The sequence below is a fragment of the Alteromonas sp. CI.11.F.A3 genome (assembly GCF_032925565.1).
In the GTDB taxonomy this organism is placed as follows: domain Bacteria; phylum Pseudomonadota; class Gammaproteobacteria; order Enterobacterales; family Alteromonadaceae; genus Alteromonas.
In genome coordinates, this window is record NZ_CP136708.1 from 3,919,587 (window position 1) to 3,977,257 (window position 57,671).

The 57,671-nt window shown below is 43.9% G+C and carries 57 protein-coding genes and 1 other RNA gene (2 of these 58 cut by a window edge); 27 read left to right on the forward strand and 31 right to left on the reverse strand.

The annotated features are described in order from the left end of the window. The 3 genes from R1T43_RS16845 to R1T43_RS16855 form a co-directional block, all read left to right on the forward strand. Positions 1 to 436, forward strand: the 3' portion of a protein-coding gene (locus tag R1T43_RS16845) for an ABC transporter substrate-binding protein (protein WP_317350444.1). 740 nt of this gene lie to the left of the window's left edge; 436 of the gene's 1,176 nt are visible here — the last part of the coding sequence; its start codon lies off the left edge, out of view; it ends in the stop codon at positions 434 to 436. Continuing rightward, on the forward strand, positions 436 to 3,306 hold the full coding sequence (locus R1T43_RS16850) for an ATP-binding protein (protein ID WP_317350445.1): 2,871 nt from the start codon (positions 436 to 438) through the stop codon (positions 3,304 to 3,306). Before R1T43_RS16845 ends, R1T43_RS16850 begins: the two co-directional genes overlap by 1 nt. Positions 3,307 to 3,462: 156 nt before the next feature. Next, on the forward strand, positions 3,463 to 5,352 hold the full coding sequence (locus R1T43_RS16855; protein ID WP_317350446.1) for a putative bifunctional diguanylate cyclase/phosphodiesterase: 1,890 nt from the start codon (positions 3,463 to 3,465) through the stop codon (positions 5,350 to 5,352). 40 nt (positions 5,353 to 5,392) lie between these two features. On the opposite strand, the gene rnpB is transcribed toward R1T43_RS16855, so the two are convergent. The 4 genes from rnpB to R1T43_RS16875 all read right to left on the reverse strand — a co-directional run bounded on the left by rnpB (position 5,393) and on the right by R1T43_RS16875 (position 10,466). Then, an RNA gene (gene rnpB / locus R1T43_RS16860) (RNase P RNA component class A) lies at positions 5,393 to 5,742 on the reverse strand. A gap of 53 nt (positions 5,743 to 5,795) precedes the next feature. Further along, positions 5,796 to 7,256: a potassium/proton antiporter gene (locus R1T43_RS16865; RefSeq protein WP_317350447.1), complete on the reverse strand. Its 1,461-nt coding sequence runs from the start codon at positions 7,254 to 7,256 to the stop codon at positions 5,796 to 5,798. A gap of 92 nt (positions 7,257 to 7,348) precedes the next feature. Then, positions 7,349 to 9,988 carry a protein translocase subunit SecD gene (gene secD, locus R1T43_RS16870; RefSeq protein WP_317350448.1) on the reverse strand — a complete coding sequence of 880 codons (2,640 nt, stop codon included), beginning with the start codon at positions 9,986 to 9,988 and terminating at the stop codon, positions 7,349 to 7,351. Between the two features lie 70 nt (positions 9,989 to 10,058). After that, positions 10,059 to 10,466 (reverse strand): hypothetical protein, encoded by a 408-nt coding sequence (locus R1T43_RS16875; protein ID WP_317350449.1) that lies wholly within the window; start codon positions 10,464 to 10,466, stop codon positions 10,059 to 10,061. 375 nt (positions 10,467 to 10,841) lie between these two features. On the opposite strand from R1T43_RS16875, the gene R1T43_RS16880 reads away from it, so the two are divergent. The 6 genes from R1T43_RS16880 (at position 10,842) to R1T43_RS16905 (ending at position 15,557) form a co-directional block, all read left to right on the forward strand. After that, positions 10,842 to 11,672, forward strand: coding sequence for a hypothetical protein (locus R1T43_RS16880; RefSeq protein WP_317350450.1), 831 nt, complete (start codon positions 10,842 to 10,844; stop codon positions 11,670 to 11,672). A 128-nt stretch (positions 11,673 to 11,800) separates the two neighbouring features. Next, a complete protein-coding gene (locus tag R1T43_RS16885) occupies positions 11,801 to 12,529 on the forward strand; it encodes a phage tail protein (RefSeq protein ID WP_317350451.1) in 729 nt (242 codons plus the stop codon). A gap of 18 nt (positions 12,530 to 12,547) precedes the next feature. Continuing rightward, positions 12,548 to 13,258 (forward strand): phage tail protein, encoded by a 711-nt coding sequence (locus tag R1T43_RS16890; protein ID WP_317350452.1) that lies wholly within the window; start codon positions 12,548 to 12,550, stop codon positions 13,256 to 13,258. A gap of 19 nt (positions 13,259 to 13,277) precedes the next feature. Continuing rightward, positions 13,278 to 13,985 carry a phage tail protein gene (locus R1T43_RS16895; protein WP_317350453.1) on the forward strand — a complete coding sequence of 236 codons (708 nt, stop codon included), beginning with the start codon at positions 13,278 to 13,280 and terminating at the stop codon, positions 13,983 to 13,985. Beyond that, positions 13,943 to 14,938: a hypothetical protein gene (locus R1T43_RS16900; RefSeq protein WP_317350454.1), complete on the forward strand. Its 996-nt coding sequence runs from the start codon at positions 13,943 to 13,945 to the stop codon at positions 14,936 to 14,938. Before R1T43_RS16895 ends, R1T43_RS16900 begins: the two co-directional genes overlap by 43 nt. Positions 14,939 to 15,032: 94 nt before the next feature. Further along, positions 15,033 to 15,557 carry a DUF421 domain-containing protein gene (locus R1T43_RS16905; RefSeq protein WP_211069837.1) on the forward strand — a complete coding sequence of 175 codons (525 nt, stop codon included), beginning with the start codon at positions 15,033 to 15,035 and terminating at the stop codon, positions 15,555 to 15,557. A gap of 27 nt (positions 15,558 to 15,584) precedes the next feature. On the opposite strand, the gene R1T43_RS16910 is transcribed toward R1T43_RS16905, so the two are convergent. Beyond that, the gene (locus R1T43_RS16910; protein WP_317350455.1) at positions 15,585 to 16,727 is read right to left on the reverse strand and encodes a helix-turn-helix domain-containing protein; all 1,143 of its coding nucleotides are present in this window, start codon (positions 16,725 to 16,727) and stop codon (positions 15,585 to 15,587) included. Positions 16,728 to 16,983: 256 nt separating this feature from the next. Between R1T43_RS16910 and R1T43_RS16915 the strand changes: the two genes are divergently transcribed. Next, positions 16,984 to 17,883, forward strand: coding sequence for a DUF2306 domain-containing protein (locus tag R1T43_RS16915; RefSeq protein ID WP_317350456.1), 900 nt, complete (start codon positions 16,984 to 16,986; stop codon positions 17,881 to 17,883). A gap of 111 nt (positions 17,884 to 17,994) precedes the next feature. Here the strand turns inward: R1T43_RS16915 and R1T43_RS16920 are convergent, their stop codons facing one another. Together R1T43_RS16920 and zapE are read right to left on the reverse strand one after the other, a co-directional pair. Further along, on the reverse strand, positions 17,995 to 18,717 hold the full coding sequence (locus tag R1T43_RS16920; RefSeq protein ID WP_211069840.1) for a YebC/PmpR family DNA-binding transcriptional regulator: 723 nt from the start codon (positions 18,715 to 18,717) through the stop codon (positions 17,995 to 17,997). A 120-nt stretch (positions 18,718 to 18,837) separates the two neighbouring features. After that, positions 18,838 to 19,935 carry a cell division protein ZapE gene (gene zapE, locus R1T43_RS16925; protein WP_211069841.1) on the reverse strand — a complete coding sequence of 366 codons (1,098 nt, stop codon included), beginning with the start codon at positions 19,933 to 19,935 and terminating at the stop codon, positions 18,838 to 18,840. A 263-nt stretch (positions 19,936 to 20,198) separates the two neighbouring features. On the opposite strand from zapE, the gene R1T43_RS16930 reads away from it, so the two are divergent. The 3 genes from R1T43_RS16930 to R1T43_RS16940 all read left to right on the forward strand — a co-directional run bounded on the left by R1T43_RS16930 (position 20,199) and on the right by R1T43_RS16940 (position 23,408). After that, positions 20,199 to 20,636, forward strand: a complete 438-nt coding sequence (locus tag R1T43_RS16930; RefSeq protein WP_211069842.1) for a ZapG family protein — start codon at positions 20,199 to 20,201, stop codon at positions 20,634 to 20,636. A gap of 86 nt (positions 20,637 to 20,722) precedes the next feature. After that, positions 20,723 to 22,084, forward strand: a complete 1,362-nt coding sequence (locus R1T43_RS16935) for a DegQ family serine endoprotease (RefSeq protein ID WP_410549028.1) — start codon at positions 20,723 to 20,725, stop codon at positions 22,082 to 22,084. Between the two features lie 253 nt (positions 22,085 to 22,337). Further along, on the forward strand, positions 22,338 to 23,408 hold the full coding sequence (locus R1T43_RS16940) for a trypsin-like peptidase domain-containing protein (RefSeq protein WP_041452585.1): 1,071 nt from the start codon (positions 22,338 to 22,340) through the stop codon (positions 23,406 to 23,408). 162 nt (positions 23,409 to 23,570) lie between these two features. On the opposite strand, the gene murA is transcribed toward R1T43_RS16940, so the two are convergent. From murA to R1T43_RS16975, 7 genes are all read right to left on the reverse strand, one after another. Further along, the gene (murA, locus tag R1T43_RS16945) at positions 23,571 to 24,833 is read right to left on the reverse strand and encodes a UDP-N-acetylglucosamine 1-carboxyvinyltransferase (protein ID WP_317350457.1); all 1,263 of its coding nucleotides are present in this window, start codon (positions 24,831 to 24,833) and stop codon (positions 23,571 to 23,573) included. 14 nt (positions 24,834 to 24,847) lie between these two features. Beyond that, entirely contained in the window at positions 24,848 to 25,105 is a 258-nt protein-coding gene (locus R1T43_RS16950; protein WP_057793741.1) for a BolA family protein, read from the reverse strand. A gap of 44 nt (positions 25,106 to 25,149) precedes the next feature. Beyond that, positions 25,150 to 25,458 (reverse strand): lipid asymmetry maintenance protein MlaB, encoded by a 309-nt coding sequence (locus R1T43_RS16955; RefSeq protein ID WP_317350458.1) that lies wholly within the window; start codon positions 25,456 to 25,458, stop codon positions 25,150 to 25,152. Then, positions 25,455 to 26,108 carry a phospholipid-binding protein MlaC gene (locus R1T43_RS16960; protein WP_376738717.1) on the reverse strand — a complete coding sequence of 218 codons (654 nt, stop codon included), beginning with the start codon at positions 26,106 to 26,108 and terminating at the stop codon, positions 25,455 to 25,457. The genes R1T43_RS16955 and R1T43_RS16960 overlap by 4 nt, the downstream gene beginning before the upstream one ends. Before the next feature lie 110 nt (positions 26,109 to 26,218). Beyond that, complete coding sequence (mlaD, locus tag R1T43_RS16965; protein WP_013785351.1) at positions 26,219 to 26,692, reverse strand: outer membrane lipid asymmetry maintenance protein MlaD; 474 nt, start codon at positions 26,690 to 26,692, stop codon at positions 26,219 to 26,221. Positions 26,693 to 26,701: 9 nt separating this feature from the next. Continuing rightward, positions 26,702 to 27,478, reverse strand: coding sequence for a lipid asymmetry maintenance ABC transporter permease subunit MlaE (gene mlaE / locus R1T43_RS16970; RefSeq protein ID WP_211069845.1), 777 nt, complete (start codon positions 27,476 to 27,478; stop codon positions 26,702 to 26,704). Further along, positions 27,475 to 28,275 (reverse strand): ATP-binding cassette domain-containing protein, encoded by an 801-nt coding sequence (locus R1T43_RS16975; RefSeq protein ID WP_317355900.1) that lies wholly within the window; start codon positions 28,273 to 28,275, stop codon positions 27,475 to 27,477. The genes mlaE and R1T43_RS16975 overlap by 4 nt, the downstream gene beginning before the upstream one ends. A 434-nt stretch (positions 28,276 to 28,709) precedes the next feature. On the opposite strand from R1T43_RS16975, the gene R1T43_RS16980 reads away from it, so the two are divergent. The 12 genes from R1T43_RS16980 to mgtE all read left to right on the forward strand — a co-directional run bounded on the left by R1T43_RS16980 (position 28,710) and on the right by mgtE (position 38,042). Next, positions 28,710 to 29,666, forward strand: coding sequence for a calcium/sodium antiporter (locus tag R1T43_RS16980; protein WP_317355901.1), 957 nt, complete (start codon positions 28,710 to 28,712; stop codon positions 29,664 to 29,666). Then, positions 29,666 to 30,640: a KpsF/GutQ family sugar-phosphate isomerase gene (locus R1T43_RS16985; RefSeq protein WP_317350459.1), complete on the forward strand. Its 975-nt coding sequence runs from the start codon at positions 29,666 to 29,668 to the stop codon at positions 30,638 to 30,640. Before R1T43_RS16980 ends, R1T43_RS16985 begins: the two co-directional genes overlap by 1 nt. Continuing rightward, the gene (gene kdsC / locus R1T43_RS16990; protein ID WP_317350460.1) at positions 30,640 to 31,206 is read left to right on the forward strand and encodes a 3-deoxy-manno-octulosonate-8-phosphatase KdsC; all 567 of its coding nucleotides are present in this window, start codon (positions 30,640 to 30,642) and stop codon (positions 31,204 to 31,206) included. The genes R1T43_RS16985 and kdsC overlap by 1 nt, the downstream gene beginning before the upstream one ends. After that, on the forward strand, positions 31,203 to 31,781 hold the full coding sequence (gene lptC, locus R1T43_RS16995; protein WP_211069848.1) for an LPS export ABC transporter periplasmic protein LptC: 579 nt from the start codon (positions 31,203 to 31,205) through the stop codon (positions 31,779 to 31,781). The genes kdsC and lptC overlap by 4 nt, the downstream gene beginning before the upstream one ends. Beyond that, positions 31,750 to 32,313, forward strand: a complete 564-nt coding sequence (gene lptA / locus R1T43_RS17000; protein WP_211069849.1) for a lipopolysaccharide transport periplasmic protein LptA — start codon at positions 31,750 to 31,752, stop codon at positions 32,311 to 32,313. Before lptC ends, lptA begins: the two co-directional genes overlap by 32 nt. 2 nt (positions 32,314 to 32,315) lie before the next feature. Beyond that, entirely contained in the window at positions 32,316 to 33,041 is a 726-nt protein-coding gene (lptB, locus tag R1T43_RS17005) for an LPS export ABC transporter ATP-binding protein (RefSeq protein ID WP_063456547.1), read from the forward strand. A 75-nt stretch (positions 33,042 to 33,116) separates the two neighbouring features. Continuing rightward, the gene (locus tag R1T43_RS17010) at positions 33,117 to 34,601 is read left to right on the forward strand and encodes an RNA polymerase factor sigma-54 (protein ID WP_013785360.1); all 1,485 of its coding nucleotides are present in this window, start codon (positions 33,117 to 33,119) and stop codon (positions 34,599 to 34,601) included. 29 nt (positions 34,602 to 34,630) lie between these two features. Beyond that, positions 34,631 to 34,918, forward strand: coding sequence for a ribosome hibernation promoting factor (hpf, locus tag R1T43_RS17015; protein WP_013785361.1), 288 nt, complete (start codon positions 34,631 to 34,633; stop codon positions 34,916 to 34,918). Positions 34,919 to 34,926: 8 nt separating this feature from the next. After that, positions 34,927 to 35,370 carry a PTS IIA-like nitrogen regulatory protein PtsN gene (gene ptsN / locus R1T43_RS17020; RefSeq protein ID WP_317350461.1) on the forward strand — a complete coding sequence of 148 codons (444 nt, stop codon included), beginning with the start codon at positions 34,927 to 34,929 and terminating at the stop codon, positions 35,368 to 35,370. Between the two features lie 37 nt (positions 35,371 to 35,407). Continuing rightward, positions 35,408 to 36,253 (forward strand): RNase adapter RapZ, encoded by an 846-nt coding sequence (gene rapZ / locus R1T43_RS17025; RefSeq protein WP_041453031.1) that lies wholly within the window; start codon positions 35,408 to 35,410, stop codon positions 36,251 to 36,253. Then, positions 36,253 to 36,525: an HPr family phosphocarrier protein gene (locus R1T43_RS17030; RefSeq protein ID WP_013785364.1), complete on the forward strand. Its 273-nt coding sequence runs from the start codon at positions 36,253 to 36,255 to the stop codon at positions 36,523 to 36,525. Before rapZ ends, R1T43_RS17030 begins: the two co-directional genes overlap by 1 nt. A gap of 158 nt (positions 36,526 to 36,683) precedes the next feature. Further along, positions 36,684 to 38,042 (forward strand): magnesium transporter, encoded by a 1,359-nt coding sequence (gene mgtE / locus R1T43_RS17035; protein WP_211069851.1) that lies wholly within the window; start codon positions 36,684 to 36,686, stop codon positions 38,040 to 38,042. Between the two features lie 37 nt (positions 38,043 to 38,079). Here the strand turns inward: mgtE and R1T43_RS17040 are convergent, their stop codons facing one another. The 15 genes from R1T43_RS17040 to rplM form a co-directional block, all read right to left on the reverse strand. Continuing rightward, a complete protein-coding gene (locus R1T43_RS17040; RefSeq protein ID WP_317350462.1) occupies positions 38,080 to 40,098 on the reverse strand; it encodes a hypothetical protein in 2,019 nt (672 codons plus the stop codon). 181 nt (positions 40,099 to 40,279) lie between these two features. Next, the gene (locus R1T43_RS17045; protein WP_317350463.1) at positions 40,280 to 41,179 is read right to left on the reverse strand and encodes an AraC family transcriptional regulator; all 900 of its coding nucleotides are present in this window, start codon (positions 41,177 to 41,179) and stop codon (positions 40,280 to 40,282) included. A 158-nt stretch (positions 41,180 to 41,337) separates the two neighbouring features. Further along, positions 41,338 to 41,691, reverse strand: a complete 354-nt coding sequence (locus tag R1T43_RS17050) for a tRNA-binding protein (protein ID WP_317350464.1) — start codon at positions 41,689 to 41,691, stop codon at positions 41,338 to 41,340. A 136-nt stretch (positions 41,692 to 41,827) separates the two neighbouring features. Next, positions 41,828 to 42,283, reverse strand: coding sequence for a ClpXP protease specificity-enhancing factor (locus tag R1T43_RS17055; RefSeq protein ID WP_317350465.1), 456 nt, complete (start codon positions 42,281 to 42,283; stop codon positions 41,828 to 41,830). Then, a complete protein-coding gene (gene sspA, locus R1T43_RS17060; protein ID WP_013785368.1) occupies positions 42,280 to 42,912 on the reverse strand; it encodes a stringent starvation protein SspA in 633 nt (210 codons plus the stop codon). The genes R1T43_RS17055 and sspA overlap by 4 nt, the downstream gene beginning before the upstream one ends. A gap of 110 nt (positions 42,913 to 43,022) precedes the next feature. After that, positions 43,023 to 43,757 carry a cytochrome c1 gene (locus tag R1T43_RS17065; protein ID WP_057793768.1) on the reverse strand — a complete coding sequence of 245 codons (735 nt, stop codon included), beginning with the start codon at positions 43,755 to 43,757 and terminating at the stop codon, positions 43,023 to 43,025. Next, complete coding sequence (locus tag R1T43_RS17070; protein ID WP_013785370.1) at positions 43,757 to 45,019, reverse strand: cytochrome b; 1,263 nt, start codon at positions 45,017 to 45,019, stop codon at positions 43,757 to 43,759. Before R1T43_RS17070 ends, R1T43_RS17065 begins: the two co-directional genes overlap by 1 nt. Before the next feature lies 1 nt (position 45,020). Further along, on the reverse strand, positions 45,021 to 45,653 hold the full coding sequence (gene petA, locus R1T43_RS17075; protein ID WP_013785371.1) for a ubiquinol-cytochrome c reductase iron-sulfur subunit: 633 nt from the start codon (positions 45,651 to 45,653) through the stop codon (positions 45,021 to 45,023). Positions 45,654 to 46,003: 350 nt separating this feature from the next. Then, the gene (locus R1T43_RS17080) at positions 46,004 to 47,524 is read right to left on the reverse strand and encodes an amidohydrolase (RefSeq protein ID WP_317350466.1); all 1,521 of its coding nucleotides are present in this window, start codon (positions 47,522 to 47,524) and stop codon (positions 46,004 to 46,006) included. Continuing rightward, positions 47,524 to 48,720: a M14-type cytosolic carboxypeptidase gene (locus tag R1T43_RS17085; protein ID WP_317350468.1), complete on the reverse strand. Its 1,197-nt coding sequence runs from the start codon at positions 48,718 to 48,720 to the stop codon at positions 47,524 to 47,526. Before R1T43_RS17085 ends, R1T43_RS17080 begins: the two co-directional genes overlap by 1 nt. A 75-nt stretch (positions 48,721 to 48,795) precedes the next feature. Beyond that, positions 48,796 to 51,921, reverse strand: coding sequence for a TonB-dependent receptor (locus R1T43_RS17090; RefSeq protein ID WP_317350470.1), 3,126 nt, complete (start codon positions 51,919 to 51,921; stop codon positions 48,796 to 48,798). A gap of 67 nt (positions 51,922 to 51,988) precedes the next feature. Beyond that, a complete protein-coding gene (locus R1T43_RS17095) occupies positions 51,989 to 52,978 on the reverse strand; it encodes a FecR family protein (protein ID WP_317350472.1) in 990 nt (329 codons plus the stop codon). Beyond that, on the reverse strand, positions 52,978 to 53,541 hold the full coding sequence (locus tag R1T43_RS17100; protein ID WP_317350474.1) for an RNA polymerase sigma factor: 564 nt from the start codon (positions 53,539 to 53,541) through the stop codon (positions 52,978 to 52,980). Before R1T43_RS17100 ends, R1T43_RS17095 begins: the two co-directional genes overlap by 1 nt. Positions 53,542 to 53,676: 135 nt before the next feature. Then, entirely contained in the window at positions 53,677 to 54,069 is a 393-nt protein-coding gene (gene rpsI / locus R1T43_RS17105; RefSeq protein ID WP_013785377.1) for a 30S ribosomal protein S9, read from the reverse strand. A gap of 12 nt (positions 54,070 to 54,081) precedes the next feature. Next, positions 54,082 to 54,510, reverse strand: a complete 429-nt coding sequence (rplM, locus tag R1T43_RS17110; RefSeq protein WP_013785378.1) for a 50S ribosomal protein L13 — start codon at positions 54,508 to 54,510, stop codon at positions 54,082 to 54,084. Positions 54,511 to 54,796: 286 nt separating this feature from the next. On the opposite strand from rplM, the gene R1T43_RS17115 reads away from it, so the two are divergent. After that, entirely contained in the window at positions 54,797 to 55,687 is an 891-nt protein-coding gene (locus R1T43_RS17115) for a hypothetical protein (protein ID WP_317350477.1), read from the forward strand. Positions 55,688 to 55,781: 94 nt separating this feature from the next. Continuing rightward, positions 55,782 to 56,426 (forward strand): hypothetical protein, encoded by a 645-nt coding sequence (locus R1T43_RS17120; RefSeq protein WP_317350478.1) that lies wholly within the window; start codon positions 55,782 to 55,784, stop codon positions 56,424 to 56,426. Positions 56,427 to 56,458: 32 nt separating this feature from the next. On the opposite strand, the gene mazG is transcribed toward R1T43_RS17120, so the two are convergent. Beyond that, positions 56,459 to 57,382, reverse strand: a complete 924-nt coding sequence (gene mazG, locus R1T43_RS17125) for a nucleoside triphosphate pyrophosphohydrolase (protein WP_317350480.1) — start codon at positions 57,380 to 57,382, stop codon at positions 56,459 to 56,461. Further along, a protein-coding gene (gene relA / locus R1T43_RS17130; RefSeq protein ID WP_211069857.1) for a GTP diphosphokinase crosses the window boundary here: on the reverse strand, positions 57,360 to 57,671 show its 3' portion. The gene runs 1,872 nt beyond the window's last position; 312 of the gene's 2,184 nt are visible here — the last part of the coding sequence; the start codon falls outside the window, past its right edge; the stop codon is at positions 57,360 to 57,362. Before relA ends, mazG begins: the two co-directional genes overlap by 23 nt.

Consider the following 57,671-nt stretch of genomic DNA (forward strand, 5'->3'; position numbering starts at 1 on the left):
TTTACCTGTTATTTCCCATTGGGGCATTGCTTCAGGCAACTTTATAGAGCGTTTACATGTAGAGCCCGACTTACTGAATTTATCGGTCTTGCAAACCTTTCACTTTGATTATCAAAAGCACATAAAAGCCCAGCAGTTGTTAGAGGCTTATCACAGCAAATATGGCTTAGTCGATCCTGAAGCTATTCACGCGGTTACAGGCATTGCGCACGCGTATGACCTTGTCAATATGCTAGCATTAGCGGTAACAAAAGCAGGTACCACTGATGTAGATGCGCTACGAAACACTTTAGAAGACTTAGGTACTTTCGACGGTGTATTGAAAACTTATGACCCTGCATTTACCCCCACACAGCATGACGCATTAATGGCTAAGGACTATTTTATGGCTTCATTTGATAAAAAAGGTAACTTGGTCGTTCTGGAAAATCAGTAATGCAATTCCAGCCACCACCGCTTAGAAAGCGCTTATTAACCAGTATGTTACCCCGCTTGTTCGGGTTAATATTAATTGTAGCGTTAATGCTTTTTGCGTTTACCTTCTTTTTTGCCAAGCAGCAAATTGAGAGCGTTCAAAAACAGTCTATTGAAGGCTTAAAACATGATCTTTCTTTCATCGTTAACGATACCACTCGGCAGTTATCTGACCTTGCATCTAACGATATTATTATCAATTCACTGGTGGATTTAGAACAGCGGGATAATTACCTCCCTATGTTCTTTAGATCGTTAAAGTTAACCCAAACCCGCAATGTAGAATTTGCGTTATACGACTTTTCCGGCGAAATGGTTATTCAGAAAAATTGGAGTCATTCTATTTCTGAAAAACTAGATACTGCATGGCAGCAAAAGACCCTTGGCGCGTCGCTATCATTTTCTTCAATCACCCAAAATGGGGTGCTTTTTTCAGTTCCTGTTTTGCTAGGCGGTGCAGCAGAAGGTGCGTTAGTCATGTATGTGGAAAGCCTTCAAGCCTTACTAGCTCCCTACCCTAGACTAACCAACCAAATCGTTACTGAAGAAAATGGATTAGTACTTTTCAGCAGTGATCCTGAATTTATCATTCCCGGCACCCCGTTTAGTGATGTGGATACCATGGGCTATGTATTGCAGGACTCTCGCTATCAGAACTTAACTCTGTATAGCATTAAACCTATCGGCAACGCCCTTAAAGGTTTGTATTGGTTAGCACTACTCATGTTGGCCATTATTGTCGGTATTATCTTAGTTAACTTTCACATGATTCGTACCACGGCGCTGCTTGCTGAGAACACCCTGTCAGCCCTTTATAAAGACATTGTAAATCGTATTAAAGATACCGATATTCAAGAGCCAGTGGTTGTAGAAGAGGCCCGAGAATTAGCCAATATTCGCAGTGCATTTGATACGTTAATATCAGACCTTGCAGAGATGTCGTTATCAAATGAACAATTTTCTAATGTTATTGATTCGATGGGAGATATGCTCTTAGTGGTAGATGAAAACCATCGCGTGATGTTAAGCAACAAACGGTTCGATGCTTTTTGTGAAGATCAGTACGGAGAGCGTGAGGGTACGGTTAAGTACATACTCAACAAGCTCATTAATAAATCTTCTGGAGAGTTAAAACATTTCTCGGTAGAAGACGGACTAGAAAAGCATATTAAATGGACCAATACGCCACTTGAAGATGCTAACCATAACATTAAAGGCGCTATTTTCGTTGGAGTTGATTTCAGCACTCAGCGTTCCCTTGAAAGTCATGTGCAAATTCTTAATCACGCCATGGATGAAGCTACCGTTTCTATTATCATCGCTGATATCAAGCGCACTGGTCAGCCCATTATATACGTGAACAATGCATTCAGCCGTCTTACAGGGCACAATAAAGAAGATATTATTGGTAGAAATTGCAGGCTGATGCAGGGTGATGGTACTGATAGCCATGCAACAACACTGATCCGCAAAGCGATTGCAAACCGTGAACCCGTTGAAACCACAATACTTAACTACCGTAAAGACGGTACGTCTTTCTACAACAGGCTTATACTTACTCCTGTAAAGTCTGGAGGCGAAGTCACCCACTATATTGGTTTCCAACAAGACGTGACACAACAGCGTCAAGCCGAGCGTTATTTACAAGATGCGAAGCAAAAGGCGGAAGAGTCAGCGCATATGAAGTCTGGTTTCCTTGCCAGTATGAGCCATGAAATACGTACTCCTATTCACGGTATTTCTGGGGTACTGCAGTTGCTATCGAACTCCCCATTGAACGACGAGCAAAAGCACTACCTCTCGCTTGCTAATTTTAGTATTCAAGGCCTGCTACACATCGTTAATGACATTCTTGATTTCTCTAAAATTGAAGCTGGGCAACTTCAAATAGATGCTCAACCTTTCGATTTATTAGAAACCCTTGAAAGCTTGCAGTCGCAATACGCCATTTTGTGTCAAGAAAAAGGGCTTCGCCTTCATTTTCATTTTAACCTTCAAGGTTTTCATGTGGTCATTGGAGACTCGGTTCGCTTCCGGCAGATCCTCTCTAATTTGATTGGCAACGCAGTTAAATTCACCGAGAAGGGTGAAATTGACGTCACTACCACCATTGAACATACCAGCGATGATGAGCTTCGCTTAACCTGCGCAGTCAAAGATTCAGGGATAGGTATCGCAAAAGAAAAACAAGCAGGGATTTTTGAGGTCTTTACCCAAGAAGACTTGTCTACAACTCGCAAATTTGGTGGCACGGGGCTTGGCCTTTCTATTAGTAAACAGTTGTGTGAGCTTATGGATGGTGAAATTCGTTTAGAAAGTGAAAAAGGCGAAGGGAGTACTTTCACTTTCAACATTATGCTAAAAGAGGGTGACGATAGCTTAGTAGCGCCCCAGCGAAGTGCGGCTCATAGCCACAATACCGCAACACAAAAACGTAAAATTCTTATTGTTGAAGATAATGATATCAACCAAGTCATTGTGAAACAGCATTTAAGCGGCCACAAAACCTTGAGTGCGAAATCAGGTGTTGAAGCATTAGAAGCCTTAAAGAAAATGAAAGTGACTTTTGATTTAATATTGATGGACTGCCAAATGCCTGACATGGATGGCTTTGAAGCAACCCGTCGAATACGTCGCGGTGAAGCTGGCGAGCGGTATGTGAATGCCCCCATCATTGCACTAACAGCGAATGCCATGAAAGGTGACAGAGAAGACTGTTTTAACGCCGGCATGAACGACTATTTAAGTAAGCCCTTCGACATTCAAGACCTACTAGAAAAAGTAAACTACTGGGCTGAAAAGAGCACCGAAGCCAAATTACAGCTTAGCTGATTCAGCCCCTTCTTATCCTCTAAAATAATATGCACTTTGAATAGGGTAGATTTGTCGTCTATCCTATTTACACACATCAAAAAATTAACTTATTGATAGTAAATACCGTTAAGCAGCAATAGCTTAATATCAATACTTAATGAACCCTTGGTAAACATGACTCACACCGGTGAAATTAAAGCAGGTCAACAAGAAATGTTGGCAGTACGATACCGACGGCGCTATAGGCTCTGTCAAGTTTTAACCATATTAGGCGTTATTTTCTTATTTGCCTTAGGGAGTTTTAGCCTAGTCGACGGCGCCGAAGTCCTGGGTACTATATTAATCGTCAACGCCTTGGTCGGCTTACTCAATATTTATCTATTAAAACGTACCGGCAATGTTGAGCGTGCAGCCTCTATTCTAAGTGGCATTCTTTTCTTCTTATCAATGAGCTTAATCATTACAGGCGGTAAAAATAATACAGGGATGCTGTGGGTTTACCCTATTGTTGCCATCAATCTTTTTATCAATCGCTTTTGGCCTGCTGTATTTTGGTTTGTGATTTTCAGTGTGGCCAGTATTCTACTGCTATTTACGCCTGCTTCTATTTTGTTGATGACTAACTACTCATTCGTAGAAGCAATTCGGTTCATTCTAACGATGTTGGCGCTAAACGCTATTTGCCTAGCCGCCTTGCGGTCAGAGGAGCTAGCTTATAAAACGATTATGCAACTGCATGATGATGATATTCGCAAGATGGCCTATTACGATACGCTAACAGGCCTTCCTAATCGGTGGAGCTTTAAAACTAATTTAGAGCGCCTCTTGTCCCGAGCAGAGAAAGATAAACAACGCGTTGGCTTATTGTATATTGACCTAGACAATTTTAAGCAGGTGAATGACCAATACGGCCATGAAGCAGGCGATAGACTATTACTTGAGTTCAGTGAACGACTTTGGGAAGAAATCCGCCCTACTGATCAGCTGCTAAAGCCGCAGACAGAAAGCCTAGCAAGGCTAGCAGGTGATGAATTTGTTGTGCTATTGCGCAATATTAAAGCCCCTCTTGACGCCAGCGTCGTTGCAACACGTATCTTGAATATCTTCGACGGTGGTTTTAAAGTTGATGATGTAACCCATATGATTTACGCAAGCATTGGTATTGCTGTTTACCCTGATGATGCCACCGATCCCTCTACATTGCTGCATCACGCAGATGCCGCAATGTACGACGCAAAACATAACGGTCGTAATTGTTTTAAGTTTTTCACTCAGGAAATCGCCGATACGCTACGTCAACGCCAACGGATTGAAAAAGGCTTAAGACAGGCTTTAAATGAGGCACATTTCTCATTGGTTTATATGCCGATATTTGACTGTAACGACAATACCATCGTAGCGGTTGAAGTACTGCTACGCTGCCAAAGCCCTGAATTAGAAGGTGTTGGCCCTGACCACTTTATTCCAGTTGCTGAAACTACCGGCCTTATCAAAGAAATCGATTTATGGGTGATAGACAATGCTTTTCAAGCACTAGCAACTTTGCAAAAAGAACATCTATTTAAGGGACAGATTTGCATAAACATTTCAGGGGTGGAGTTGCATAACGACGCATTTCCCGCACAGGTAAAAAACCTATTAGAGCGTTATAACATTGCCCCAGAAAGTGTAGAGCTTGAGGTTACAGAGACCGCATTTGTAGCCGATGATGTAAGTGCCCTGAACACGTTAAAAGCACTGGATGAACTCGGGGTGTCTTTAGCGCTCGATGATTTTGGTACCGGCTACACTGCATTCAGTCAGTTAATACATTACCCTGCAGATTGTTTGAAAATCGACCGTTCTTTTGTGAACGATCTTTTTTCAGAACGTGAAGCGCGCAACAAGATGGTGATGATTATTCAAAATTTGGCAAAGCTTTACGATCTTCGCGTTATTGCCGAAGGCGTTGAAACTGAAGCGCAGATGACATATCTACGAGAAAATGGCTGTGACTGGGCACAAGGATATTATTTATCGCGCCCGTTACCTTGGGATAACTTACTCAAATTATTGAGCGCTTAAGGGAATGGTAAGTGAAGCAGACGCTTCACTTACGAAAAAAAGGTGGAGTTGGCCGATAAGCCGGGTTCTGTCGTGGGCAACCATTCCTCTAGATCAGCAATTACTCACTGATTCAAGCAACCTACCCGATCCCCATGCGGGCCACACGTTAAGGGATCCTATTTGGTCTTGCTCCGGGTGGAGTTTACCTTGCCACAACCTGTTACCAGGTGTGCGGTGCGCTCTTACCGCACCCTTTCAGCCTTACCGGCCATTGCTGGCTTAGGCGGTCTTCTCTCTGCTGCACTTGTCGTCGGCTCGCGCCGCCCAGACGTTATCTGGCACCCTGCCCTTTGGAGCCCGGACTTTCCTCCCCTTTCTTACGAAAGCGGCGATTGCCTGGCCAACTCCGCGGCGCATTCTACATGAAGATGGCCTATTTAGCGACAATCACTTGGCAGCTTTTAAGTATCGCCGTAAAAGCAGGTCTCTACGATGTTTTTATCCAGCAGTTTTGTGATGACAAAAACCTGATCTTCTGCCTGTAATACCGTGCTTCCTTTGGGAATAAGCGTACTTTCACCACGGGCGACTAACGCCACAACAGTATCTTCGGGTAACCCCAACTCTGAAATACTTTTGCCTGTTGAGGCAGACATAGAGTGAAGCACTATTTCAATGAGCTCCCGTTTATCTTTTGCCACTTTAACGATTTCTAGCGTATTCGACTCCCCCCGAGGATTATCGAGTACTAAGCCTAATTTACGTGCGGCAAAGGGTAAACTTGACCCTTGTAGCAAGGCTGAAATCATCACAATGAAAAATACCACATTAAAAATAAGCTCAGCGCTGGGTAATTCAAAAATTAGCGGAAAAATAGCCAAGATTATAGGCACAGAACCACGAAGCCCTACCCAAGAAATAAGCACCGAGGCTTTAAATGAAAACCGGCTTAATAATAACAATGGCATTGCCACCAGCGGCCGAGCCACAAAAATAAGCACTACCGCAATTAACAAGCCTTCTTTCCATGTGTGTAAAAGTTCAGAAGGCGTTACCAGCAAGCCTAAAATAACGAACATTGCAATTTGACTTAGCCACGCTAGGCCATCAATGAATACAAAGGTATTTCGTTGATAGGAAAATCGGCTATTACCTACGATTACGCCGGTAATAAACGTCGCCAAAAAGCCGCTGCCATTTAAGTTCGCCGCTAAACCAAAGGCCAACACCCCAAACAACATAACGAATACGGGATATAAACCTATTGCCATAAGGGTTACGCGCCTAAATAGCGCCACCGCTAAGCCCCCTACCACGGCACCTGTAATTGCACCCACCCCCATTTGGCTGGCAAACAACAGGGCTAATTCTGACGCCTTTGTACTGCTATCTTGAATAAGGGTGATAAGACCAATCGTGAGGAATATGGCCATTGGATCGTTTGATGCACTTTCCAGCTCTAGGGTTGCTTTTAGTCTTGATGGAATAGAAATACCCGCATTACGAAGTACAGAGAATACGGCCGCCGCATCGGTAGAACCGACAATGGCACCAAGCAATAATCCCAGATAAAGGGGCAAGTCGAGAATATACATGGCCGCTACACCCGTTATTGCCGCGGTACCAACCACGCCAAAAGAGGCGAGTAATGCAGCAGGCTTCCACGCCCGCCTAATAGACTTCTTTGAAGTTTGAAGCCCACCGTCAAATAGAATGAGGATAAGTGCGAAGGTTCCTATGGAATGCGCGGCATCGGCATTGTCAAAAGAAATTCGACCGATACCATCTTCACCAGCAAGCATACCCACCCCCAAAAAAAGAACGAGTACAGGTACACCAAAACGAGGAGACAGTTTGCTGACCAACACGCCGAAAATGGCTAATAAAGCACTGAGTAGAATGATGTGGTCTACGGCAAACACAAGTTATCTCCTTCTAACATAATAGTATTGAAGTATATAGATGAAATGGGCAAAGCGGTATTTTACCGCCCTACCTATTTCGATTTAAGCACTTAAGGTATATGTGCCAGCGACGCTTTTACCTCCTCGGCTGTTGGCCGAAGCTGTGCTTTCCCCTTTTGCTCTCTGCGTTTACCCAACATATGGAGTAACGATGAAGTAATAAACAAAGTAGATGAGGTACCTATAACAACGGCAAAGACCATGGGTACGGCAAAACTATTAACGGCGTCTCCCCCAACTAGCGCCATAGGTAACAACGCGAGCAACGTGGTTAACGAGGTAAATACCGTTCTGCTAAGCGTGCTATTTACCGCTTCATTAATAATATCAGCCAGCGAGCGCTCTGGGCTAATTCGCAGTAACTCTCTAACGCGGTCTAACACTACCACTTTATCGTTAATTGAATACCCGATTAAGGCCAACAGTGCGGCTACCGCGGTAAGATTAAACTCAATTCCGGTTAAGGCAATAAAACCAATGGTTTTGGTTAAATCAAGCAGCACGGTAAGTAATGCCGCGGTAGCAAAATGCGCTTCGAACTGAAACCATAAATAGGCTAACATTCCCCCGCCCGCAATCAGCAAAGCCAAAATGGAAAGATCGGCAAAACCATCACTTACTTTAGGCCCTACAACATCAACCTTGTTAAATACCACCGTGCTGTCAGCGTCTTGTATCTCCTGTTTTAGCGCTTCAATATTGCTGCCTTGCGTAGCAACTGTATTAGCGTCGGTATTTGTACCGGTATTAGCTCCTGTATTTGCTCCTTTATTAGATAAAGCGTTCGATTGTTCCGATACTGGTGCACGTAATAAGTACTGATTCTTTGCGCCATACTCTTGAATAGTAATATCTTCAAAGTGGTGCTCTTTTAACACTGTGCGCAACTGCTCCGTAGAAAGCTGCGGCGCAGAAATTTCCATCATAGTGCCGCCAGTAAAGTCTACGCCATATTGCAGGCCAGGCTTAACGAAGAGCGCCATTGAGCACAGGGTTAATATCAGTGACACGCTCAACGCTAATTTTTTAGACTTTAAAAAGTTAAACGGCCCCAATTTATCGGCCATGACTAACAATGGAGAAGATAAATTAATCGGCTCTCTTTGGTGCTTGCGAATTGCCCGTTGCATTAGCAACTTAGTGAGCGCTACCGAGGTAAATAGTGAGGTTATCAAACCTATCGCAATGGTTACCGCAAAGCCTTTCACCGGTCCGCTGCCAAAAACAAAAAGCAAGCTAACTGCTATTAGCGTGGTGAAATTTGAATCAACAATGGTGCCAAACGCTTTATCAAACCCGATTTTAAGTGCACCACCTGCTGGCCGCCCTTTTTTGGTTTCTTCACGAATACGTTCATTGATTAAGATATTGGCATCTACCGCCATGCCCATGGTGAGTATTAGCCCAGCAATACCAGGAAGAGTAAGTGTGGCACCAAAGAGGGTAAGCACGCCAAATACCAGTGCCATATTCACCGTAAGCGCTACACTCGCAATCGCGCCCCAACGGCCGTAAATAGCCAGCATAAAGACTAAAACACCCAGTGCCCCTGCAATGCCGCTTTTCACTCCGGTTTCAATAGCATCGCTTCCTAAATCAGGCCCAACGGTACGCTCTTCAATAATATGCAGTGGAACGGGCAACGCCCCTGTGCGCAGCATTAATGCCACATCTTGTGCTTCGCTCATGGTAAAGCTACCGGTAATTTCACCTCTGCCACCGGGAATAACACTATTGATAACCGGTGCAGTGACTACCGTGTCATCTAATACAACTGCCAGCACGCGGCCTATATTGTTTTTAGTCATGGTGGCGAATTGCCGCGCACCGTCATTATCTAAACGAAACGTCACCACGGGTTGACTGGTTTCAGGGCTAAACACCGCTGCCGCATCGGTAATATGCTCACCTTCTAGTGCCACATGCTTTTCAAGCAAATACTGCCTGTCGTTAATGTCGGCGCGAATAAAGCTCTCACTATTGTTCACCTGAGTTTGCCAATGAAAACGCATTTGCGCCGTTGTACCTAGTAAGGCTTTCACATTGGCAGGGTCTGAAATGCCGGGCATTTGCACTAAAATAGCATCGCTACCTTGGCGGGTAACACTGGGTTCTGTGAGACCGGTTTCGTCAAGCCGTTTACGCACAACTTCGAGGCTGCGATTGATGGCATCTTTTACTACTGCTGCTTGATATTCCTCAGTCAGCTCAAGGACAATCACATTCCCTTTTTGACTAATACCTTTTGGAGCAATACCTTTTGGAGCAGTGCTTTGCTGGATAACGCTTTGCTGTGTAAGAAGAAGCGCGCTACTACCGTCAGATTGTACCGACACTTCACTTGCCCGTTGTTTAACTTTGTAAAGGTCGTCGGGGTTCGAAAGTGTAAATTGAACACTTAGCCCTTGTTTAGAAGCATGTTTAACGTAGCGAATATTTTGTTCTCTTAAGTCACTAAAAAGCGCTGAAGAATAGGTGTCTAACTGCCGAGCAAATAACGCATCGGTATCCGCTTCTAACAATAAGTGAGAACCACCTTGTAAATCCAAACCAAGGGAAAGCGTGTGTTGGCTGTACCACTGAGGTACATGCTGGCGAAGCGAATCGGGTAAAATATTGGGGGCGGCGCTAAGTAGGCCTAGTAATATAACTAGCGCATACACTAGGCCACGAAATGAAAATCGTGTCATAAAAAGTCCTGCAATAAACCTTTAAAAAATGAGAAGCACTGCAAGTGCAGCGCGTGATATCAGTAAGGTATTACAGAGAAGAAGGTGGGCCGCGACTCGATATGCCCCTCCAGTGAAAGGCAATATATTCAAAGGGCTTGCTAAAAGTAGCACCCGAGAAATCGGCGAGTACTATATTGAGTCGATACCCGCCGGGCAGTAGATGTTGATCAGAATTGTCTACATCAGCGTCTTGCTGTTGACTATGCTGGGCAAATCCAAAGCGCGTAGCAACAGAAAGTCCAAAATCGGAAAAGGATATCTGCGGAGTTTGTTCGTTAAACGAAGCCGAATCATTCGTGGAATAAGCTGAAAATGGCGCGCTGAATACAAGTACCGACACCACAATAGAAAACACCCACGCATAAACTGAAGACGCGTAGTTTTTCTGAAATGATGAGTGATCGTCATTGAGACGTTCAGGCTTGAAACGATGCATGGAGCGGTAGTGATAACTTTTTATTATTCCGTTGCGCTGTATATGGGTATGAAATGGTAAAAAGCAAATCAGAGAGTTGCTTTTAATGCCTTTTCAATTGTAACTTCGGGCTCTTCCGCTACCATTGCTTTAACTTTCAAGCCTATCGATATTTGCACTACTGAAATGGTGATATTGACTAATATTAAGATGAGCTCGGCTCCACAATCACTCACTTGCAGCTCAATATCACTGTCGGATTTATTTACATAAAATTAACTCAAGTTAAACAATTAAGATTGGTTAAAATGTAAGCATCTGAATTAAAATGCATTTAAATCATTGGCTCGATTAATGCCTATTAATCCATCAATTATTAAATTTTTGGAAAACATTATGAAGTTACGTTTCAGACTTTACACTCTTATTGCTGCTTCATTACTTCCCCTTCAAGCAAGCGCGGCCGTTATCCCAACGGGCTTGGACATCAGTGGTTTTTTACTAACCGATATAATTGAAGGTGATGGAAACATTACTGCTTCTTTAGATAAAGTCGAAAATGGTATTACTGTGCCATCGACCACAATTTCGGGCCCACTTGATACCACAACTACCACTGGTGACAATCCGTTAGAGATAGACCGGCTTACCAACACCAATTCTGGGTTTAAATTCGACAGCAATTTTAATGGTGTAGCAGGTGCTTTGGGGGAATCCTACTTTGACGGCCAGTTCCTCTTTGTTACTGAGAACCAAACTTCTGATGACTTTTCGCTTTCATGGTCACTTAACTTTAGCTTAACCGCAGATGCTGGCGGAGATGCTGCCGGTGACTTTGTGAATACCTACCTACTTTTAGATGATGTTTTTAGTACCTTGTTCGAACGAGATTTATATTCTGATACTTTATTAGGCGATCTCCTAGTTACCGACGGCGTAGAGTCTGAACCCGGTACGCGAGGAGCTGCAATTAATACCTCGGGCGTGTTCTCTTTTATGCAAACCGTAAGTGCCGGTAGCACCAATGGATTTAGCGGAATTTTCGGACTCCAATCCTTTCTTGATAACACACTGGGGGCTCACAACAGCTTAATAAGTTTTGATATCACATTGTCTGGTATTGAGAACTTATCCACTCCCCCCCCACCAACCAATGTCAATGGACCTGCGTCACTTGCGCTTATATTCCTGAGTCTTGGTCTTATGCGTTTATGTCGTCGCAAGTAGACAACGAACAAGCTCAACTAAATTAGGTTGTCGCTTACATTTAGCATTCAAATTTTAATTTATTAGTTATAAACACGACTTCCTTGAAAGTTTGCAGTTGGGAAGCGCGATAGAATAGGACGTTTTTTATGAAAAAACTCAGATGTATCACGCCGCTTGCCACTGTAAGCCTGCTGATAGCCAGTATCCCACTAACCGCACAAGCAAACTGTGGCTCATACGCCTATATTGCCAGTATGTGTCCATTTGCTGGTAACTTTGCTCCGCGCGATACAGCCTTTGCGCATGGTCAGTTATTACCTATTTCGAACAATACTGCACTATTTTCATTGGTTGGCACTACTTATGGCGGTGATGGACGCACCACCTTTGGCTTGCCCGATATGCGAGGCAGAGTTGCCATTCACCAAGGACGAGGGCCTGGTTTGTCAAACTACTCCATTGGCAGTAAAGGGGGGCTTGAACAAGTCACATTAACTTCTAACCAGCTTCCTTCGCATACGCATACCGCTACAACAGTAGCCACGGTAACCGTCAACAATACAACGTTAAATGCTGAAAGCACGGTAATGTTAATGGGAAGTGATTCTGTAGCTAATATCGCCTCACCAGCAGGTAATTCATTGGCGCAGTTGGGGGGGCGAAGAGCTCGAATGTACGCCAATACCACTCCCGACGTGGTGATGAGTAACGACGCTGCCACGCTCAATGTGAGCGTTGATGAAGCTTCGCTTAGCACTGGCGTCAAAACTACGGTAGGGAATAGCGGAAATGGCCTATCCCATGAAAATCGACAGCCCTACCTCGCCGTTAATTGGATCATTACCTTATATGGTACTTACCCTTCACGCGGATAACACAAGAGAACACGTAAAATGAAAACATTACTTCAACCTGTGTTACTTACCTCGGTAGTACTAGCTGGAATTTACACCTCCCCAGTAAGAGCTTGCGAAACCGAGCCAATGCTAGGCAGCTTGTGCACTTTTGCCTTCAACTTTGCGCCACGAGGCTGGGCAATGGCGGATGGGCAAATTTTATCAATCAGCCAGAATACAGCGGTGTTTGCACTTTTTGGAACGACTTACGGAGGTGATGGTCGTACAAGTTTTGCCCTTCCGGATTTACGCGGTCGGGGGGTTATTGCTCCAGGCCAAGGCCCGGGGCTTACTAATTATAGTTGGGGTCAAAGCGTTGGCGCCGAGACGGTGGCGTTAACCGCCGCCCAAATACCGGTTCACACCCACACAGCATCAACAACCATCGAGGTCAATATTGCAGATGATAGTGACAGTGTTACGACCGCCGCTATACTAAAAAGCGCAACATCTTTAGGCGATTCAGCGACACCTTCCGCAACTGTTTTTGCTCAAAATGTTGCCAGTGCTAACGCCTATTCGACCGCTGCGCCTGATGTTGCGTTATCCCCCGACAGCATCGCAGTGTCGCTATCAGGCAGCTCTAACGCAACAGTGACGACGGCAATTACCCCAACAGGAGCAGGACAGCCACATTTAAACCGAATGCCGTATCAAACCCTCACTTGGGCCATCGCGCTTCAAGGCCTATTCCCCAGTCGCTCATAATATAAAAAGGAAATTAATCATGAATAAATTAACGTGTTGGATTATTGGTGCGACAGCAGTAACTGGGTCTATGTTCACTCCTCATGCCATAGCGTGCCCATCGAATCCAACCATTGCGCAAATGTGTGTGGTAGGTTTTAACTTTGCACCCCGAGGGTGGGCGTTTGCAAACGGCCAGTTATTACCTATTTCTCAAAATACTACTCTGTTTTCACTGATTGGCACTACCTATGGTGGTGATGGCCGAACAACTATGCAGTTACCCGATGCCAGAGGGCGTGTTTTAATTGGCGCAGGTCAAGGGCCTGGCTTATCTAACTACAGGCTGGGGCAGACTGGCGGTGTTGAGTCAGTAACACTATCAATTCAAGATATGGCTATTCATAACCACAGTGCCACATCCACCGCTAATATCACTGTTGAAATTACCGGTACACTGCAACTAACGGGCGCTAGCGGCAGAGCAAATCAAGCTTCTCTAAATGCAAATACCATGGCCAGAACGAGTGGCTCTACGCGAGTCTATGCGGTGGCAAATGGTGATGTTCCTGTTGTTGATATGCATGCGGATAGTATTGTAGTTACTTTGCCAACAATTGATGTTAATGGCACAGGCGAGACAACACTTGGAGATGCCGGTGGCAGCCAAGCACATGAAAATCGCGCTCCCTCATTAGCGATGCATTGGATAATTGCGTTGGAAGGAATATACCCATCAAGAAGCTAGCACATTCATATATTGCATTGCTTTGTCTGCTGTCAGCAGGAAAGGCTATTGCTGATTCACAGAAAACTGTTGATTCGTCGCAGTGGACAGAGCAAGTAAATCAAGCGCAAGCATTAGAACAGCAAGGTCAACGTGTTCAAAGTGTGGCTTTGCTTAAGAAGTTTGCTGATGCTGGCAATGGGTTAGCGCAATTTAGTTATGCATGGCGCATTAAATTAGGTTCCAGTGAAATAGCGGCCAATCGCTCGCTTGCGTGTGAGTACTTCGTTAAATCTGCGCAACTAAATATTCCTGTGGGCGCACAAGAGGCTGGTCATTGTTATCGCGACAATATAATAACTCGTTCACAAAGCAAACATACACAGCTAGCGAAGCGGTACTACCAAATTGCTATCGACAATGGTTTAGTTGCTAGTTATTGCGATATAGCTGCGTTACAACGAAGTAAGCCAACAATAGAACTTAATCAATTGGTTGCTCAGTGCGAACAAGTCGCTGTGCAAGGCGCTGTTTATGCTCAAGAAATCCTTGTAGATATATACGCAAATACCAAAGGTATTAATAATAATGATAAAGCGATTTATTGGTTAAAAATTGCCGCTGAAAAATCGGCGAAGTCGGCATATCGCTACGCGCTAACCCTACATCAATCTGGGCAGATCAAATCTGAACTCATTCGTTATTACTTTGAGTCAGCAGCATCCAAAGGGTATATTCCTGCCTACTTAGAGACAGCGGCTTTGTATTATAATGCAGCTGCTGAAGAAGTGTCTGATGACAACGCTGGAGCACTCATTGCAAAAGCCTATTTGTGGTCTAAAGCCTGGCAAGTCAGGAACCCTCAGAGTGAAGCCCCAAAATGGGTAATTCAAATAGAACAGCAAATACCGCCACAATGGAAAGAAGAACTCAATCTGAAAGTGTCGGAGCACGTCAGTCAGCATGGGACTTAGAGGCTATAAATTAAATAATAATTTGTAAACGATTAATCTCTTTCGCGATTAGCATGGTACAAGTTATGTTAATCACCATGTTGAGGAGAACATCATGTTTAGCGCCGTACCTACTCTGGATATACTGCTTAAAGGCTTACTGCTAACCACCATGAGCATGTTTTGGGTGGTGTTGCTGGTACGAGTGAATGGACTACGTTCTTTTTCAAAAATGACCAATTTTGATTTCGTGATGACAGTGGCAGTAGGTTCGTTACTAGCAAGTGCGTCTCAAACCAATAGTTGGAGCGCGTTCTTTCAGGCCATGATTGCTATGGCGGCACTGTTCTTAGTGCAGTTCGTAACAGCGCGATTACGCAGACGCTCCGATAAAATTGAAGCACTGATGCAAAATACCCCTGTTATATTAATGCGCGACGGTGAAATTATTGATTCCGCGCTAGCTGAAACCCGGGTGGCTCGTAGCGATCTTATGGCAAAGCTTCGAGAAGCAAACGTACTAGACATGCAACAGGTTAGAGCGGTAGTGCTGGAAACCACAGGCGACATTTCAGTGCTTCATGGCAACCATTGTGCAGATGAAGTGCTAGAAGGGACGAGAACAATTCAAAAAGAGTAAGGCTCTGTTTAATCTGCGTTGATTGTTTTATAGGTTCGGCACACTATAAGTCATCGTACTCCCCTGTTTCCTATATTCATTCGGCATTTGCCCTGAGATAGCTTTAAACACCCGATTGAATGTTGCTAAGGATGAAAACCCACTCTCTAATGCTATTACTAAAATACTCCATTGCTGGCATTCGTTATCTCGTAATAGTTGCTTAGCGTGCTTTACCCTAAACTGATTCACAAACAAGTTAAAGTTGGCCGCAGCAAAGTAGCCTCTTATGGCTTTACTGACTTTATATTCCGAGGTATCTAACGCTTGCGCTAAATGAGCTATTTTTAAATTTGGTTGCAAAAATATTTTTTCTTGATGAATTAACGTATTTATTCCTTTCACGATAGCCATATCAATTGCTTCATCTTGTTGTATTGCGTCGCGCTCACTGCTAGTGCTAGTAAGACAAGAAGAATCAGAGATGACGACATTTAATGACTGACTAGGTGTGCCAGCGTTCACTTGGTTTCGTGGTTCATTCTGTTGGTGGTTTTTTATTCGTCCACGTAGCTGAACACTCATTTTTTGCGAGCGAACCACGTACTGAATGGCGCCAAGAATTAGCATTGCTGAAGAACATATTAACCAAGGTGCATAATATTCAATCTCTGTAGGCGTGAATAGAAATTTAGGTAATATTGATGAGTTAAATAGGCCAAGAAAAAAGGCTGTGGCAAAGACTATCGACTGGCGCTTTTGGATGCTATTTTTGTTCTCGAACCCGCGCAACGCTTCCCAAAACGACAACGCTAAAATGCTTGATGAAAGCAAGGTCGTAATTTCATTCATTCCCTGTTTAAGTTTAAGCATTTGTGCTTGGGTTAGCAGATTAGGAATATCGCTCGATACTACTAAGTGCCACGTTTGATTAAATATCACTAACCCTGCTACTACAAATGCTACCGCAATATGCCTGCGGCTTAAGGGGTTATGTTTTCGAAATAGCGTTCTTGCAATTAACCAAACCACATTGCATGTCGCACAGGTTGCTAGCCCAATAACATACTGATACACGCCAAGAGTATCAGCACTTAATTTCTGCGTGGCCACCATACAAAGCGATGCACTAAATATGGCGACTAAATAGTTAACTGTCTGCTTATCATTTTTGAATGCATGAATAAGCATTATGCTAAAACTACAGCACACCAAAAGGTAATAAGGTAACTCGCTTTGCCACGCCACAGGGGTTCTACGCCTTAATATATATCTCTGTCCTCAGTGTAAGAAGAATCGCCGCTAAGCACAAAAGAACTTTGTTAAGGAGTATGTCAAAAGCCCCAACTAAAGGTATTCATTTTTCGAATTTGAGAAGAATGAGCCCTTATTTTCTTTACGATAGAGAGACATTAGAGGGCAAAGCATTTATTCAAGAGGCAAAGACATGTTGGCGAAAAGTACCTTAGCACCCAATTCTATAAACCCTGAAACCCAAGCATCTGATCCACTAACACCTACTACCTTATCGGCCGCATCGAAGCTGTACGATACCAGTCAGAAAATAGGATTTTCTTGCTTGCTTATCACACAAGCTTTCTTTGTTAGTTACCTGATTGCAGGTTATGGCTTTACAGGTATAACCCAAGGGGTGTCTCAATGGAATCGCTTTAACAGCACGGCCTTTGTTGCGGGAGATTCACTTGGCAATGCCATGTATGGCGCACATGTTTTATTGGCGATAGTGATGATCATTGGCGGAAGCTTGCAACTTATTCCAGTCATTAGGCGTAAATATAAAACCTTTCATAAATATAATGGCCGGCTTTTTGTCACTCTTGCATGCAGTATTTCATTAGCAGGTATGTATCTTCTTCTATCCAGGGGCACCGTAGGCAACCCTTTGCTACATGGGTTAACGGCTTTTTCGGGCGGAATGGTGATTGTAAGTAGTTTCTTTGCGATTCGCGCGATAAGAAACGCCAATGTGGCACTACATCAACGATGGGCGCTACATTTATTTTTAGCCGCCAATGGCGTGCTCTTTTTTAGGCTGTTCATTTTCGCTTGGATGACATTATTTGGCACTCTTGGCATTAACACCGCAAACTTTACTGGCCCTGCAGTAATAAGTGTAAGTGTGCTGTCCTACGTAGCACCTCATATTATTGCGCAGCTAATATGGATGGTTAACGTTAATGCTACCGACAGTGCTACTGGCAATAGCAATCGAACTTCCCTACTAAAACACCTCATAAGCGTAACGCTGTTGGTTGTCTCTGCTATCTTTCTTATTGGTCTTTTTGGCTTAACATTGGGGAGCTGGTATCCGGCAGTTATCGCCTAGGGTTTGCTATAATATTTCTGGCTAGGCATTTGTACATTTCCCCTTTTTTTACACAAACAAAAAAGCCCTCAAAACAGAGGGCTTTTAAATAACGTAGCGTACTAAAAGCGTTTAGTTCGGTGTTATACCATTATGGTAAACGTCTTGTACGTCGTCGCAGTCGTTCAGCATGTCCATGAATTTTTCGAACATAGGCATGTCTTCTTCGCTGATCTCTGATTCCGTTTGCGGGATCCAGCTCATCTCTTCTGCGTCGAAGCTAATATCTGGGTAGGCTTGGGTAAGTGCAGTTTTAACTTGGAAGTACTCAGTATGCGGCGCATAAACGGTAATTTTGCCGTCTTCGCCTTCCACTTCAGTCACATCAACATCCGCTTCCATCAAAACTTCTAAAATAGCGTCTTCGTCGTCGCCATCAAATTGGAATACGGCTTGGTGATCGAACATGTGCGACACCGCGCCTTGTGCGCCAAGCTTTGCATTAGTTTTAGTAAAGCAGTTACGTACTTCAGTAATGGTACGGTTAGCGTTGTCAGAAAGACAATCCACAATAACCATGCAGTTGCCTGGGCCGAAACCTTCATAACGCATAGGTTGAAAGTCTTCACCCGCGCCACCAGCGGCTTTATCAATAGCTTTATCGATAACATGACCTGGTACTTGGTCTTTTTTCGCTTTTTCCATTAAACGGCGAAGTGATAAGTTAGTATCTGGATCGGCGCCGCCGTTTTTAGCGCACACGTAAATTTCTTTTCCGTACTTAGAATACACTTTAGTTTTCGCGCCAGCGGTCTTGGCCATGGCGGCTTTTCTTACTTCGAATGCTCTTCCCATCTTAAGATTCTCTTTTTTACAAATGGAGTTCTGCCATCAGTAGCAGAAAAAATTGGGCAAATTCTACCGATTTTATGCCCAACAATACAGTGCCACGGGCACTCTCGCTGTTTTTATTCGTTAAGGTAAGTGCTCAGTGGCTAAGTATTCGTGCGATTGCATTTCGCTCAAACGGCTTAAACAGCGTCTAAATTCAAAGTTTAGCAACCCCTCGCCGTACAAATTGTCCATCGCGACTTCGGCAGAAATAATCAGCTTTACATGGCGTTCGTAAAATTCATCTACCATGGCAATAAAGCGGCGTGCAACATCGTCATTATGTTGACCCATCTCTTTTACGTTAGCCAATAACACTGAGTGGTAACAACGACTTAGCTCGATATAATCGCTTTGACTTCGCGGGCCACCGCACAGCGCATTAAATTCTATCATTAACACACCATCAGCATCTCTAAGGGTGTCTATTTGCCTGTTATTCACTTCTATTGTTTGGTTTTCTGAACCCGCTTCAGGTGCTAACTGCGTAAAGTAACTATGTAAATTCTTAATCGCATCGCCATCAAGGGGGTAATGATAAATTTCTGCTTGTTCAAGAGTACGAAGCCGATAGTCCACACCACTATCTACATTTATAACACGTGTATTTTGATTGATTAAATCGATAGCCGGTAAAAAGCGTGCACGCTGAAGGCCATTTTTGTACAAATCATCTGGAACAATGTTTGATGTTGCCACCAGCACAATGCCATAGCCGAAAAGCTCTTCCATTAGCGTGCCTAAGATCATGGCATCGGTAATGTCGGATACAAAAAACTCATCAAAACAAATTACCTTGGTTTCTTTGGCTAACTTGGCCGCAATGGTTTTTAACGGGTCTTGTGCGTTGGTAAGCTGCTTAAGCTCGTCATGAATTCGGTGCATAAACCGGTGAAAGTGCACACGCATTTTATTTTCAAACGGCAGGCAATCGTAAAAGGTATCTACCAAATAGGTTTTTCCTCTACCTACACCGCCATAAAAGTAAATGCCTTGAATGCCAGCGTTCTTTTGGCCTTTACCAAATGCCGACTTAAGCTTTACCCGCCACGTATGTTTTTTCTCTGGCTGAGTTAACTCCTCAAATAAACGCTGTAATTCTTTAACCGCATTTTCTTGTGCTGCATCGTACTGAAATTCAGGCGACGTCAAATCTGCTTGATATTTTTCCCATGGCGTCATCGCCTATTCCACTCCCGCAAAATGTCAATAGTGGCCGTGGCTGCACCGACCTGCTTGAAATTATCAATTATGACCTTAATTTTAATGGAAATCACGGTAGAATCGTACCTAGTTAATTTGCATAGCTCGTATAAACACAATTAATGCGATCTCTATGCGCTTTTCATACTGGCTCTTGCTATATTCAAGTAATGGTCGAATGCATTAGGTAGCACGTATCAAGGTGTACTTAATGTGAGTAGTACGTTAATTCGGAGAATAGAATGGAACTGTTAGTGTCTCTTGCTTTACTAGTGGTGGGTTTAATCATTGGCTTTTTTATAGGTCGTTTTGTACAAACCAAAACGGGCGGGAATAACGCGGCTCAAACAGAGCAGCAAGTGAAAGAGATATTAGCTCAGCAAGCTCAACATCACATTCATCAAACCCGTCAAAGCCTTGAAGGTATTGAAGGTCAGTGCGAAACACTGAAGCAACAAATTGAAGAATACGAAGCATTGCTTACGCAAAGCAGTGACGATGAAGACGCCAAAGTGCCCTTTTATGGCGAACAAGCGACGTCTTACCTTCGCAACAATTTAAAAAGTTCTGAAAAGTCTAAAGTGAATAAAGTATCCGACACCCAACCAAAAGATTTTGCGAATTCAGGGTCGGGTCTATTCGTCGGCGGTTCTGAGCAATCTACCGCAGACAAGTCATAATTTAGGAACTTTTTCAGTTATTTCAGAGTCTTTAGTAAAATGATTCAATATCGCAATAACCTGAAGGAGTATAAGCGAGCATGAAAGTGTCTTTTCGTCAGTATGTCGTGGCGTCTGCAGTATTAGTAAGTTCTCTTGGCTTTAGCGTGAACTCTTATGCGGCATTGCCGTTCTTTTCAGATAAAAAGGATGAGGTGCCCTCTCTAGCCCCAATGCTAGAAGAAGCAACTCCCGCAGTGGTAAGTATTGCCGTTGAGGGAACGCAAACCTCTCGTCAACAAGTGCCGGAGATGTTCAGGTATTTCTTTGGCGCTCCGCAAGAGCAAGTACAAGAACGACCATTTAAAGGTCTTGGCTCGGGTGTAATTATTGATGCAGATAAAGGCTATGTGGTTACCAATAACCATGTTGTAGACAATGCTGATGAAATTACGGTGAAGCTTACCGATGGCCGTGAATTTACCGCAAAAAAACTTGGTTCTGATGAACAAAGTGATATTGCGTTGTTAAAAATCGACTCAGATAACCTTACTGCATTGCCGTTAGCAGATTCAGATGCATTAAGAGTGGGTGATTTTGTGGTAGCTATTGGTAATCCTTTTGGTTTATCACAAACGGTTACCTCGGGTATTGTTAGTGCGCTTGGCCGTTCTGGTTTAAATATTGGTGGTTATGAAGATTTTATTCAAACCGACGCTGCGATTAACCGTGGAAACTCGGGCGGAGCGTTAGTCAGTTTGCGCGGTGAACTCGTCGGCATCAATACGGCTATCTTCGGGCCTAATGGCGGTAACGTGGGGATCGGTTTCGCTATTCCTAGCAATATGATGAAAAGCTTAGTTGATCAAATTGCGGAATATGGTGAAGTTCGTCGCGGCCTTTTAGGTATTTTAGGTAGCGATATAGATGCAGGTCTTGCGGAAGCCATGAACGCCGATGTGAATATTGGCGCGTTTGTTAGCGAAGTAACACCTGAGTCTGCAGCAGATAAAGCAGGTATCCAAGCGGGTGATATTATTACCGGCATTAATGGCAGAAACTTGCATAGCTTCCAAGAACTAAGAGCCAAAATCTCTAGTATGGGTGCGGGTGCTGAAGTTGAACTTACCGTGATGCGCAAAGGTAAGAAGATGGATTTGGATGTGGTACTTGGTGACGCAACACAGTCAACGGTAACGGCAGCCCAAATACATCCGGCACTTGAAGGCGCTACGCTAACCAATGGTACTGATGAAGCAGGTAATGCGGGCGTGGTAATTTCTGAACTGGCTAATGGCAGCCCTGCTGCACGTATTGGCTTGAAGCCTGATGATATTGTGATGGGTGTGAACCGCCTACGCACTCCATCTGTGGCTGAATTTAGAGATGCGTTAGATAAAGCAAAAGGGGTTATTGCCCTAAATGTTAAACGTGGAAACTCTACGCTTTACTTATTGATTCGTCAGTAGTTGTCTCGAACTTATGCATTAAAACAGCGCCCAAAGGCGCTGTTTTTTTATGTATAATTCACCGAAAATGTAGGTTTGCCGTAAAATGCTTATGCCCAATCGGATTAAAGACGACAGATTGACGGATAAGGTGATATCCTTTACTTTAATTAAATAAAAATACCATCAACACTAAGCCTTATTTTGCCAACTAACTTGGCTCAAATTTGTGGGCTGACGTGCTTTGGCATTAAAAACAATGTAAGTGTGGCTTGTGACTGGCAGCTCAATAGTTAATTTCATTATAAAATCAATATTCCTTGGGACAATAGTAGCCTTGCTTCTGTTGTTTTTGTTGCCGGATTTACGTCAAGGTAGTGGCCTCACTCAAGGGCTTTTCACAGAACCCTCAGTAAGTGCTAGCCGTGAAAGCTATTTTGCCCCTTTAAGTCGCTCTGCCCCTGCTGTAGTGAATATTTATAGCGTTAGTATCGAGAACGACACCGGCTTGTTTCGCAATCAGCCTAGAGAGCGCGCCAGTTTAGGTTCTGGCGTGATCATGACCGAAAACGGCTATATTCTTACTTGCCACCACGTAGTAGAAAATGCTGATAGTATTTATGTGGCGGTACAAGACGGCAGAATTCTGGAAGCACAAATAGTGGGTAACGATCCACTTACCGATTTAGCCGTTTTGAAAGTAACTGCAGACAACTTACACATTATTCCTCAAGTTTCTGAGCCCGATATACATGTCGGTGACGTGGTGATGGCTATCGGTAACCCTTTCGATTTAGGTCAAACCATTACCCAAGGTATTGTAAGTCGCGCTGGCCGCAACGGGCTATCTAACTATGTTGATTTCATTCAAACCGATGCTGTATTGAACCAAGGCAATTCAGGCGGGGCATTGGTCGATAGCAACGGCATCTTGTTAGGTATTACCAATGCCAATTTCCAGGTTCGTGATTCGCGTAATCGTGTCAGAAATGTAGATGGTATTAATTTCGCGGTACCTTACGAACTCGCCAAACGAGTGATGGACAAAATTATCAATAATGGTCGCGTTATTCGTGGTCAGCTTGGATTTATTGGTGGTGAGTATCGCAATCGCCCGGGTATAGAAGTAACGGCGGTGGCTAACGGTAGCGCAGCAGACGAAGCCGGCTTGCAACCAGGTGATATCATATTGGCCATTGACGGCATTCGTTTAGAAAGCGCGTCGAAAACCTTAGACATGATTGCAGAAACTGCACCTGGTACTACCTTAGAACTTGAAATTAGCCGTGGTGGTAACCCGCTTACTATTAATGCATTAGTGGCTGAGCTTAGAGCACAAGAATAGAGCGCAAGAATAAAGCGCTTTCAACACAGCCTATGCTGGCAAATAAAAGCATTATCAAAAACACAAAAAAGGCGCCTTATGATAAACCATCATAGGCGCCTTTTTTATAAGCCGCGGATAAGCAATTAACTCACATTGCTCGTGGCCCTTTATTCTTAATTTTTACTCTTTAACACGCTCGATGTTGGCGCCAAGTGCACCTAACTTCTCTTCAATGGCTTCGTAACCGCGGTCTAGGTGATAGATACGGTTTACGTGAGTTTCACCATCGGCAATTAATCCAGCAATCACTAAGCTTGCAGACGCACGTAAATCGGTTGCCATTACAGGTGCACCTTTAAGCGCTGAGCTGCCTTTAGATACCGCAGAATTACCTTCAAGGGCAATTTCAGCACCCATGCGTTGTAGCTCTGGTACGTGCATAAAGCGGTTTTCAAAGATAGTTTCGGTAATCACACCTGTACCTTCCGCTACGCAGTTTAACGTAACGAATTGGGCTTGCATGTCAGTTGGAAATGCAGGGTGTGGCGCCGTTTTAACACGCACCGCTTTAGGCTGCTTACCTTGCATGTCTAGCGCAATCCAGTCTTCACCTAGGGTGATAACCGCTCCAGCTTGTTCAAGCTTATCGATAACCGCTTCTAATGTTTCAGGTGCTGCATGAGTACAACGAATTTTTCCGCCTGTTACCGCAGCTGCAACTAAGAAAGTACCGGTTTCAATACGATCGGGCAGTACACGATAATCGCAACCATTAAGGGTTTCTACGCCTTCAATAGTAATTTTATCAGTACCTGCGCCAGAGATAACCGCGCCCATTTGAATAAGGCAGTTAGCTAAATCAACAATTTCAGGCTCACGCGCAGCGTTTTCTAGCACGGTAGTACCGTCTGCCAGCGCGGCTGCCATCATTAGGTTTTCGGTAGCACCAACACTCACCATGTCCATAAAGATGCGTGCACCTTTTAGGCGGCCGTCAACTTCAGCGCGAATGTACCCTTCGTCTACTTCAATTTTGGCGCCCATTTTTTCAAGGCCAGTTAAATGAAGATTTACAGGGCGTGCACCTATAGCGCAGCCACCAGGAAGTGATACGTTTGCTTTGCCTTGCTTCGCAAGCAAAGGACCTAGCACTAAAATTGAAGCACGCATGGTACGTACTAGTTCGTATGAAGCTGTGATGCTCTGCAGCGTACTTGAGTCTAATACAACATCGTTTGCAGCAGGTTGTGCTACTTCAACGCCTAGCTCTCGTAACAGTGCTACTGTGGTATTAATATCACGCAGACGAGGCACGTTGGTATAACGACATGGCTGGTCGCTAAGTAAACTGGTCATTAATAATGGTAACGCAGCATTCTTAGCACCGGAAATACGCACGGTTCCCTGCAGTGCAGGGCCTTTCTTTATAACAAGTTTATCCACGAAAAAAGACCCGCTTACTGAGGAATGTGAAACTGGCGCTCACGCTCCCAGTCTTTTACTGAAAAGGTTTTGATTGTAATGGCATGCATAGACCCATCGGCAATCTTATCTGATAAGGGTGCATAAACGGCCTGTTGGCGTTTTACGCGGCTCATTTCATTAAAAATATCGCCTACCGCGATAATGTTGAAATGAGATCCTTCGCCTCGTACATGAACTTCTTGAAGTTCCAAGGCGTCGGTGAGAATTTTTTCAATTTCGGACAATTCCATAACTTACTTCTTTACCTGCTTGTTCTTTACCTAGCTAATTAAGATCATTCTACTGGTAAAAAGCCATCAACGTCGCTTATTTTAGCCAGTTTACGTAATTTTTCTGGGGGTTCACGCAAGCTAACATTAATCCCCTCACGCTTTCCATCTCTAATTGCGTTTAATATCCAAGCTAATCCAGCGCTGTCTACTCGCTCAACATCGCCTAAGTCTATACAACACGTACCTGCTTTAGCCAATATAGCGCTTTGCGAAGAGGTTAAACTTTCCCAAAAGTTTTTAGACAGCGTGTCACGGTCTAAATGACCATGCACACTGACTTGGGCGTTATCGTTAACCTGGAAAAGGCTCACGCAGTCTCTCCGTCAAAATCGATAGGCTCATCTTGGTTTAGCTCAACAGGCTTACCAATTTTTTCTCTCATTAGCGCAATCACGGCATCTATTCCATCTTGGCGAAGGATAGATTCAAACTCGCTACGCTTACTATTTAGCATGCTGATACCTTCAGCAACCATGTCGTACGCTTTCCACTCATTGGTTTTAGAGTCTTTACGTACTTTAAATGCAATTTTAATCTCAGGACGCTTAGGGTCTTGAACTACGGCACGAACCGTCACTGATTTTTTATCACTGAACGATGACTCAGGTTCAAACTGAACCGTTTGGTTATCGTAGTAGCCCATCGCAACCGCGTAAGACGTTATAAGGTATTGTCTGAATACGGTAATGTATTCACCCATTTTTTCTTGCGGAACTGATTTAAAGTGTTTGCCCAATACCATGAAAGCAGCAAATTTATAGTCGATATGAGGTACTAGCTCTTCTTCCATAATGGTGCGCAACATTTCAGGATCAGCTTTAACCGCTTCTTGATTCGCTTTAATTCTATCGAAGGTTTTAGAAGCAACGCCTTTAACCAACTCATACGGGTTTTGCTCGTTGATTTCTTGAGCTTGTGCCATTCCCACTAAAGAGAACATCCACACACCCATTACCATCATTAACTTTTTCAATGTTTATCTCCTGAAACTAAATGCTTACTACAACAGACCTGAAAAGTCCCTTTTTGGTTTCATCAGGTCTTTATTAATTCTAATTAACCTTTGAGCTCTTACTCTTCGTCACTTCCGCGACTAAATAAGAATTGCCCTATCAAATCTTCTAATACCAACGCCGATTTTGTGTCTTGTAAGTAATCGCCGTCTTTAAGGTTTGCTACCCCGTCAAACGAAAACCCTGGCTGGAAGCCAACGTATTGCTCACCTAGTAGGCCAGAGGTCAGTATGGAAACTGAGCTAGTTTCTGGAAAACCGTCGTAACTTTTCAAAATTGATAACTCTACTACGGGCGTGAAGTCTTCTTGATCAAGTGTAATAGAAGAAACACGACCAACGTTCACACCACCCACCTTTACCGATGAGCGTGCTTTTAAGCCACCAATGTTGTCGAATTTAGCGTACAGGGTGTAGGTATCACCATCGCCACCTACCGATTGATTAGCCACTTTAAGTGCCAGTAACATTACCGCACCAATGGTTAATACAACGAACATGCCAACCAATACTTCAGATTTATATTTATTCATGACTCAACCCTACTCAATGCCAAACATAAGGGCGGTAAGCACGAAGTCCAGCCCTAATACTGCTAATGAAGAATACACTACAGTTTCTGTAGTAGCTTTGCTGATCCCTTCCGACGTAGGAATAGAATCGTAACCCTTAAATATGGCTATCCAAGTGACAACCAAGGCAAAAACAAGGCTTTTAATGATACCGTTTACCACATCTTCGCCCCATTCCACCGTAGACTGCATAATTGACCAATAGCTGCCAACATCTACACCTAACCAATCAACGCCCACTAGGTGACCGCCTAAAATACCTACCGCACTGAATATCAGCGCCAGCATTGGCATAGAAATCATGCCCGCCCAAAAGCGAGGTGCGACAATACGTCTTAGCGGGTCAACCGCCATCATTTCTAAACTACTAATTTGCTCAGTGGCCTTCATTAGACCAATTTCAGCGGTGAGTGCAGAACCGGCTCTACCTGCAAATAACAGCGCGGTAACGACGGGTCCAAGCTCACGAAGCAGTGATAACGCCACCATAGGGCCTAAGCTACCTTCAGCGCCGTAATCAACTAAAATAGTATAGCCTTGCAGCGCCATCACCATGCCGATAAACAATCCTGACACGATAATAATTAACAAAGACTGAACGCCCACCACATGAACCTGCTTGATGGTAAGCGGAATATTTTTTAATCTAGGAACGGCAAACAGCGCTCCCATTAACATGTACGTAGCGCGGCCAATGGCGGTTAACTTGCCAATGGTCTTAGCACCTATTGATTGGAAGAACTTCATTTATCCCCTCCGAAAAAGGTATTTTCTATATCCGGAGCAGGGTAATGAAATGGCACAGGCCCATCAGCTTTACCTTTTAGGAACTGCTGAACTAACTCTGAGTCGCTTTCTCTAATTTGCTGCGCGGTTCCTTCACCAATCACCCGTTTGTCTGCCAAAATATAAATATAATCGGCAATAGTGAGCACTTCGGTCACATCGTGGGTTACCACAACGCTCGTTAAGTTAAGTGCGTCGTTAAGCCCTCTGATTAATTTAACCAGTACGCCCATAGAAATAGGGTCTTGGCCAGCAAAAGGTTCATCGTACATGATAAGGTCAGGGTCTAACGCGATAGCTCTGGCTAATGCTGCTCGACGTGCCATGCCACCAGAAAGTTCGCTTGGCATGAGTTGCGCTGCGCCTCTTAGCCCAACAGCCTGTAGCTTTAATGCGACAGTTGTAGCGATAAGATCTTCCGATAACTTGGTATGTTCACGCAGCGGAAACGCCACATTGTCAAAAACCGTCATGTCAGTGAACAAAGCACCGCTTTGAAAAAGCATGCTCATTCGACGACGTGCTTGATAAAGCTCTTTACGGCTCATGGCGACAATAGAATCACCATCAAACTGTATATCACCTTCATCTGGAGTTAATTGCCCGCCTATAAGGCGCAGTAAGGTGGTCTTCCCTATACCACTGGGGCCCATGACGGCCGTAATTTTGCCTTTCGGAATGCTCAGCGTAATACCGTCGTAAATAACACGGCCTGCGCGTCGAAAGGTTAGGTTGTCTATCTCGACTAAATGGTCCATAGCGATTTTATTTATCGACCCTTGAATAATTAGTGATACCAGCAAAGCAAGTAATGACACACATCACTCACTTCCTATAGATGTAAGGTTTAAGCTACTTAAGTCGCCTTTAACGTTATTAGTTTTGTATAACTGCTTTAGATAACAGCTAATGCAAAGGCAAGTTCTATGCCTTTGAGTACGTTAAATCGATAAAGTTTACTGAGCAGTGTAATTTAGTGTCATTGTACGCTTTTTCAAGCGCGGCACAAAAGCAAAACGTTACAAGTTATGTTCGATTTATTCGAATTTAGAAAATTCGAATAATTTTCAATCAGTAAGCTCGTTCTAAGGGGCACTTAATACCACCTTTGCTAAAATAAGCGATAGTTCCCATAGGCAAATGGCATTGTTTTTGCGACAATCTTGTGAAATTCCTAACTATGCTGGTTGTTGTGCTTTTAAACGTAGTCATTTTTTTAGTTGGACTGATTGTACTTAGCTGGAGTGCAGACCGTTTTGTTTACGGTGCATCAGCGTTTGCCAAGAATATTGGTATGGCGCCCATGATGATAGGCTTAACCATTGTCGCAATGGGTTCGTCTGCGCCTGAAATTGTGGTGTCAGCCGCAGCATCTATTAACGGTAATATGAATACCGCCGTAGGTAATGCATTAGGCTCAAACATTACCAACATTGCCCTTGTGCTTGGTATTACTGCGCTAGTTAAACCGCTTCTTGTTGCCTCCTCTACGTTAAAGCGTGAACTCCCTGCCCTGCTTGTTATTACCGTCATAGCGGTTGCTTTTCTTTTCGATGGCGAACTTACTCACCTGGAAGGCATCATTCTTATCAGCCTCTTCGTCATTGTTTTGGGCTTAATGGGCTGGTTATCTATGAAAGTGGATAAAGAAGACCCGTTAGTGAGCGAGACAACCGATGAAATTCCTAACGATGTGCCCACCTCTTCCGCTATTTTCTGGATTGTTGTTGGCTTAATATTGCTACCGTTAAGTGCACACTTCTTGGTAGGTTCAGCAGTAGAAATAGCTCAGTACTTAGGTATGTCGGATTTAGTTATCGGTTTGACCATTATTGCTCTAGGTACCAGCCTGCCCGAATTGGCTGCCAGTATTGCTGGTGTGCTTAAAGGGGAAGATGACTTAGCGTTAGGAAATATTATTGGCTCTAATATTTTTAACTTACTTGCCGTACTTGGCATGCCGGGCTTAATCTCCCCAGGCGCGTTAGACCCTGACGTTTATAACCGCGATATGTTCGTTGTGCTTGGTCTAACCTTATTACTGTTCTTATTTAGTTTCACCTTGATGGGTAATCGTCGAATAAGTCGAAGAAATGGCGGCTTATTGATTGCTTGCTTTATTGGTTATCAATTTTGGCTTTTTGCGTAATGTCACAAGAAAATAGCTTCATCACTTCAGCCAAGCGCGTCATAGAGATAGAAGCGCAGGCAATATCAGCGCTTTCAACTCGCATGAACGATGACTTTGTTACTGCGTGCACCTTACTGCAAAATTGCGCGGGCAAAGTGGTGGTATGCGGCATGGGTAAATCAGGGCATATCGGGCACAAGATTGCAGCAACACTTGCCAGTACCGGAACCCCGTCGTTTTTCATGCACCCAGGCGAAGCTAACCATGGCGACTTAGGCATGTTAAGCAAAGGTGATGTGCTACTCGCTATTTCTAATTCTGGTGAAACCGCAGAGCTTGTTAATTTATTACCCATTGTAAAGCGCTTAAACGTGCCGGTTATTGCAATGACTAACAGCGTAACCAGTTCTTTAGGCCAGCACGCAGACGTGGTATTGAATATCAGTGTAGAAAAAGAGGCGTGCTCGTTAGGCTTAGCACCTACCTCTAGCACTACCGCGACGCTGGTAATGGGTGATGCCCTTGCCGTCGCGCTACTTGATCGCAAAGGTTTTACCTCTGACGATTTTGCGCTTTCCCACCCTGGTGGCAGTTTAGGCAGAAAACTACTACTTAAAGTAAGTGATATTATGCTGACAGGCGGCGAATTACCCTTGGTAGACGAAAACGCCCTCGTTGCAGAAGCGCTATTGGAAATTTCCAATAAGGGCTTGGGTATGACAGGGGTTATCGATAACCAAGGCTTATTGATTGGAATTTTCACCGATGGTGACTTACGCCGTATTTTAGATGCCCGCATAGACTTGCATACTGCAACGGTTACACAAGTGATGACCAAAGGCGGTAAAACAACCATGCCAGAGCAACTCGCCGTAGAAGCGCTAAACTTAATGGAAACCCATAAGATAAGCGCGCTTATGGTAACGGATGAAGCCCGCAAACCTGTGGGCGCGTTTAACATGCATATGCTACTTAAAGCGGGAGTTTTATAATGAGCAACACCCAAACAACCGTAAATACACTTTATACCGCTATGCCTGAGGCTTTGTATTCCTCGTTAAAGCATGTTCGATTATTAGTGTGTGATGTAGATGGTGTGTTTTCAGATGGCCGTATTTACCTTGGTAACGCGGGCGAAGAATTAAAAGCATTTCATACCCGAGATGGCTACGGCGTAAAAGCGCTCGTAAATTCTGGGGTAGCAGTAGCAGTCATTACGGGCAGGCGCTCTGCCATTGTCGAAAATAGAATGAAAGCGCTGAATGTTGCACACATCGTGCAAGGTGAAGAAAATAAATCTGACGCACTTGCCGAACTTATGACTCGCTTATCACTTAAGCCCGAGCATGTGGCGGTGGTAGGTGACGATATGCCAGATACCGGCATGTACCCTCACGCTAGTGTAAAAATTGCGGTAAAAGACGCCCATCCTGCGGTTGCACAACAAGCAAACTGGATCACCACGTTACCAGGTGGCTTCGGTGCGGTACGTGAAATATGTGACACTCTACTTCAAGCAAACGACAAGCTGCACGGTATTCAAGGTGCTAGCGTATGAAGGTATTAGGGTTTGACCGATTAGGCTTAAGTATTTCGGTGTTATTTATATTGGCATCCGCCATGTATATTCCGATTTGGATGGAAGAAGATCCTACCCAGCAGACTAATCAGGGGTTAGATGCATTAAAGCCCGCTTACAAAGCCAAAAACTTAACGACCACCTTGTATAATCAAGAAGGCCAGTTAAATCACAAAGTATTTGCGGCGTCGATGGAACATTACGACCAATTGGGCTTTGTTTTATTCCAAAAGCCCAGATATACATTGTATACCGACGATGCACAGTCTCCGTGGGAAGTGACCGCGACAGAAGGTACTTTGTACAATAACGAATTGATACAGCTAGAAAATAATGTCGTTATTGAAAACCAAAGTGTCGATGACTTTGTAAGAACAATACGCACAGCGTTTATAGAGATAAACCTGTACACTAAGCAAATGACATCTGATCAGCCCGTGGAAATACGTGGCTTACAATATGTGATTAACAGCAATGGGTTTAACGCCAATTTGCGTACCCAGGAATACGAGTTAATAGACCATGTACAAACCATTTATTCGCCTAGCCTCTAAAGCATTAGCGACCAGCCTAGCTGTTAGCCTATTCGCTACTGTGGCTATAGCGGCTGAAAGCGACTTTAACAAACCCATTAAAGTCGACTCGAAATCGCAATTTGTTGACGGCAAAAACAAAACGTCATTGTTTAAAGATGATGTACGAATTACCCAAGGTTCTTTGGTAATAAATGCCGATGAAGTTGAAGTTATTGCCAGCGAAGGTGATGGACGAGAGATATTCGTTGCTCGCGGCAAACCAGCTAGCTACTCGCAAGAACTTGAAGACGGTGCCACCGTCACAGCGAAAGCCAATGAAATTCGCTATGAAGTGGTAAACCGAACTATTTCTTTACAAGGTAGTGCCGAGCTACAGCAAGACACCAGTAAAGTACAAGGCGACAAGATTACCTTCGACATGGTCACAGAACAATTGCTTGCAACAGGCGGCGAAGATGGTGAAGGTGGCAGAGTAACTACCGTATTTACGCCTGAGGCAATACGTAAAGCGTCATCGAATAACGAAGGCGATAAGGCGGACGACAACTAATCATGGCAACGTTGAGCGCACAGAGCCTTGCAAAGGCGTATAAAGCACGTCAAGTGGTTCGCGATGTAAGCTTATCAGTATCGACTGGGCAAATCGTTGGATTACTCGGCCCAAATGGTGCCGGTAAAACCACTACCTTCTACATGATTGTTGGCCTAGTACCCCTTGATAAGGGCAAAATCAGCATTGATGACAGCGAATTAACCCACGAACCCATGCACGAACGAGCACGTCGCGGAATTGGATATTTGCCGCAAGAAGCCTCGATTTTTAGAAAATTGACGGTGTTTGAAAACATCATGGCTATCTTACAAACCCGTAAAGGGTTAAGTTCAGCAGAACAAGAACAAGAAGCCGATGCGCTACTTGATGAATTTAATATCAACCATATACGTAATAGTACGGGTATGAGTTTATCCGGTGGTGAACGTCGCCGAGTAGAAATCGCACGAGCATTAGCAGCCAATCCGCAATTTATTTTGCTAGATGAGCCATTTGCAGGTGTTGATCCTATATCGGTTAATGATATAAAGAAGATCATTCAACATCTTCGTGACAGAGGAATTGGAATCCTTATCACCGATCACAACGTAAGAGAAACACTGGATGTGTGTGAGAAAGCGTATATTGTGAGCCAAGGCGAACTCATCGCGCAAGGGACGGCAGAACAAGTTTTAAGTAATCAGAAAGTAAGGGATGTATACCTAGGAGAACAATTCAGGCTATAGTTACTGTAACCGAATTGTCACTTTCAGTTTTAAACACGGGTATATTCACAACAAGAGTTTAAAAATAAGACGTAGATGAAACCATCTTTACAGCTAAAGTTCAGTCAACAACTTACCATGACACCGCAGTTGCAGCAGGCAATCAAGCTGCTGCAGTTGTCTACGCTCGACCTGCAGCAAGAGATTCAGGAAGCACTAGACTCAAACCCACTTTTAGAAGTTGAAGAAGGCGGCGATGACCACCCTGTTGAGAAAAACAACATGGATGGAGACGACCCTTCTGTAGAAGCGGCTCCAACTGCATCTAGCGATTCGTTAGAAGCTGGAGATGCGCTTGAAAAGAATGACCTTCCCGACGAGTTGCCAATTGACAGCACATGGGATGAGTATTACTCGGCCTCATCTGCACCCGCTCCAGGTCCATCTAATAATGATGACGACCAACTGTTTCAGGGAGAAACTACCGACAATATTCAAGACCATTTGCTTTGGCAGATGCGTTTAACGCCGTTTTCGGATACCGACCGCGCAATTGCTACCGCCATTATCGACTCAATTGATGAATCTGGTTACCTCAACGTACCCATTGAACAGATTTTAGAGTCAGTGAATTCCGACGATGTTGAAGAATTGGTGGAAATGGACGAAGTTGAATGTGTACTAAAACGTATTCAAATGTTCGACCCTATCGGTTCAGGTTCACGTACTCCGCAAGAATGTTTGCTTGTGCAGCTTCGCCAGTTCTCAGACGATACGCCATGGCTTACTGAAGCAAGACAGCTTATCAACGAGTATTCAGATCTACTTAGCAGCAAAGACTACCGTACGTTAATGCGTAAGAGCCGTTTGAAAGAAGATCAACTTCGCGAAGCCATGCGCTTATTGCAAACGTTGAATCCTCGTCCAGGTAGTGCATTAATTACCAAAGAGCCGGAATACGTTATTCCTGATGTTTCGGTAAACAAAAAGAATGGCCGTTGGGTGGTAGAACTTAACCCCGATAGCCTGCCTAAATTAAGCGTAAATCAGCAATATGCTGCCATGAGCAGACGCTCTAAAAACAGCAGCGATTCGCAATTTATTCGCTCGCATATGCAAGAAGCCAAATGGTTTATAAAAAGCCTTGAGTCAAGAAACGACACCTTGATGAAAGTCGCGAACTGTATTGTGCAGCAACAAATGGGCTTTTTCGAGCACGGCCCAGAAATGATGAAACCAATGGTGCTTAATGATGTCGCAGAAATGGTAGATATGCATGAATCCACCATTTCACGTGTCACCACGCAAAAGTATATGCATACTCCACGTGGCATTTTCGAATTGAAGTATTTCTTTTCTAGTCACGTGGCAACGGAATCTGGTGGTGAGTGTTCATCTACCGCTATTCGCGCACTAATCAAAAAGCTTGTGGCAGCGGAAACGCCCAGCAAGCCATTAAGCGATAGCAAGATTGCTCAATTGTTGGCCGAACAAGGCATTAAAGTTGCCCGGCGAACAATAGCAAAATACCGGGAATCGTTATCGATTCCGCCGTCAAACCAACGCAAAAGCCTTATCTAAAGGCCTTGATAATTTAAGGAAGACGAAATATGCAAATCAACCTTACCGGTCATCATGTCGAAATTACTGACTCTTTGCGTAGCTATGTCGATACTAAGTTCAGCAAACTAGAGCGTCACTTTGATCACATATCTAATGTGCATGTCATCCTGAACGTCGAAAAACTCAATCAAAAAGCCGAAGCCACCATGCACCTTAGCGGCGCAGAAGTGTTTGCTTCATCTCATAATACAGATATGTATGCGGCGATAGACAGCATGATCGACAAGCTCGACAGGCAAGTTATCAAGCATAAGGAAAAGCTGAAAAAGCACTAAATATTAGTATGGAAATTCAAGCCATAGTAAGTTTGGACCGCACCGAGTGTGCGGTTCAATGTAATAGTAAAAAACGTATTCTAGAGATTATTAGCGACATTGCCGCTAAAAATAATCCCGACATCGATCAGGCCACAGTTTTAGCTAGCCTACTTGGCCGCGAACGAATGGGAAGTACGGGTATTGGCAATGGCATTGCATTGCCTCACGGTCGATTGCCGGGTTTAGAACACGTTATCGCCATTATTGTAACCAGTAACCCTGCCATCGATTTTGATGCGCTTGACGATCAACCCGTAGATATATTCTTTGCCTTGTTAGTACCTGAAGAAAAAACAGAGGGTCACTTACAAACACTTGCTACCGTTGCCGGTAAACTAAGTGATAAAGAAACGGTGAAAGCCATTAGGCGGGCCTCCACCAGTGACGACATTATTACGGCTTTAAGCTAATAAAGCACAGCACCATATTTTAAAGGGAGAAATGCAGGTGAAACTGATTATTATCAGTGGTCGATCCGGTTCAGGAAAATCAGTTGCGCTACGTGCCCTTGAAGACTTAGGCTACTATTGCGTAGATAATATTCCGGTTAACCTTCTCCCTACCCTTACCCATACTGTGGTTGATGAATATGACCAAGTCGCGGTAAGTATCGACGTAAGAAACCTGCCCAAAAATCCAGCTGACTTGGTAGAAATCTTAGATTACCTACCCTCGTCTTGGTCTATGACCATTGTGTATATCGACGCCAGCGACGATGTGCTGGTGAAGCGTTTCAGTGAAACACGCCGACTTCACCCGTTAGCCAAGCTCAACAAATCCTTATCTGAGTCGATAAAAGCCGAATCAGATTTGCTTGCGCCTATTGTTGAGCGCGCCGATTTGTATATTGATACAGATAAGCTCACCATCCATCAACTCGCAGAACTTATCCGCGAGCGAATTCTAGGTAAGAAAAGCTCTCGATTAGTATTGGTGTTCGAATCGTTTGGCTTCAAGCACGGCATACCTAAAGACGCCGACTATGTATTTGACGCCCGCTTTCTACCCAACCCCCATTGGGAACCAGATTTAAAGCACTTAACTGGCTTAGACGCGCCTGTGGAAGTGTTTTTGGGCTCTCAACCGGTGGTAACTAAATTCATTTGGCAAATTCAAAATTTAATAACGACCTGGTTGCCTCACTTAGAACGTAATAACCGTAGTTATGTCACCATTGCGATTGGGTGTACTGGCGGTCAGCACCGCTCAGTATTTATTGCTCAATCGTTAGCGAAAACCTTTGGCGAAATGCACCCTGATGTACAAATTCGCCACCGCGAGTTAAACCAGTAATGACCATTGAAAAAACACTGACTATCGTCAATAAACTGGGCTTACATGCCCGTGCCGCCACCCAGTTGGTTCAATTAGCCAATCAATTTGACGCTAAAATCGTGCTGGTTAAAGGCGATAAGAAAGCCGATGCAAACAGTGTGTTGGGCTTAATGATGCTAGAAAGCCACCAAGGTGAACAGGTGAACGTTGTGGTTGAAGGTAATGATGCTGAAGCAGCATTAAACGCCATTGAAACCTTAATTGAAGGCCGTTTTAACGAAGACGAGTAATACTGCGCCTGCCCGTGTTACGATTTTCAGTATAAAGCCGCTTATAATTTCATCATATAAGCTGTAATTGTCTGTCCCCGCTGCGCTTTTGTCATGACAGCGTCATGGCAAGTGCGATATCCTATCGTTATAAAGAATTCCATTTTTAGGCAAAAGCAGTGGCAGAAGCGCTGGTCTCAAAATACGTACAAAGCCAACTCAGGGCACTTAATGGCGCGTTAATTAACGGCCAATTTGTTTCTGTACGTAAGCTTCTGCTGGAATTACCCCCTTCTGATGTTGCACATATTCTCGAATCTAGCCCAAGCCGCACCCGTGACGAACTATGGGAGCTTATTGATGGTGATTTCCACGGTGATATTCTAGAAGAACTCTCTGACGACGTACGTAACGGTATCATCACCAAGATGCTGCCTGCCAACGTCGTAGACGCGTTAGAAGAAATGGATACCGATGACTTAGCGGTTACCCTTAGCAGCCTTCCAGAACCAGTGCTGCAAGACATTCTTGATTCAATGGATGCACAAGACAGAGTCAGAGCTGAGCAAGCGCTGTCTTACGGTGAAGAGACCGCCGGGTTCATCATGAACACCGATACCATCACTCTTCGCCCTGACGTGACCATTGATGTTGTACTTCGTTATATTCGCCTTAAAGGTGAATTACCTGAAAACACCGATACCTTTTATGTAGTGAATCGAACTGACAATTTAGTCGGTATCGTTCCGGTTACGCGATTACTTACCGCAGAAACCGAAGCCAAGGTATCGGATGTGATGGATGAAGAGTCTGAAGCTATTCCTGTTCATATGCCAGATGATGAAGTAGCCAGCTTGTTCGAACGTTATAACTGGTTATCGGCACCGGTGGTTGATGAAAAACACCGTTTAGTCGGCCGAATTACTATTGATGACGTGGTTGATATTATTCGTGAAGATGCCGAGCACTCCATGATGAGTATGGCGGGTTTAGACGATGACGAAGATACCTTTGCCCCCGTACTTCAAAGTACCAAGCGACGCTCAGTATGGCTGGCTGTAAACCTGGTTACCGCGCTAATGGCAGCCATGGTAAGCGATTTATTTGAAGCCACATTAAGCCAATTAGCTGTACTAGCCATACTCAATACCATAGTACCTAGTATGGGCGGCGTAGCGGGTAACCAAACACTCACCCTCGTTATTCGTGGTATGGCACTTGGGCACGTTAATGCCAATAACTCCCGCTGGTTAATTAGCAAAGAAATATCTATCGGTTTCTTAAACGGTGCGATTTGGGCAATCTTAATTGCTTCGGTAATAGCACTTTGGAAACAAGACTACATGCTAGGCATCATTATCGCCTTTGCCATGTTGGTTAATATGATAGCCGCGGCAATGGCAGGCGCTACCTTGCCACTCATTATGAAACGTTTGAAAATAGACCCTGCACTAGCCGGAAGCGTAATACTCACTACCATCACTGATGTAGTGGGTATATTTGCATTCCTTGGCACTGCGACCCTGTTTTTAATGTAAAGCCGCGACAATCGCTTACAGGTTGCTTTAAGGTTATTTAGCTTGGCATCATGATGAAGGCCACCACATCATTTTGATAATCACCCGTTGTCTTATATTCTCTATACCCTTTAGACGCAGCAATACCTATTGCGTATTTCTTCCCTTGGTAATTTATAATACGCGAGTCTTTCTCACCATTAGCTAAGCCTAAAAGAGATGATTCTATCTCAATAACCTCCCCAACGTGTTGAGGGCAACCTTCTGTAGAAGAAATGATCATGCCGTCACGCTGACAAAACATGCCAAAACAGCCCATCAAAGTATGCCCGCTTTCATCTTTTGGTAACGAATCGTTTAACATTTCACTAAATTGTGGGGCGCTATCAAACACAATGCCTATCCCGCCCACAACATTATTTTGTTTTAAGCTGGTAATTGACGCGTTGTAGATGTAAGTGGGCTTGTTATTGTACTGCGGGCTCGGAACGAATCTCGACACCGAATATTTTTGTGAATCTGTACAACTTAACGCATCTATAGCGCCACTATGCGCATCAACTTTGTCTCCAACCACTGACGCATGTTCTTTGTTAGATACCGCGACAATAATGCCATTTTTATCGTAAACGTATAAATTGGTGTAAACCGTGTAGAGGTCATTAATGTAACGAAGAATGTCTGATATTTCCTGTTGGGCATCAGGCGTAACAGTGGGAAGTTGCAAATGCTCTCGAAACGCAGTGGTGAGTGCCCACCAACGACAATCGTTCGCTCTTTCGTATAAGTTTCGATCCATAATATCGACCGCTAAACTTGCGCAAAATCTTACATCACCAAGCCGTGCGCTTATCACGGTAGATTGTAGGTTATCGATAGAATTAGAAAAAATTAACGCTATGCTCTCGCCGGTCGATTTGATCTCAGAAAGTACCGGCATGAATTCAACAGCATTGTTGCGCGCGGCAGCAATAATACCATTCAATACCACTAAACTCAGATCGTCATTGATTAACATCGATGTTTTGAATATTTGCTTCAATTCATCGGAAAAGAGTTTTGAATTAAGTAACTGACAAGAGTCTGTTTGAAGTTGCACGGTATCATTTGAATGCTTGAAAGCGTTAGTTAATGGCGTCATAGCTACGCCCTGCCATGATAAGCCTCTAAAGCCTTGGTATCCCTTGGTTGCCGACGTTGTGGATATAAAGCTATTTTGTTTTATAGTGACTAAGTCAGGGGAACCACACTTAGGTATTTTTTCACCAATTTTGAATTTTTGTGAATGGCTAGTCGCCATGACTTCTCTGTTTTCAGACACAATCATAATGCTGCTAGCGGCACGTTCAGATTGCAAGTTCCTAAAAATAGACTGCATTTCATCGTCGAATTTAAAACATAAACAAAGAACACCTAGGGTTCTTGCATCTTTCTCGTTACTTTCCCTAATCGCGCATGAATAAATTAATGCATTGCGCTTGTGAGGTTGAAGATCTGAATAACGAAAGGTTTCTGTATAGTCATCTTTAGACGATAAGGTTTTCGAAATTAGCGGGTCTTCGCTAAATTCAACCGGATTATCACTGTCCAAATTAGCCTTTACCCGACCCTGCGTATCGAGAAGAAGAATTTCATCATATATACTGTATTTATTTACGTATTCTTCTAGACGATAGCGAATATTGTTAATGTCTTCAGATTGCAAGTCGGTGTTGAGCAAGAAAGCTCGGATATCATCATCAGTAGCCAGAAAGCCTACATCCGCAGTACGTTCAAACAAATTTCTAATAAGAATATCGATAGCGACTTGGGATTTATTATGATCATCAGCCAAACGTTTCAACAAGTGCTCTTTCATCAGGTTTTGAATGAGCTGCCCCTGTAACTCAGAGAATTTCTCTTTGGTACTAAGCATCTCTTGTAAGATGCTATCCGATACATTATGGCTGTTAATTTTACCTATAAGCGAGATTTTGCCCCACCAATGGTTCAAATCATCAAACCTATCGTTGTAGCTGTTAATGAGAGGAATAGCCGCTTGTAATTTTTGTCGGTTGTTTAAAAGTAATTGTTCCACTACTGCACTGCCTATTATTTTTATTTTATGACCAATAGTTTTTGTGCTTGAAGAACGAAATTTCTTTTACAATCTTGTGGTTAGTCGTAAATATACTGTTTGATTTTACAAGGTGTAATGCACTTATTTACCATCCCAATATATTTACGACAATGCAATACAATCGGCTTACACCTTTAGTTTAATATTCAAGCAAACCTGCGGGTATTTGCCTATCGCGGCTCCATTGCTTGGGTGATTGTCCATACATACGTTTGAACTCTCGGCTAAATTGAGATGAGCTTACGTAACCCACATCCATCGCGGCTTCATTCACGTTCATACCACCTACAATTTTCATAGCTGCTGTATTCAACCGCATAGACTTTATAAATTGAATTGGCGACATGCTTGTCGCTTGTTTGAACTTGCGATGGAATACCGCCCTACTCATGCCTACTTGTGATGCCATATCCTCGATGGTGACCGTTTCATCTAAACGCGTTGATAAATAGTCGATGGCGCGAGCAATTTCATTGCCAATCCCAAATGCGCGTCTTGCCGATTCGCCAGCCCCCCCTTTCAATATAGCGTAATAGACTTCGCGAAGGCGACTGTCGCCAAGTACAGCGGTATCCGCCGTATTTTGGCTTAACTGCAATAATCGTATTAGCGCTTCAGCAAAGTCATTGTCCCAATCAGACAATGCAATACTTGGCGGAAACTTAGCCCCTTTTGATTGTCTTTGCATGCCGCAAGCCCGCTCTACTTCCATGGTAAGCTCGGTCATCACACGAGTATCAAGGGAAATGAATACCCCCAACAGTGGATTGTCGGGTGACGCACTAGGCGTGCCCGCCTCTACAGGCATAGACATGCTGCAGCACATGTATTGGTCAGTGCCATAGACATAAGACTTCCCATCTAGTATCGCCTCTTTGGTACCACTGACAATCGCCACTACCGTAGGCTCGTACACCGCAGGTGCACAACGAACCCCTTCGGTCACTCTGAATAGCTGTACACCTTTAACACCGGTTTCAAATAAGCCATCTTCGGTAAGCTTATTCTCGATGAGCGTTTTAATTTCTTGTTTGAACATGATGACGGCACCAAAAGACAGACACAAAACAATAACGATACAAATAGGCATATTTTGACAAATTAAAGTGCCATAAATTAGGCCATTTGATACTTGGTGTATATTTTAGCACAAAGAGCTTCGATCCTGATACGGGCAAAGATACCGAGTTATTCTAACTAACCGGCTCTACTACCATTTGGCATTGGTGTTTCAGGTATGGCCAAACGAGGCGTTAACTTATCGGCGTAGCCAATATCAAACAACATACCTTGGGATACTTCGCCCGCCATCTTTTGCTCGGGTAAATTAACGACAAACAACGCTTGTTTGCCCTTAATTTCGAAAGGGTTTTCACGCTCTTGTTTAATACCCGCAAGAATTGAGCGTTGATGAGCACCAAAATCTACTGTGAGCTTCATCAGCTTTTTAGACTTTTCCACCTCGGCAACCTCGATAATTGTACCTACACGAATATCCAGCTTTTCAAAATCACTGATCTCAATAAGATCTTTAACGGGGGCGTTTTGCATCAGTTCACCTTCAAACTAGTCAATGTTAATAACTATATTAGTAAACTGGGAAAGTAACAGAAAGCGTAGCTAGCTACATATTTGAATGGTAAAGAATAAGCTGACTTCCTGCTAAGGCAGCAGGAAGTCAGAATGCTTATTTAATAACTTTTAAGGTAGGCTTTCCCTTTTTAGGGGGAACGGGTGCATCTGTATTATCAGACGCGTCGACGTCCTCAATAGATGCAGGCCCAGTGGCTTGAGGTTCAGATAGCTTACTTGTTTTGGCCATCTCCTCTTCGGTAGCAAATACAGTACCGGCGCCATTTTCACGCGCATAAATCGCCATAATGGCTTCGCTAGGCATGCTTAATCTTCTTGGTTGGCCACCAAAACGAGCTTGAAAAGAAAGCCCGGTTAGGTCCAATGAGAAGTTCACACATGCACTAGGCGACACGTTTAAAACGATTTGCCCGTCCTTAACAAACTCTAAAGGCACTTCCACCATTTCATTAGTTGCATCAACAACAATGTATGGGGTGAGATCGTTGTCCACTATCCATTCGTAAAAGGCCCTTAATAGGTAGGGCTGATTAGACGTCATAGATGTCATAGTGGGTTGTGGATCTCGCGCTCTTGATCGGTAAGCGATGCTTTAAATGAACTGCGAGAGAAAATACGGTTCATGTATGCATTAATTTCTTTGCTACCTGCGCCATTTAGCTCAATACCTAATGCAGGTAAGCGCCATAATAACGGAGCAAGATAACAATCAACTAAGCTGAATTCTTCGCTCATGAAGTAAGGCAATTCACCAAATACAGGTGCTAGTGCAAGTAGCGCTTCACGTAAATCGTTACGCGCAGCTTCAACATTACCTTCACCACGGAAGATACGAGCTGCTAACGAATACCAGTCTTGCTCGATGCGGTGCATCATAAGACGGCTTTGGCCACGAGATACCGGATAAACAGGCATAAGTGGTGGATGCGGGAAACGCTCATCAAGGTATTCCATGATGATATGCGATTTATAAAGCACCAGTTCACGATCAACAAGAGTTGGAACGGTTCCGTAAGGGTTTAACTCCAACAGATCTTCTGACAGATTACTAGGATCTGTGTAGCTTATTTCAACACCCACACCTTTTTCTGCCAACACAATACGCACCTGATGGCTGTAAATATCAATTGTGTCAGAGAACAACGTCATAATAGAACGTTTATTCGCGGCTACGGCCATTCAATTTCCTCCGTCGAGAAACTAGTTATGCCCGCTAAATCGGGCGAAATTCAAATACTAAAAAAGGGGGCGAGAAGCCCCCTTTTGCTATTATACATAATTCTGTGCGATTAGTGCACTTCTCGCCAGTATTCTTTCTTCAGCAAGTAAACAAATACAAACAGTACGGCAATGAAGATTAGTACCCATTTACCAATACGGTGTGAATCTAGCTTAGCTGGCTCACCGGTGTACTCTAAGAAGTTAACAATGTCAGCAACAGCTTGGTCGTACTCATCTGGAGACATTGAACCTGTACCATCAGATTTGATGCCCACATATTGTTCAACCATTTCGCCGTCAACCATAACTTCTTCGTGCATTTCAGTTGGTGTACCTTGCAAAGGCTGAAGCACATGCGGCATCCCCACTTCTGGGAATACTTTATTGTTCACACCAAATGGACGGCTCTCATCTACGTAGAAAGAACGCAGGTAAGTATAAATCCAATCTTCACCACGAACACGAGCTACAAGGGTCAAGTCTGGTGGCGCAGCACCAAACCAACCAGCCGCTGCATCTTCAGGCATAGCACGAGTAATATAATCAGCAACCTTCTCGCCAGTGAACTGAAGGTTTTCAGTTCCTAGTTCGTCAGGAATACCTAAATCGGCAAACGTACGCTGATAGCGCTGATACTTCATTGAGTGACAGCCTAAGCAGTAGTTCATGAACAATTGCGCACCACGTTGCAACGAGGCCTTGTCGGTTAGGTCGATAGGTGCCTTATCAAGATGCACACTACCACCAGCGGCTAACGCTACACCCGGTAGAAAAAATGCTAAAAAGCACATCAATTTTTTCATTAGGCAATCCTCTCTGGTACAGGCTTAGTTTTCTCGTTACGGCTGTATAGGAACAACAACACGAAGAAACCAAAGTACATAACAGTCGCGATTTGCGACGCAACAATCTTCCAGTTTTCTTGAGGTGTCGCACCTAAGTAACCTAAGAAAACGAACACAATTGCGAACACAATAAGGTTTACTGTGTGTAAACCACAACGATAGCGCCAAGATTTAACACGACCGCGATCTATCCATGGTAAAGCGAACAGGGCTGCAATAGCACCAAACATAGCAAGTACACCAATTAGCTTATCAGGTACGGCCTTAAGAATGGCGTAGAACGGCGTGAAGTACCAAACAGGGAAGATATGTTCAGGTGTTTTCAACGGGTTCGCAATTTCAAAGTTAGGATGCTCAAGGAACTTGCCGCCCATTTCAGGTGCGAAGAACAAGATATACGTGAACAAGGCTAAGAAAATACAGAATGCTACCAAGTCTTTCAGCACCATGTGCGGGAAGAATGGCAAGATGTCATCAGCGATATCATACTTGCTAGTGTAGTACTCATGAATTTGGAACTTAGTCTTTTCTGACTCAGGTAACGAGCCTTTCTTATGCTTAATGGCAATACCGTCTGGGTTGTTTGAACCCACTTCGTGTAGCGCAATAATGTGTAGGAACACTAAAATAACAATAACCAATGGCAATGCAATAACGTGCAGTGCAAAGAATCGGTTTAGCGTAGCACCCGAGATAACATAGTCACCTTGTAGCCAGATAACTAAGTCTGGACCTACAACTGGAATCGCACCAAATAGCGATACAATTACCTGTGCACCCCAGTAAGACATTTGTCCCCAAGGCAATACATAGCCCATGAAGGCTTCAGCCATTAGCGCAAGGTAGATAAACATACCAAACACCCAAAGCAATTCACGCGGCTTTTGGTAAGAACCGTAAATCATGCCGCGGAACATATGCAGATATACCACAATGAAGAACGCCGAAGCGCCAGTACTGTGCATATAGCGAATGATCCATCCGTAATCGATTTCACGCATGATGTATTCAACAGACGCGAACGCACCTTCAGAAGTCGGTACGAAATTCATTGTTAACCAGATTCCAGTAATAATTTGGTTAACTAAAACGATGGTAGCCAAGAATCCAAACACGTACCAAAAGTTCATGTTTTTAGGGGCTGGGTATTGGATGGCGTGCATATTCGCCACACGCATAATTGGAATACGCGCTTCAATCCACTCTAAAAAAGCATTCATATTACACAGCCTCCGCTTCTGAGCCGAGGATGATATTTGTATCATCAACGAACTGATAAGGCGGTACAACAAGGTTCAATGGCGCAGGTACGTTTTGGAATACACGACCAGCCATATCAAACTTAGAACCGTGACATGGGCAGAAGAAACCATCTGGAACCCCTTCAACCACTTCTTCGAAAGCACCATCTTTAAGGTGCTGCGGTGAGCAACCTAGATGCGTACAAATACCGACTAAGATAAGGTACTCTTCTTTCATAGAACGGAAACGGTTCTGGGCAAACGTAGGTTGTTGCTCTGCTTCAGAGTTAGGATCTTTCAGTTTATCTTCGTGAGTGCTCAATTCTTCCAGAATTTCAGGGGTACGACGAACAATCCATACAGGCTTGCTTCGCCACATCACACGCACTAGCTGTCCAGGTTCAATCCCGCTGATATCTACTTCAACGTCAGCACCGGCCGCTTTCGCTTTGGCACTTGGATTCCAGGACGCAATAAAAGGCACTGCCGCTCCAACAACACCTACACCACCAACTACCGACGTGGCAACGGTCAAGAACCGACGACGGGTGTTGTTTTCTGGCTGGTTGTCATTGTGTGCAGACTCTGTTGCATCTACAGATACATTGCTCATCCACATTTCTCCAGGTTCGGATAATTATGATGTATAACCCTAACTTTTACTGGTTTTATCACGTTAGGATCGCCCATCATATGGCTTGTCATGAAGTTAACTCGAAGGCACTTATGTGCTCTTTCGAGAATTCACTAAAGTTTCGTCAAATTTCGACCGCAAATGATAAAAGAAAAGCCCTTATAAACACAAGGTTTTACTGGTATTTAAGCAATAAATTAATCTGGGGTCATTGTTAAGAATTAGTGAGTGATTGGAATAAAATCAAGAATTTGACCGAAATTCGGCCAAATCTCTTAGTTATATTACAAGATTGTTATAAACCTTTGACGCTATAGTACGAAAATATTCTACTTACGATAATCGAGTGCTGGTGCTCTCTGCCCAAGCATGGATTCATAGTTCAACGTACTTTTTCGTTGCTGAAACTCTAGCTTCGCTTTACTAATATTTTTAGGTTCAGCAAAAAGCGATATGGCGGTTTGCGTGATGACCTCACTGGCCAAATACATACCTTTGTAACCAATATCAGTACCACTCATTGCTGACGCCTGCCAAGTATGAGGCGGAGTTCCTTTTACCCAGGTGGCGCTAGATAGTCCTACCGTAGGCACTTGCCAACTCACATCACCTACATCAGTTGATGCCGACCAAACAGTAATCTTTTCATCAAAGGGCTCTGGTGTGCTGTGAGCATTGTGATTAAAGGTCTGCTCGCGGGTACTACTTATTTCGTTAGCAAACTGCTGCTCACTTTTAGTCAAAATAATTGGCGGTGCGGCGTCAATATGCTTGTGCATTAATTTTGATAAGGTCACATTAGGTAATACATTCCATACCCCACCTGTGACTTCCCAATCAACACGGGTTTCAGTGCCAAGTGCTGCACCCTTCGCCGCTTTTTCCAATCTATCCCATAATGATAACACGACAGCAGGCTGTGCTGAGCGCACGTAATAATACACTTCGGCGAAGTCCGGCACTACGTTGGGCGCTGTTCCGCCGTTAGTGATGACATAGTGAATTCTCGTGCCATCCGGCACATGCTCACGCATTAAATTTACCATTATGTTCATGGCTTCTACGCCATCTAATGCCGAGCGCCCTTTATCTGGCGCCGCGGCAGCATGCGCAGCTACACCGTAAAAACGAAACTTACCGCTCTTATTGGCCAGCGAAGATGAGGGTGAAGAACTCGTACTATCTGATGGGTGCCAGTGAAGTGCAACATCTACATCTTCAAATACGCCAGCTTTCACCAAATAAACTTTCCCTGAGCCCCCTTCTTCAGCAGGTGCACCAAAAACCTTCAGAGAACCTTGATTTGGATGGGTATCGAGGTAATCAGCTAAGCTAAGCGCAGCGCCTATTACCCCTCCGGCAAACAAATTGTGTCCACAAGCATGACCTGCGTGAACATGTCCGTTAGTACTAATCGGCTGTTTGTCAGACGTATTTAAAACTCCCATGCTGGGTAGGGCATCCATTTCGGCAAGTAAGCCTATAACAGGCTTATGCTCGCCATCTTCCGTCTGACCTGCTGGACTGTATTGTGCAATGAATGCAGTGGGCATACCCGCAACACCAGCACTAATATCAAAGCCACGTTCAATCAGCGTTTGTTGCATTAACGTGCTGCTGTTGTGCTCTAAAAAACCCAGTTCAGGCTTTTCCCACATGGTTTTTGCAATATGTTTCATTGTGCTTTGATGAGCGAAGGTCACCGCGGCTTTAGAGTCGATACCCGAAACACCTGCCTGCTCAACGCTTTGAGCCTTAACAGCGCCAACAACACTAATAGAGGACATGAGCACTGCGATAGCAAGTTTACGGCGAAGCGCTTTAGGTTTAGTTGTGCATAAATACATCATTATTGCTCACAACTTGCCGCTTCGTCTGCACACGCTTTAATATAAAATGCCTCAGCAGGGGTGGCCATTAACGTATCGATAAGCGTATTAGCCGCATGTTTAGCAACGTAGCGCGTTTTCTCATTCGGCTCATTATCACCGACTTCGTAGGTAACCCCATGCACGTGATAAACATCAGCAAAAAACTGTTTAAATACCCCCTTCCCTGGCGAAGTTCCAGGTTTATCTACGACTTTAAACACGCCTTTTGTTTGCGTTTGCAAGTCGGCTAACCAGCCTACAACCATGTCGCTTGGGGCGATACTTTCATCTACCGGAATGGTATAAAAAACATTGTTATGAGTAGAGTGGAAGTCCATACCCATTACAATTTTCCCGCCAGCATTCGTTATTTTATCCAAATACGTTTTCACTGCTTTGGTCTCTGGTTGAGAGAATACATTCCAATCGCGGTTTAGATCTTTATGCCCAAGGCTATGTCGCCAATGTCCATTAGCTACACCATCCGGGTTTATATTTGGCACTACTAACACATTAAAACGTGACAAAAACGCACTACTTTTAGATGTAGTCGTTAAAAATGCATTGAGAAAAGAGAACATGGCTACCGCACCTGTTACTTCAGGAGGATGTTGGCGACCAACGAAAATAACCCACTCTGTGTTTTCTGGCTTTTCTAAAGCAAACGCAGAAAGCGTGCGGCCTTCGGTAGACTTTCCAATCGTAAATGGCTTAATGGCAAAGTCCTGCTCTGCTTGTTTTAGCCAGTTTGTGTAAACTGAATTTGGAATAGGACGCTGGGCTGCCACATAGAGTGGCTTTTTTGATACGGGTAAAGTTAGTGTCATGCCCTGCTCTGTGGTATCAAACGCGGTTATTTTCCAGCTTTTTTGATCGTAACTCACTTTGGGTAAATACCTTGGTGTATAACCGTCAAAGGTCAGCACTACGTCTACTTTTTCTGCTTGTTTTGACGATGTATCACCTGCTGCGGTAACACTAAAGTAATACCAAGGGCTAGGATTTATGGGCTTATCTTCTGGTGAGAAGCTCAATACATAGGTGCCGTTTTCGTCGACTTCACAGGAATCTAACTTACCGGCTTCAAAATCTGCAGAAAAAGTAACGCCTTCGAATTCACACGCCAATGTAACAGGGGAAGCAAATGCCAGTGCAATGAAAAGTAATCGGAACATGATATCTCCATGAAATAAGCGCCCCCCTAATGGTAGGCGCCTTTTTATGATGTAAAAGTAGGTTAAGTGTTTAACTTAGAATTTATGATTAAGTGTTACGTAGGTATAACGGCCAATCGATGAATGGAGGCTGCTGCTGAAACCAAAGGTTTCATCGGCAAACGGCGGTTCTTCGTTAGTGAGGTTACGCATGCCTACGGTCACTTTCGTTTTTCCGCTAAACAATGCATCTTCACTAAAGCGGTAACTTACGTACGCATCTAACGTTGACCAATCATCAATGACGTAAGTCACTAAATCACCTGAATCGTCGGTATAATTTAAGCTAGTGTCTTCAACATCACTAACGTAACGATATTTAAGACCGGCACGCCATGCATCTTGAGAATAGGTTAGCGATAAATTAGCCCGCCATTCTGGGCGTTCGTTTTGACGAATAAGGTCGCCATCGCTACCAAATATGGCCACTTGCTCCCCTTCGTACAATAACGCTTCGTTTCCCGCTTCTTGCGCTGCAACCACTAGGTCTGTGATATCGTCAGATCCTTGATCGAACTTTCGTAAGTTGGCGGCACTGAGCTTAATGGAAAAATCACCTACTTCAGTTTCAAAACGGTAATCAGCACTGTAATCGATACCAGAAATATCTCTTGGTAGTAAGTTAGTGTAGTCGTTTCGAATATATATAATTTCGTCATTTTCATCACGAACAACATTTTCATTCGCGCTACCCTGGCTACGCAATAATGCGTCATACAAAATTTGCGTTTGGCTATTTAAAATACCCACCGTGTTCTCTTGCTTGATTTGCCACCAATCGACTGTAAGGGTTAACGCTTGGGTAGGCGTAAGTACTACACCAAACGAGTAGTTTTCACTTTCTTCGGGGCTTAAGGTATCACTGCCATTTCGAAGTTCTAGCGTACCGCGATTCGTTTGTGTCAACGGATCGGTTCTGGTATTTGAACGGGCAACATTTACTGCTGTGGTTTGTGGTAACCCTGGCGCTTTGAAGCCCCCTGAATAAGCACCACGAATTAACGCGTTTTCATTTACTGTCCATGCAAGGGCAAATTTAGGTTTAAATACGCTGCCTACGTCAGAGAAATCTTCGTAACGACCAGCCACCTGCAAATTCAAACTTTCAATAAAGGGTTTATCGGCCAGCAATGGAATAGCAAATTCCACATACGCAGATACCACATTGCGACTTCCGCTGGCATCCGGCGTGGGGCTACTTCCTAATACTTGGCTAGCAATTTCAGACGAAGTGCCACCCACTAAGTCACTGAAAAACAACGTGCCGTTCAAATCATCGGTACGTTTGTCGAAAAAACTTTCATAGCGATATTCAATACCTGCGGCAAAACCTACATCACCGGCGGGTAAACTAAATAAATCTGGTCGAGATACTTTGGCATCAATTGAAGCAAGTTCTGTTTCTGACTCCCGCTCAACGTCCACCATAAAACTGTCGATAACACTTTGAGATACCGGCGTATCGTCAACCGTATTAGGGTTAGTCACACTGGCGCCGCTAAAAATATTGTAAGCCGTACTTTCATCGGTACTATTAACCGCTTGTTGGAACAAGGTGGTGTTAATTCGATTTGCGGTATCGATAGTATTGGCTTTTGAATACAACACGGCTGAATCGAAGTCCCAATCCCCGATATAACCCCGAGAGCCTGCCAATAAACGATAACTGTAGTCATCGACTTCGATATCTCGTGGTCCTGTATCAATGGGACGATAGCGACGAACTGTCACATCCTCACCAAAAGGGTTGTAAAATGCGTCAGCCGACACCGTAAAACGCTGTGCTGTTAGATTGCCCGACTGTTCACGAATACGTTTTGCCGTTGCTGAGTAGTAAAGGGCTTCACCGTATATCTCAACATCATCGTTGATTTGGTGATTCACCAATGTGTATAGATTTAACCTATCGACTTCAGAGCTTAAGCTACGCTGTGAGTTTGAGTCGAAGCGCATATCTCGAGGCGTTGATCCAGTAGACGCGCACACATCGCCACTAACGTCTGCCACACAATCGTTGTATGACGCTGGTTCAAGATGAAAGGTGCCTAAACTGCCTGAGAAGAATTCGCCCCATGGCGTTACCGTTGAGCGATTATCTAGTTGTGTATCGCCAACAAAATCAGCAGGCACTTCGCTGAAGTTACGTAAGTCAGAACTGGCGGCATAATCCCGCTCACTCGCCATAACCATATCGCGATGATAGTACCCACCACTAAAAGTAACGTGAGTTTTATCATTATTAAATAACCAACCACCAGCACCTGATAAATTGATTTGGTCACGACCTGTACCCTGACTACTGCCATATTGGGCTTGAACTTCACCGCCTGTATATTTGTCGTCTAAAACATAATTCACTACACCTGATATGGCATCAGTACCGTAAATAGCCGCAGCGCCATCGCGTAACACTTCAACGCGTTTTAGCCCTTTAACTGGCAGCGTATTTGAATTCACAGTAGTGACAGGCACTAAGTTTTCGGCTTGCGTGCCTGGGTGTAGCACTAATCGGCGACCGTTCAACAGCGTAAGCGTATAACCTGTGCCTATACCTCGTAGGTTTACTGATGAGACATCGCCACGTGCGTCGTTAACACCACCAACTACACGCTCGCTATTAAAATTTACGGCACCTTGTTGTGGTAACTCCGCTAAAATTTCAGCGCCGCTGCTTAAGCCTAAACCGTCTATATCTTCAGATGACATCATGGTGACGGGCAATGCGCCAGTATCTTGCATTCCACGGATGTTTGAGCCAGTAACCTGAATACGCTCTACACTTGCTTCTTGTTTTTGAACGTCAGCAGTAACGGGAACGGCAGAAGGGTCTTGTGGTTGGTTTTTCTCTTCGCTTCCAATCGGTGTAACAATATAGGTACTTTTAGAGGTTTGCTTGTAGGTGAAGCCTGTGCCTTCAAGCAAGGTAGAAAGTGCATCTTGCACATCCATACTACCTTCTAGCTTAGGGGCTAGTTTTTGTTTTATTCTAGCGTCTGAAAACAAAATTTGAATTTCACTGTGCTGTGCCAGTGAGAGTAATGCGTTATCAAGTGTAGTAGCTTGAATTGAAAGGTTATCTATTTGCTGTGCTTTTAAGCCTGTGCTTAGTGACAATGCGACACACAGGGCTAACGTACTTGTTGTGGTTTTTGGCAACTTCATGGCTGCTCCTATAGTATTTTAATGTGTTCCCTTTTAGTTAATACGCAGCCAAAAACAAAACCCTCCGCTATTTCTTCACTAATTTTATATTTTCTTCATCTCTTTTCGCTTCTATCGGCAAGGTTGCTTCAAGTGCCGTTAAAATTGCATCGCCATCTGACAGCTTAAAAACGCCACTAATACGCAAATCGGCTACATCCTGACTAATCACTATTTTTTTGCTTCTATAGCGGTTAAAACTGGCAATAACTTTATCTAACCGTTCTTCATCAAAACGTAAGTAACCCGTACGCCAACTTTGCGCCTTTACTACACTATCCACATTTTCTTTTGCGATAAGTGCACTGGTATTATTAAACGATGCGACTGCGCCGGCTTCCAATAACACTTGGGTATCATTTTCCGCTGGCTTGTCGGTGTTCGCCTCTGCCTTTTCTTCTATGGCAACGATACCTTCTTCTACCGCAATATCAAACCCAGCCTGTGACAGCTTAATATTAAACTTCGTCCCTACGACTCTCACCGTTTTGTTTGTGGTATGAATTAGGAATGGACGGGAGCGATCTTTAGCAATATCAAAAAATGCCTCACCCTGTTCTAGCCAAAGCTCTCTGTGCGCTTCGCTAAACTTTATATTAATGCGGGTATCTGTATTCAACGTAATGGTAGAGCCATCGGATAATCCAACATTGCTCACCTCGCCAATGGCAGTGGAATAATTATTGGCAAGCTCACTGTTATCAATACTTTGGTCTGGCGCATTGTGATGCGTGATGAGTAAAAAGCAGAATGATGCTACAACAATAGATGCCGCTAGATAGCGCATGCGATAGAAACGTTTTTCCAACTTTTGGCGCCAGCCTATATGAGGCGCAATGTGAGCAGAGCTCTCCCATACTAAAAGCGCATCGTCAAAAGCTGCTTGATGGGCGGCTTTTGCATCGCACCATGCAAGGATCTCACTTTCTTCTTTAGCTGTCAGTTCACCAGAGTAAAGACGCACAACGTATTCACTTGCACGTTTATTGATTGAATACTGGTTCAAAGCCGTAGCCATTAATCTTGCACCTTATTTCGGATAGCCGTCAGTGCGGCCGAAATGTATTTTTCTACTGTACTAACAGAAACGCCTAATATATCGCTGATCTCCCGATAAGCTTTACCTTCAACTCGGCAAAGTACAAATGCGGATTTGTGATGAGGGTTAATATTTTCAAGCACGTTTTCAATTTCTATGAGTTTCTCAGCTATCCCTGCATGCTTCTCGGGTTCATTGCTCCACGTAGAGTATAGGGTATCAGAAAATGGTTCATGCGCTTCATGAGCACGCACTTTTGCTCGCCGTTCTCTATCGATGATTAAATTGGTGACAACGGTAAACAGAAAGCTTCTAAACGTATCTTGGCGCGCTTCAATCTTCTGAGCCAATCCATCTAGTGAAAAAAGTTTGGCGTACATTTCTTGGATAATATCTTCCACTTCCGGGGAATTAGCTCGTGCCCTTACTCGAATAAATCGACGAAGTGCCGGCTCATGCTCAGAAATGAGATGGTAGAGCGTTGCGTTGTCGCTTTGAGACTGCGCTATAGCTGATTGAGTATTTAAATAAACAACTTTCACACTAATTCTTCGTTCATTTCTGGCCTACCTACTAGTACGCAGTGAAGCATAAATCCCTCCACCTTTTTTCATTTTATTTTTAGCCAGAAAATAAAAAACCCGGCATAAGCCGGGTTTTTTGCATAAAACGTAAAATTAACGTTTTGAGAACTGTGGACGCTTACGCGCTTTGTGTAGACCCACTTTCTTACGTTCAACTTGACGAGCGTCACGAGTAACGAAGCCAGCTTTACGTAGAGCAGGACGTAACGTCTCATCGTACTCCATAAGAGCGCGAGTGATGCCGTGACGAATTGCGCCAGCTTGACCGTTAGAACCACCACCTTTAACAGTGACGTATAGGTCAAACTTTTCCAACATTTCAACAAGTTCTAGAGGTTGACGAACAACCATGCACTCAGTCTCGCGACCAAAGTACTCGTCTAGAGCACGTTTGTTTACTTGAATGTTACCTGAGCCTGGACGCAGGAACACACGAGCGGTAGAACTTTTGCGGCGGCCGGTGCCGTAGTATTGAGTATCTGCCATTTCGATTGCCCCTTAGATGTCCAAAACTTGTGGTTGCTGTGCTGCGTGCTTATGTTCTGCACCAGCGTAAACTTTCATTTTACGGAACATTGCACGGCCTAGAGGACCTTTTGGCAGCATTCCTTTCACTGCTTTCTCAATAACCATTTCTGGTTTGAAAGCTAGCAGCTTTTCAAAGTTAGTTTCTTTCAGACCACCTGGATAGCCACTGTGTGCATAATAGATTTTGTTCAATGCTTTACGGCCAGTAACCGTAATTTTATCAGCATTGATAACTACAATGTAATCACCAGTGTCCACATGAGGAGTGTACTCTGGCTTATGCTTACCACGAAGGCGCAATGCGATTTCTGAAGCCAAACGGCCTAGAGTTTTGTCTGTGGCGTCAACCACGTACCAGTCACGTTGTACCGTTTCTGGCTTTGCAACAAAAGTTTTCATTTAAATATCACCCGAATAATATCGTCGTTACTGATTTCTGAACACCAGAAATCACCATAAAATCAACACAAAGACCCCTTCGAGCCGGTCGATTCTTCCACCTTCCCAAAGGTGGGCGTAACTGGGCAGGGCGCGAATTATACAGGTTTTGACGAAAATGCGAACCCCTAATTTGCAATTATGGGTTCTTTTTCTGCACAAAGTTTCTACAGAAACCGTGACAAGCCTAATTAATTCCGTTAATTTCAAGTAGAAGATTTTTTTGAAGAGAATGAATAGGGAAATAATGCGTTTATCGGCCTTGGTTTTAGTTGTGCTTCAATTTATGGCAAGTACACATGTTAAAGCCGAATCTAATGATGTTACGCTCACTCAAGCATTCGCCGATGACAATTATGGTTTGTATCAGCGAAAAGTTCTTGAAGCTGTATTTTCGGCAACTCCGGAATATGGTGAAGCACAGATTTCCCTACACCCTCACCCAATGTCACAAAGTCGGCAAGTAGTATCCCTGTTAAAAGGTGATGCCCATATAATGTGGAGTGTGACTAATGCTGAGCGTGAGAAATTACTAACCCCAATCAAATTCCCCCTCCTAAAAGGATTGGCTGGGTATCGCGTACTAGTGATTGCAAAAGATGCCCAACACAACTTTCCACATGCATTAAGTACCGATGAGCTTAAGACCCGCACCTTGGTGCAGGGAAACGACTGGCCCGACTTACACGTTCTTAAATCTAATGGGTTTAATGCGGCGGGCGAAGAATGGAGTTTATGGTTTACGTCAATGTACACCATGGTGGAAAAAGGCATTGTGGATGGCTTTCCTCGAAATGTTAATGAGGTAAAAACAGACTTAATACGTCATGCCGATAAGCCCGTTACTATCGATAAAAATCATCTTCTTATTTACCCCAATTACGAATACTTCTTCGTGCACCCTGATAACAGTGCTTTAGCAAAAAGAATTCGTATTGGCCTGTCACGACTTATTGAAAACGGCACACTTGAAACTCTATTTAATAAATTCGAATCTCATAAATTCGCCCTGACATTGGCGGACGATCCTCGTCGCGCTAGGCATTTACTGCAAAACCATTCTTTACCTTATGTGCTTGATTACGCCCGCTGGGATTTAGAGAAAGAAAAAGCCATCAAGGCGCTTTTAGCCGAATAATTACCTCGTGTGGCCATTTTTCTTGTTTTATACCCCGTATTACTGGTAAAACACCCGCCTAAAAATCTACTTATCATCAATTAGGAACCCCACAATGCGCAGTACACGTGGACTTATCTCGGTTTGTATCTTTCTTATGGTTTATGCAAATCTTACCTTCGCAGACAACAACAGCACATTGCTTGATATTCAGCAGCAGTGGGCGTCAATCAATTATGAAGCTGATAGCAGCGAAAAAGAACAAGCCTTTTTAGCGCTTATTGCTGATGCAGAAGCCTTTGTTGCATCATCTAATAACAGCGCCGAAGCGCTGACGTGGTTAGCCATCACTCAATCTAGTGCCGCAAAAGCAAAAGGTGGTTTGGGCGCATTAGACTTTGCCAAAGCGGCAAGAGCGAACCTAGAAAAAGCCATAGAGGCAGATGAGCAAGTATTAGAAGGGACTGCATTAACCGTATTAGCGGCGTTGTATCACAATGTACCTGGCTGGCCGGTTGCTTTTGGCAGTGACAAAAAAGCAGCGCGCTTGTTTGAAAAGGCGCTAGCGCTTTACCCAAACAGTATGGATACCCACTACTTTTATGCAGAATACTTGTTTGATGATGGCGAATATGAAGAGGCTGCTCGGCATTTAATATTAGCCAAAAGCGCGCCTGAAAAACAAAACCGCCCTATTGCGGATAAAGGCCGCAGAGCAGAAATAGAAAGTTTAGAAGCCAAAGTCGCGAGTAAGCTATAACAGCTAAGCTTTTTAATAGAACCTATAAAGCGTTATGACTTAGCAGTGGTAATTTTCGCTTGCTGCCATAGCGCTTCCATTTCATCAAGCGTCATGTATGCCAAGGGTGACGCTTCACTCTCAGGCTCGCGGTTTTTTATCGCCAAGTCGTCAGAAGCTATTTCATGAGCTAAAGACTCGACCACTTTAAAGCGCTTAGCGAACTTATTGCTGGCATTACGCAGCGCCGTATCGGCATCTACTTTACAATGTCTTGCCAGATTCACCATAGCAAACAATGTATCGCCTATTTCTTCCTCTAAGGCTTGCTGATTCAGGGTTTCGGCATCAAGTTCTTGTTGAATCTCTTCAACTTCTTCTCGCACTTTATCCAAAACAGGCGCCACTTCTGGCCAATCAAAACCTACCTTTGCACAGGCTTTTTGAAGTTTTTGGGCATACATTAATGCCGGCATTCCCACCGGCACATCATCAAGAAGACTGGGCAAAGCCGGTTCACCGCCCTTAGTGTTCGAAGTGGCATTCAGGTTTTGCTTTAAGGCCTGTTGTTTGAGGGCTTTTTCTTGGGCTTTTATACTTTCCCACTGTGCAGTTAAACCTTCCTCGCTACTTGGCTGAGAAGAAGGGTCACCAAATACATGAGGATGACGGCGAGTCATTTTATCACTAATGCTTTTCGCCACATCATTAAATGTAAAACTGCCCTCTTCCTCTGCAATGCGGGAATAGAACACCACTTGAAACAGCAAATCGCCCAGTTCGTCACGAATATCCGAAGGCTCACCTTTCGCGATAGCATCAGCCACTTCGTAGGCTTCCTCTATGGTATAACGGGTTAGGCTTTCCATGGTTTGCTGAACATCCCACGGGCAACCAGATTTTGGATCTCGAAGCTTTGCCATTATCTCTTGAAGTCGTTTTACCTCAGGCAACTCAGAATTGTTTGCGTTTTGCATCCGTAATGCCTTTTAACTGACGTAAACGTGCAAGTACTTTTGATAAAGTATCTAAGTCTTGGACTTCAATTGAAATGGTAATTAGCGCCGTTTGCCTGTGTTTATCACTTAAACTATTCACACCCAGTAATGGCACATTTTCATTGGCGAGTACGGTTGTGATATCACGTAACAAACCGGTTCTGTCATGGCAGAAGATATCGACTGAAGTTTCAAACCCGACCTTAAGCTCTTGTGACCAATTCACTTCAATTTGGCGTTCTGGGTGCTGTTCAAGCAAATGCTGTAA

What these genes read in the sequence shown, in the direction of transcription:
- R1T43_RS16915 (WP_317350456.1), top strand. Translation starts at nt 16,984, where the DNA reads ATGTTGGCGAAAAGTACCTTAGCACCCAATTCTATAAACCCTGAAACC.
- R1T43_RS17085 (WP_317350468.1), bottom strand. Translation starts at nt 48,720, where the DNA reads ATGTTCCGATTACTTTTCATTGCACTGGCATTTGCTTCCCCTGTTACA.
- R1T43_RS17050 (WP_317350464.1), bottom strand. Translation starts at nt 41,691, where the DNA reads ATGCAAAACGCCCCCGTTAAAGATCTTATTGAGATCAGTGATTTTGAA.
- R1T43_RS17115 (WP_317350477.1), top strand. Translation starts at nt 54,797, where the DNA reads ATGCGTTTATCGGCCTTGGTTTTAGTTGTGCTTCAATTTATGGCAAGT.
- mazG (WP_317350480.1), bottom strand. Translation starts at nt 57,382, where the DNA reads ATGCAAAACGCAAACAATTCTGAGTTGCCTGAGGTAAAACGACTTCAA.
- R1T43_RS17065 (WP_057793768.1), bottom strand. Translation starts at nt 43,757, where the DNA reads ATGAAAAAATTGATGTGCTTTTTAGCATTTTTTCTACCGGGTGTAGCG.
- R1T43_RS16880 (WP_317350450.1), top strand. Translation starts at nt 10,842, where the DNA reads ATGAAGTTACGTTTCAGACTTTACACTCTTATTGCTGCTTCATTACTT.
- R1T43_RS16910 (WP_317350455.1), bottom strand. Translation starts at nt 16,727, where the DNA reads ATGCTTATTCATGCATTCAAAAATGATAAGCAGACAGTTAACTATTTA.
- R1T43_RS17030 (WP_013785364.1), top strand. Translation starts at nt 36,253, where the DNA reads ATGACCATTGAAAAAACACTGACTATCGTCAATAAACTGGGCTTACAT.
- hpf (WP_013785361.1), top strand. Translation starts at nt 34,631, where the DNA reads ATGCAAATCAACCTTACCGGTCATCATGTCGAAATTACTGACTCTTTG.
- lptB (WP_063456547.1), top strand. Translation starts at nt 32,316, where the DNA reads ATGGCAACGTTGAGCGCACAGAGCCTTGCAAAGGCGTATAAAGCACGT.
- R1T43_RS16890 (WP_317350452.1), top strand. Translation starts at nt 12,548, where the DNA reads ATGAAAACATTACTTCAACCTGTGTTACTTACCTCGGTAGTACTAGCT.
- R1T43_RS16875 (WP_317350449.1), bottom strand. Translation starts at nt 10,466, where the DNA reads ATGCATCGTTTCAAGCCTGAACGTCTCAATGACGATCACTCATCATTT.
- R1T43_RS16950 (WP_057793741.1), bottom strand. Translation starts at nt 25,105, where the DNA reads ATGGAATTGTCCGAAATTGAAAAAATTCTCACCGACGCCTTGGAACTT.
- zapE (WP_211069841.1), bottom strand. Translation starts at nt 19,935, where the DNA reads ATGACGCCATGGGAAAAATATCAAGCAGATTTGACGTCGCCTGAATTT.
- R1T43_RS16905 (WP_211069837.1), top strand. Translation starts at nt 15,033, where the DNA reads ATGTTTAGCGCCGTACCTACTCTGGATATACTGCTTAAAGGCTTACTG.
- R1T43_RS16985 (WP_317350459.1), top strand. Translation starts at nt 29,666, where the DNA reads ATGTCACAAGAAAATAGCTTCATCACTTCAGCCAAGCGCGTCATAGAG.
- R1T43_RS16930 (WP_211069842.1), top strand. Translation starts at nt 20,199, where the DNA reads ATGGAACTGTTAGTGTCTCTTGCTTTACTAGTGGTGGGTTTAATCATT.
- R1T43_RS16850 (WP_317350445.1), top strand. Translation starts at nt 436, where the DNA reads ATGCAATTCCAGCCACCACCGCTTAGAAAGCGCTTATTAACCAGTATG.
- petA (WP_013785371.1), bottom strand. Translation starts at nt 45,653, where the DNA reads ATGAGCAATGTATCTGTAGATGCAACAGAGTCTGCACACAATGACAAC.
- kdsC (WP_317350460.1), top strand. Translation starts at nt 30,640, where the DNA reads ATGAGCAACACCCAAACAACCGTAAATACACTTTATACCGCTATGCCT.
- R1T43_RS17010 (WP_013785360.1), top strand. Translation starts at nt 33,117, where the DNA reads ATGAAACCATCTTTACAGCTAAAGTTCAGTCAACAACTTACCATGACA.
- sspA (WP_013785368.1), bottom strand. Translation starts at nt 42,912, where the DNA reads ATGGCCGTAGCCGCGAATAAACGTTCTATTATGACGTTGTTCTCTGAC.
- mlaE (WP_211069845.1), bottom strand. Translation starts at nt 27,478, where the DNA reads ATGAAGTTCTTCCAATCAATAGGTGCTAAGACCATTGGCAAGTTAACC.
- R1T43_RS16855 (WP_317350446.1), top strand. Translation starts at nt 3,463, where the DNA reads ATGACTCACACCGGTGAAATTAAAGCAGGTCAACAAGAAATGTTGGCA.
- lptA (WP_211069849.1), top strand. Translation starts at nt 31,750, where the DNA reads ATGTACAAACCATTTATTCGCCTAGCCTCTAAAGCATTAGCGACCAGC.
- R1T43_RS17080 (WP_317350466.1), bottom strand. Translation starts at nt 47,524, where the DNA reads ATGATGTATTTATGCACAACTAAACCTAAAGCGCTTCGCCGTAAACTT.
- mlaD (WP_013785351.1), bottom strand. Translation starts at nt 26,692, where the DNA reads ATGAATAAATATAAATCTGAAGTATTGGTTGGCATGTTCGTTGTATTA.
- ptsN (WP_317350461.1), top strand. Translation starts at nt 34,927, where the DNA reads ATGGAAATTCAAGCCATAGTAAGTTTGGACCGCACCGAGTGTGCGGTT.
- rplM (WP_013785378.1), bottom strand. Translation starts at nt 54,510, where the DNA reads ATGAAAACTTTTGTTGCAAAGCCAGAAACGGTACAACGTGACTGGTAC.
- R1T43_RS16895 (WP_317350453.1), top strand. Translation starts at nt 13,278, where the DNA reads ATGAATAAATTAACGTGTTGGATTATTGGTGCGACAGCAGTAACTGGG.
- R1T43_RS16975 (WP_317355900.1), bottom strand. Translation starts at nt 28,275, where the DNA reads ATGGACCATTTAGTCGAGATAGACAACCTAACCTTTCGACGCGCAGGC.
- secD (WP_317350448.1), bottom strand. Translation starts at nt 9,988, where the DNA reads ATGACACGATTTTCATTTCGTGGCCTAGTGTATGCGCTAGTTATATTA.
- lptC (WP_211069848.1), top strand. Translation starts at nt 31,203, where the DNA reads ATGAAGGTATTAGGGTTTGACCGATTAGGCTTAAGTATTTCGGTGTTA.
- R1T43_RS16920 (WP_211069840.1), bottom strand. Translation starts at nt 18,717, where the DNA reads ATGGGAAGAGCATTCGAAGTAAGAAAAGCCGCCATGGCCAAGACCGCT.
- R1T43_RS16885 (WP_317350451.1), top strand. Translation starts at nt 11,801, where the DNA reads ATGAAAAAACTCAGATGTATCACGCCGCTTGCCACTGTAAGCCTGCTG.
- R1T43_RS16960 (WP_376738717.1), bottom strand. Translation starts at nt 26,108, where the DNA reads ATGATGGTAATGGGTGTGTGGATGTTCTCTTTAGTGGGAATGGCACAA.
- R1T43_RS17090 (WP_317350470.1), bottom strand. Translation starts at nt 51,921, where the DNA reads ATGAAGTTGCCAAAAACCACAACAAGTACGTTAGCCCTGTGTGTCGCA.
- R1T43_RS17070 (WP_013785370.1), bottom strand. Translation starts at nt 45,019, where the DNA reads ATGAATGCTTTTTTAGAGTGGATTGAAGCGCGTATTCCAATTATGCGT.
- R1T43_RS17055 (WP_317350465.1), bottom strand. Translation starts at nt 42,283, where the DNA reads ATGACATCTATGACGTCTAATCAGCCCTACCTATTAAGGGCCTTTTAC.
- R1T43_RS17095 (WP_317350472.1), bottom strand. Translation starts at nt 52,978, where the DNA reads ATGGCTACGGCTTTGAACCAGTATTCAATCAATAAACGTGCAAGTGAA.
- rpsI (WP_013785377.1), bottom strand. Translation starts at nt 54,069, where the DNA reads ATGGCAGATACTCAATACTACGGCACCGGCCGCCGCAAAAGTTCTACC.
- R1T43_RS17045 (WP_317350463.1), bottom strand. Translation starts at nt 41,179, where the DNA reads ATGTTCAAACAAGAAATTAAAACGCTCATCGAGAATAAGCTTACCGAA.
- R1T43_RS17120 (WP_317350478.1), top strand. Translation starts at nt 55,782, where the DNA reads ATGCGCAGTACACGTGGACTTATCTCGGTTTGTATCTTTCTTATGGTT.